Source organism: Stenotrophomonas humi (assembly GCF_001431415.1).
In the GTDB taxonomy this organism is placed as follows: Bacteria; Pseudomonadota; Gammaproteobacteria; order Xanthomonadales; family Xanthomonadaceae; genus Stenotrophomonas; species Stenotrophomonas humi.
Window position 1 is genome coordinate 114,119 of sequence record NZ_LDJI01000026.1, and the last position, 57,671, is coordinate 171,789.

Here is a 57,671-nt window from a genome sequence, read left to right on the forward strand (position 1 = left end):
CAGGAACATCGAGCCCCATTTCGACGCGCCCACGCCTTCGAGCTCACGTGCACGAGTGAAGCTCAGGCCCAGGCCGATGAAGGTCGCCAGCAGCACCACCCATACGAACGGCTTGTCCAGGCTGACCGATGAGGCCCAGCCGACATTGGCGGCGAACCATTGCGACAGCGGGCCGGCCACCCCGTGCGCCAACGCAACGGTGCCGAACGCCACACCGCCCATCACCATCAGGTCGCCCAGCACCGGAATGCGCGCGTGCTGCGCCTGGTAACTGGCAACGCGATCACGCAGTTCATCCAGCGCGGTGGTATCGGCACCGCTGTGCTTGTCCAGCGCAGGTGCGCGCGAGGCGAAGAAGATCAACACCGCCATCCACACATAGCCCACACCGACATCCACCACCGCGAACTGCCCGAACGTGGTGGCGTCGACTTCGAAGATCTCCTTCATCGCCAGCATGTTGGCGCCGCCGCCGATCCAGCTGCCGGCCAATGCCGCCATGCCGCCCCAGGTAGCGCCGGCCATTGTTTCCGGGTGGATCCATGTCATCAACTGGAACGCCACCAGCGCACCCAGCATGATGCTCAGCACCGCTGCCACGTACATGGCCAGCATTTTCCAGCCAAGCCCGATGATGCCTTTCAGGTCGATGGACAGCGTCAGCAGCACCAGCGCGGCGGGCAGGAACACATCGCGCGCGATCGGGTTGTAGAGCTTGGTGGTTTCCCCGTCGATCAGGCCGAAGGTGTTGTAGACCCCGGGAATGAAGTAGCACAGCAGCAGTGCCGGCACGAAGCTGTAGAACTTCTTCAACAGCGAGTTGCTGCTGCCGGACGTCCAGAAAATAACGCCCAGCGTGGCGGCGATCAGGCCGAACACGATGATGTCGTTACTGATGAGTGCGCCTGTTGCGGCTGCCATCATCGTTTATCCCCTTGATGCTTGAGTGCTGAAAAGCCTGCCCTCACCCCAACCCCTCTCCCGCATGCGGGAGGGGGGCTTTTGAGATTGCAGACATCCTGATTGCTTCATCCCCAGGCGTGCAGGAGAAGGGCTTTTGAGATTGCGACCATCTTGATCACTCCCTTCCCCCGCGAGCGGGGTGAGGGCTTGTTGCTTACGAGCCATTGGCTCGTACAAGGCCGAACGACCAGCGCGCTGCGCTGGACAGGGGCGCGGAGCGAGGTGCCCGAAGGGCGGATGAGGGGGCTTTTGCTCCACCCAACCGCGCCAAGCCAAATAAAGAGGGCATGCCAGTGGCATGCCCTCACTTGCATCACTGACCGATGTGCTGCTTCAGCCAGTCATTGACCGTGTCATGCCACTGCACGCTGTTGTGCGGCTTGAGCACCCAGTGGTTCTCGTCCGGGAAGTACAGGAACTTGGACTCGATGCCCTGGCGCTGCAGCGCGGTGAACGTGGCCAGGCCCTGCTCCACCGGAATGCGGTAGTCCAGCTGGCCCTGCACCACCAGCATCGGCTTCTTCCAGTTGGCGACGTGGTTGACCGGGTTGAACTTCTCGTAGTTCTGCGGGACGTCGTATGGCGTGCCGCCCTGCTCCCACTCGGTGAACCACAGTTCTTCGGTGGCGTAACCCATGGCGCGCTGGTCGAACACACCGTCATGGTTGACCAGGCACTTCCACGGCTCGTTCCAGTTGCCGGCGATCCAGTTGACCATGAAGCCGCCGTAGCTGGCGCCCAGCGCGCACGCCTTCTCGCCGTTGAGGAAGCTGTACTGCTGCTGCGCTGCGGCCCAGCCCTTCTGCAGGTCTTCCAGCGGGCGGTCGCCCCAATGCTGGCTGATGGCGTCGGTGAAGGCCTGGCCGTAACCGGTGGAGCCATGGAAGTCGATCATCACCACCGCGTAGCCCTGGCCGGCGTAGGTCTGCGGGTTCCAGCGGTAGCTCCAGCCATTGCCGAAGCTGCCCTGCGGGCCGCCGTGGATCAGGAACGCGACCGGGTACTTCTTGCCTTCCTGGTAGTCGTGCGGCTTGACCACGTAACCGTGCACGGTCTCGTTGTTCCAGCCCTTGAACGAGAACTGCTCGAAGTCACCGAAGTCCACGTCCGGCAGCATCTCGCCGGCGCTCTGGGTGATGGCACGCAACGGTGCGCCTGCGGTGGTGGTGCCGGTGAACACCTGGTCGCCACTCTTGAGCGAATTGCGGCTGAAGGCCAGTGCATCGCCAGCGATGGCGAAGGACGAAATGCTGCCCTCGCCCACCACCTTGCTCACCGCGCCATCGGCCACAGCCACGGCGAACAACGGGTGCTCGCCCATGTCCTGCGCGGTCGTGTAGATGGTGCTGCCGTCGGCCGACAGGGTGATGCCGTCAGCGGAGCGGTCCCACTGCGGGGCGATCTCATGCGTTTTCCCGCTGGCCAGGTCCAGTGCGATCAGGCCGAAGCGGTCAGCCTCGAAACCCGGGCGCTTCATCGCGCGGTAGAACAGGGTCTTGCCGTCGGCGCTGAACACCGGGCCGGCATCCCACGCCGGGTTGCCGGCGGTCAGGTTGACCGGGGCCTTCTTGCCGGCAGCGTCGAGCTTGTACAGGTCGAAGTTGGTCGACCACGGTTCCTGGTTGCCCTGCACGCGGATGCTGGCCACCACCGACGTGCCGTCCGGCGACCAGGCGAAATCTTCATTGCCGCCAAATGGCTTGGACGGCGCATCGCCGGCCAGCGTGGCGCTGATTGCCGATGCGCCCTTCACTGCGGCCGCAGTGCCGGTCGGCAGCGGTGCCACGAACAGCGTGTTGCGGCGGCCATCGGCCCAGGTGTCCCAATGACGGACGAACATGCTGTCGAACACCTGGCCGCTGGTCTTGCTGGCCTTCTCGGCTTCCAGACGCTTGCTGGTGCAGGCCAGATCCGAGCCGCAGTCCTGGAACACGCCGGCGCTGAACACCACGCGGTCGCCCTGCGGCGAGACGCGGTAGCTGTCCACATCGGTGGCGAAATCGGTCAACTGCTGCGGCGCGCCGCCGGCCAGCGGCATGACGTACAGCTGCTGGCTGCCGTTCTTGGCACTGAGGAAGTAGACACTCTGGCCATCAGCAGAGATGGCAGCCGAGTTGACGTTCCAGCCTTCCGGCGACAGTCGCTTCGGCGGCGCCATGTCACGGGTACGCAGGTCGCGGATCCACAGGCTGCTGCTGGCTTTCAGATCGGCATCGACGGTGCGCTTGGCAAATACCACCTGGGCACCGTTGGCGCTGAGCAGCGGCGCGGACGCGCGGTCCAGCTTCACCATGTCGCGGACTTCAAAACCGCGCGCACTGGCCAATGATGGCAACGCGGCCAACAGGCACAGGGGCAACAAGGCGTGACGAAGCTTCATGGGCATCTCCCGGAATAAAGGCAAACCCCGATGGTAGGCGGCGAGCTTGTCCCGTTGCAAAGGCTTGAAGTCATGCCCGGGCAACCGCCGAAAACAGCAAAGCCGCCCGGGGGCGGCTTTGTGTTGACTGGACTGCAATGCTGCCTGCGCCCCGCTGGCGCCTGAGCCCCCCGCTTTTGCAGCAAGCCCCTCTCCTGCGAGCGGGAGAGGGGTTGGGGTGAGGGCGCTCTGGCTCTGGCTCTGGCTTCGGCTCCAAGCCCGCTCCCTTTGGCCGCAGACCAAGGGGAGGACTGGGCAAGGGTGCATTCGCATTGGCTTTTGGGCGCTAAAACCCCAGCCAAATCAAAGTCCAAAGCCCCCATCCGCTCCTGCAGGGCACCTTCCCCCGCAAGCGGGAGAAGGAACACAGGGGGCCAGCCGTTTCAGCCTCAGGACTTCGCCGCCGGCTCACCCTTCTTGCCGATGCGATACATCAGCAGGCCGACCAGGAACAGCACGAACAGACCAACCCAGGCTGACAACGTCGCCCAGGTCTCCGCAAAGCCGCCCAGCGGCAATGCCAGCACGTCGCCCTGCCCGCTGACCACGATCGGCACCGCAATGGCGATACCCATCAGGGCTTCACCGGTGATCAGGCCAGCAGCAAACAGCACGCCCGGGCGATGCACGCGGTCGCGGCCTTCTTCATCGTCCGCACGCAGCTTGTGGAAACGCTCCACCAGGTGGGCCAGCAGGCCGCCCAGGAAGATCGGCACCATCAATTCAAGCGGCAGGTAGATGCCGATGGCGGCAGCCAGCACCGGCACGCGGAAACGCTTGCCGGTCTTCTTCAGCCATTCGTCGATGGCGATGATCGCCGCGCCGACGCCCGCGCCCAGCGCGATCATCGTCCACGGCAGTTCACCGCCGAACAGGCCACGCGCCACCGATGCCATCAAGTTGGCCTGCGGAGCGGCCAGCGAGTTCGGGTGTTCGGCAGTCGGGGCACCGATGCCGTAGGCATGCGCCAGCAGGTTAAGCACCGGGGCCATGATCAGGGCACAGGAGAACGCACCAATGCCCAGCATCAGCTGCTGCTTCCACGGGGTGGCGCCGACCAGGTAACCGGCCTTGAGGTCCTGCAGGTTGTCACCGCCGACAGCGGCAGCACAGCACACCACCGCGCCGATCATGATCGCGGCCACCGCACCCAGCGGCGCACCGCCGATACCGACCGGGGTCAAGCCGTCCTTGCCCAGCAACAACACCAGCACCACCGAGGCGAACAGGATGGTGGAGATGGTGATGCCCGACACCGGGTTGTTGGACGAACCAATCAGGCCGGCCAGGTAAGCCGACACCGATACGAACAGGAAGCCGGCGACGATCATGATGATGGTCATCGGGATCGACACGTGCCACTGGCCGACGATGGCCTGGTACAGGCCCAGCAGCGGCAGGGTGAAGGCGATCAGGGCGATCAGCATCCACTTCATCGGCAGGTCGCGCTCGGTCTCGGCCAGGGCCGGACCGCTGCTCTTGCGGGCAGCCGCGAAACCACTCTTCACGCCGTTGAGCAGCGACTTGCGCAGCGAGAACAGCGTCCAGACACCACCGATCAACATGGCACCCACGCCCAGGTAGCGGATCTGCGAGCCCCAGATGGCGAATGCGGCGTCGGACGATGAGGCCGAGGCCAGTGATGCCGCCAGGTCCGGGTTGCCTGACAGGAAGAACGCCTGGTACAGGGGAATGGCGATGTGCCAGGACAGGATCGCGCCGGACAACACCACGATGCCGACGTTCAGGCCGACGATGTAGCCCACGCCCAGCAGGGCCGGTGACAGGTTGGTGCCGATGAAGGCGGTGACCTTGGAGCTGCCGACATAGGCCGACTGCGCCCAGGCGTCCGGGAAGATACGCAGGCCCGAAGCCGCAGCCAGCTTCACCAGGCCACCGATCGCGGCCGAGATGCCGAGGATCTTCATGCCTGGACCGGGGTTCTCACCGGCCTTGAGCACTTCGGCCGCCGCCTTGCCTTCCGGGAAGGGGAGCGGATCTTCGACGATCATCGAGCGGCGCAGCGGTACCGAGAACAGCACGCCCAGCAGGCCACCCAGGCCGGCGATGCCCAGCACCCACCAGTACTTGAAGTCCGGCCAGTAGCCCATGATCACCAGCGCCGGGATCGTGAAGATCACACCGGCGGCAATCGACGAACCGGCCGAAGCACCGGTCTGGACGATGTTGTTCTCAAGGATGGTGCCGCCACCGAGCAGCCTCAACACGCCCATCGAGACGACGGCGGCGGGAATGGCGGTAGCGATGGTCAAGCCTGCGAACAGGCCCAGGTAAGCATTGGCAGCAGACAGCACCACAGCCAGCACGATGGCAAGAACCACCGCGCGGAATGTGAGCTGCGCAGGCGCAGCGTTGTTCATGTAAAGCCCTTGGATGGCAAAAAACCGCTGTCACGCTAACGCCGGCTTAACGGCAAGTCCAGTCGGGGCGGACCATTGCGCGGGGCAAAGTACATCCCGTGGCCGGATTTGGCACAGCCCGGCCCCATGCAGCACGTTGCGGCGGTGCCGCAGAAGCAGCCGCTCCCGGCCTCTATACTCGCCGGCTTCGTTCGCTCTGGCCGCCGCCGATGTCCTCCGCTTCCCTTCCCATGACCGGTACGGATGATTTCCTGGGCCACCCCAAGGGCGTCTATGTCTGCTTCTTCACCGAGATGTGGGAGCGCTTTTCTTTCTATGGAATGAAAGCGCTGCTGCTGCTGTACCTGACCAAGTACCACCTGTTCGGCGACAAGGCCGGGCTGGATCTGCTCGGCGCCTATGGCGGGCTGGTGTACTGCATCCCGGTGTTTGGCGGGCTGCTGGCCGACCGATGGCTGGGCATGCGCAAGGCGGTGGTGTTTGGCGGCATCCTGCTGGTATTGGGGCATGCCGGCATGGCGTTCGAGGGCCATCAAGCCCATCGCGTCGCCGGCGAAGTGGTCCGTGACGAAGCCGCGTTGAGCATCACTTATCTGTCGCTGGCACTGATCATCATGGGCGTGGGCTTCCTCAAGCCCAACATCTCCACCATCGTCGGCAAGCTGTACCCGGAGAACGATCCTCGCCGCGATTCGGGCTTCTCGCTGTTCTATGCGGGCATCAACCTGGGCGCGCTGTTCGCCTCGCTGGTCTGCGGTTTTCTCGGCGAAGCCTATGGCTGGAGATACGGATTCGGTGCCGCCGGGATCGGCATGCTGGTCGGGCTGGGCATGTTCCTGTGGGGCCAGAAATACCTGCAGGGCCATGCAGAACCGGCGCAGCCGCACACACTGCGTGAGCGCGTGCTCGGCCTGCCACGCGAATGGTTGATCTACGGCGTGGCCATCGTCGCGGTAGTGCCGGTGGCAGCATTGATGTGGGCCGCTGCAAACGGCGCGTTCGCACTGGGCGGCGAAATCAGCCTTGCGCTGATGCTGATGATCGTGGTGCTGGGGGGCGTGCTGCTGTGGTTTGCCTGGTTTACCGGCACCCAGTGCACGCCGGAACAGCGCCAGCAGATGATCGCGCTGATGGTGCTGATCTTCATGGCACTGGTGTTCTTCACCTTGTATGAGCAGACCTACGGTTCGTGGGTCACTTTCACCGACCGCCTGCTGACCAAGGATCTGGTCCCGTCGCTGGTCGTGCGTGAGGGCACACCGCTGCCGTGGTCGATTGTTTCGTTGCTGCTGGCACCGCTGGGTTTCGTGGTGGCCGCGCGGTTGTCGGACCGCAACCCCACCTCGAAGGCACCACGCACGCTGTTCGCGCTCATCGTGATCGCGATGCTGGTGATGCTGGTGCGCGACTGCCTGGTGCTGCCACAGACCGCCGGTTCGCTCACTTACCTGGGCGCGTTGTTCCTGGTGCTGCTGGCGCCGCTGTTTGCCGCGCTGTGGGCGTGGCTGGACAAGCGCCGGCTGGATCCATCCAAGCCGGTCAAATCCTCCTTCGGCCTGGTGTTCGCTGCGTTGTCGTTCGTGCCGTTGGCGTTGGCCGCGCAGCAGGTCGGTCTCACCGGGCAGATGGCCAGCGTGTGGTGGTTGGTGCTTGCCTATCTGATTCTGGAAATCGGCGAGATGTGCTTGTCGCCAGTGGGCCTGTCCGCCGTCACCCAGTTGGCTGCGCCGCGCGTGGTCAGCCTGATGATGGGCACCTGGTTCCTGGCCACGGCGTTCTCCGAAACGCTGGCGGCGCTGTTCGGCAAGCTTGCCGCCATCGATGTCCCTGAAGGCGAAGTAATGGACATCGCACAGGCCGCCGCACGCTATGAGCATCTGTTCTGGCTGCTGATGTGGATTGGCCTGGGCTGCGCGGTTGTCGCACTGCTGGTATCACCGCTGCTCAAGCGGATGATGCACGGCGTGCGTTGAGGCCGGCAGGCAGCGCCCGCACCAGCAACCGACTGCCGCTCCGGACCTGGCCACGCATGCATGGCCAGGCAGACGTCCCCGCACCGGACAACACCGGGAGCTGGGATGCTCAGCCGATATCGGCCTTCACCTTGCGATAGGCATCGCCCAGCATTTCCCGGAAATGCATCCGCTGGGCGAAGGTCAGCACTACACCGCGCTCGAACTCCGCCACGGCGCCACTCCAGTCATCAAGCGTGTCGTCGTTGTAAACGCGTTGATAGGCTTCCCAGGCACCTGCGGCCTTCAAATGGAGATGCTGGGCGAACAGTTCCAGCGTCTCACCGTCTTTCAGTACAAGGCGGCGACTGGTCTGCGTATGGCTGAGCACGTCACGCAATGCCCGATCATCGGCCAGCTGCGACTTCCAGACATGACCATTCAGGTGCCCATGGACGAATCGCAGGATGGCCTCGTGGTCATCCTCCAGCCCGCGCTGGTAGACGCCGTCATCCAGCAGGAGATGACGATCGTCGAACAACCACTTCACCAGCAACGTCGCCGTCTGCTTCGTTGTGTTGTGTATGTTTTCCGGATCGAAGTCATAGGCGCCCAGGAACTGCCGGTCCTCGACGAGGCGCACGTCGATGGTCTCCACCCGCTGCTTCTTCAATGAGAACCACAGCTTCAGCTCGGCGACATCACCCACGGCCCTACGAAACAGATAGGTATCGTCATAATCTTCGAACTGACCGTCGAAGAACGCCAGGCAGTGCTCAAGACTGGAGCCAGGGCCTGCCCACCCGTTCCAGAACCCTTCCGGCAATACCGCACTTCCCTTCGGGCTGCAGGCGTACAGCGATATCGCCTGCAGGTAGCACTCCAGACTGCCGCTTTTCAGGGAGACCGGTGGATAGAACCGGTCATTGATGATGTCGAAGGCGAAATGGTGCTCCATCCCCCGCGCCTTGTCCTTGATGGACCTCTTGCCCTGGTTCGCGGTGACCGATTTTGGCGGCCTGGCAAGAGCATGTTGTGCGAACCATTCGACGAGCCGTTCATCCGTGCTCTTGGTTCCCACCAGGCCCACCCATTCTGAAACATGCATGGCTTCCTCCCTGAGGCGATGACAGAAGCCGGATTATGCCGCAATGAATCGAGAGGACCGCCTTGCAGCTCCAAGGTCCATGCGCCCGTCCGCCGACAGCGGGCAGGATCCCGGCATGACGATGCGAAGGATCCGTGCATCGGGCTGTCCGTGCCCTCCGCTCGGCAGTCCACGTCCCGCTCCACTGATTGCCTCTGCGCTCCCAACAAGCCGATATGCCCGAATGATTCAACGCTCGACCTGGAACTTCACCTCGACGCGGCGATTGGGTAGCAGACATTCCTTCAACTTTGCACCGCGTAGACCGTCGCAGGCCTGCACCTGCTCGCGGTCGCCGCGCCACTCGTACTGGATGCGGTCAGCGGCGATGCCCTGATCAATCAGGTATTGGCGCACGGTCCGTGCTCGACGCTCGGACAACCCCTGGTTGTACTGGTCGGTCGGGCCCTTCAGCCGGTCGGCATGGCCGACCAGCTGCACGCTGACGAGGCGCAGCTTTTCTTCGGCGATACGGCGCAGGGCGCCCTCCATGCCAAGCACCGACTCCGCGCGCATGTGCCGGCGGGTATCACGATCGAAGTCGAACACCACGTTGGCGGTGAGCGTCATGTTCTGTGGCGCCGGTGGTGTGCACTGCCGGGCCAGGGCTTCGGCTTCGTTGGTCAAATCCTCGGCCATCTGGATATAGGGCTTGGAATGCCGCCATTGCTGCTGGTTGAACTCATTGCCGGCATGCACCAGCTCTACTTCGCCGCAGGCCACTTTCTGCTGCGCGCACGCAAAACCCGGTGTGCCATGGATGAGCTTCAGCCGCTGCCACAGGTCGGCGCGCAGGTATTTGGCGTCGTTCACCAGTGGCGTGTCGGTCGGCATCGGGGAGACGCCGCGCTCCATGCCGTCGATCAATGCCACCGATTCATCCAGCGCCGCCTGCGGGAAATGACTGCGGTCGTTGCGGCTGTACTCGTGGAACGAGACATCCAGCCAGCATTGCGCCTTGGCCAGATGGTAGTCACGCACCGGGCGACCCCCATCATTCAACGCCTGGATACGGTCCTGGGTGGCCTGGTAGCGCGAGTGGTCCGCGTACAGCGCCTCGTCGGTGATGCGCTGTTTCTCCGGCGTCAGCTCGGTGCGTTTCCCAGGGCCTTCCTGCTGCGCCCAAGAGGGCGCGGCACAGGCAGCAGCCAACATCAAACCCGTGATCAATCGCGTGCGGCGAAGTGTCATGTCCGGTGTCCTCATTGCTGCGCCGGCTTGCGGTAACGGTGGTCGTCGCGACGGAACAAGTCTTCGTCAAACTTGAACCGCAGACGGATGAAAGCGCCTTCGTCGGTGTACTCGTAGCCGGCCAGATCCGGGTCAGCGGCGAAGCCGACAAAGTTGTAGCCGGCAGACAGCCACAGGTTCTGCCGCAGCAGACGCCCGATCTCCATGCCGTAGGCGTACTGGTCACTTCCGTAGTCGCCACGGAAGGTGGAGCCAAGCACACCGATATCCCAGTTCTCGGTGATGTCGTAGACCACCCGCCCCGATATCAGCACGCCACGGAAACTGTCGTCGACCCGATCACCGTCTGCATAGGCAAAACGATCCTTCTGCCACTTGGCGGCGATGCGTCCGGTGAGCCACCACGGTCGCGATGGATGCCAGTCGGCATGCGTGGAGACGATGTGTGCGGCGGTACGCACGTCCTGGCCGATGTCGCGGCTGGAACCGCCATCGACGCCCATGCCGCTCTTGTCGGACTCCAGCTTGTACTCGTAACGTGCCAGTGCGTTGATCCGGTTGCGGTCGGTATCCCGGTAGGCGATACCCAGCTGGAAGCGATCCTGCATCACGTCACCGCGCGCCTTGTAGTCGGTGGACAGCAGGTAGTTGCGGGCCAGCAGGGTCCAGTCACGATTGAGCTTTCGCGCCCACATCAACTGGAACAGCGTGGTGTTGAACTCCTCGTTGGTGTCGAGCGTTCCGTCCACGTCACCGGAGATGCGGTACTCCAGGCGCACCGCACCGCGCCACAGCGGATTGGCGCTGTAGTCCAGCCCGAACGCCAGCGCGGTGGTGTCGCCGGTATCACCGTCGTAGATCTTGACGTGCTCGGCCGCCGTACTCAGTCGCAGCCCCTCTGTGAGGCTCCAGTCATTGCGGATACCCGATGCCATCTGTACATCGCGACCCGCGATGGCATCACGCAACCGGTACTCGCTGAACACCTGGGTGTCCTTGAGATAGGTGCTGTCCACACCGAATACCAGGGCATCGCTCTCGCGGTCGGTGGTGGTAATGCCGTAGGCGCTGGTCAGGCCGGTCTGCTTCTCGTAACGGCCGTACAGACGGTTGCGCTCACGCAGGCGATAGTCGGCACCGAAAGCGAAGCGGTTGCGATCCTCACCGTTGACGTCCTGCTCGTATTCGCCCCCCAGCACCAGCTTGTCGCTGATTTTGTAGCCGGCACCGACATGCACGCTGTCTGATTCCAGCTCGGTGCCGACCGGCAACGTGGAGTTGGGCACGGTGCCCTCGCTGCGGATCACCGGCAACCCGGTCAGCGGATCCAGCGGTTGTTGGCCATAACCCAGTGCCCCGCCTGCGCTGCCCGTGGCAAAACCACCACTGAGCCCACCACTGCTGCCGAATGGTGGCGAGATGGACCACGGCGAATAGGCACCCACCGTCTCGCGGATGCTGCGCACCCCGAGATCCAAGGTGAGGCGTTGGGTAGCATCGATGCGTACACCCGCACCAGCCGCATTGCGGTCACCGCCTTCGGGGTTGCGATCTTCGCTGCGCATGGCTTCCACGTACACCTGGAAGCGTGGATTCACCGCCCACGTCAGCTCCAGGTCGTACTCGCCACGCCCGCCATACAACGGCGAGGACGGGTTGTTGAACGCCGGATCACTGCGGCCGGCAAACATCCGCGCATCAAAACGCTTGCCGTCGTGGGCAAACTCCATGCGGTAGGCATTGCCCTCCACATCACCACTGAGGTTCTGCAGGCCCGGTGTGGCGTACTGATTGATCGAGTTGGTGTTGACCTCGCTCTCGGTACGCGCCGCTTCCAGCACCATCCAGGTATTGGGTCCAAAACGGAAACCCAGATTGGCGCTGCCCATCTTGAACGGTGCGAACGGGTTCTCGTCACGCACGTAGGACGCACCGGCCTCGATTGCCTTGGTCAGCCGGAACTGCGCATCCACGCCGTACACCCAGAACTTCTCCGTACCTTGATCCAGTTCGTAGGTCACCCGCAGCGAGATCGGGTTGAGCTCGCTGTCAAAGCCCGGCAGGAAGGTGTTGAGCAGGATGCGCCCGGAGAACGGCTCGAAGCTGTAGTCCACCAGCCGGCCCAGTGCGCGTACGTTGATGATGCGGCTGGGCTGGTTGCGGTCGCGGGTGATCACCTCCACCCGCTCACTGCCTTCCAGCACGGCGTTGTTGCTCAGCGCATACGGGCCACTCCCCTGACTGGGGAATTCGTCGATCACCTGGCGCAGCGAATCCTCCATCGCGAACACGTTGCCGCGCACGCGCTTGCCCTCGAAGTGCCAGCCGAAGCCAGTCGCAGTGCGGTTGTACGTGCCCAGACTGCGCATCACCGCCTTGCCACTGCTGCTGATGCCGGTCTGCGTGGTCAAGGTATCGCCGGTCTGGAAGTCGCCGTACATCATGTAGCTGCGGTTCTTGTCGATGCGCACGTACAGACGCTCGGCCGAGCGGGCATCGAAGCCGCGCAGCGAGGAGTCGCCATAGACCGGGTAGAACTCTTCCGGCTGGATGTCGCGCAACAGACGGCCACGCACTTCCTTGTCCGAATCGTAGGCGGCGGTCAGCAGGTACTCGCCCTTGATCTTGCCCTTGACGAAGAATGCCGTGCGTGCGGCAGCATTGGCCTTGCCGCTGTTGAAGTCGCGCTCCCAGCGGCGGATGTCACGGTCAAAGCCATCGTCACGACGCGCGGTCTCCAGTGCCGCACCGTTGCGGAAGTTGACGATCCCCTCAACCAAACCGGTAGCCAGCAGCTCACGCATTTCCGGCAGGAAGCTGATGGCATTCTCGGCGGCCACACCACCGGAAGTAATGCGCAGCAGCACGTCCTGCGGTACGTCCGGGGCCAGCAGATCGAACTCGGCACGACCGTTCTCCACCGGCAATTGAATGCCCGGAGTGCCGCGATCAGCGTCCAAGCGGCCCGGCCCGAGCTCATCGGTGCGCCCCCCGGCCAGACGCACGCGCCCGCCGCTGTATTCGATGGTGGCAAAGCGCTTGCCCGCCAGTGGCTTTTCATCGGTACCCAGCAGCTGCACCACAACATGCACCGGTGACTGGCCATCGGCCGGAACACCGTCGCGGTCCACGTCCACCCGGATCAGTTCAACCTCGGTGTTGGCGCTGTAGTCCACGCTGCCGGACTGCAGGTTGATTGCCTGCGGTGGATCGTCGGTGCTGGCCGGCGACTGCGGTTGTGCCAGTGCATCGGTGGGCAGCGCGGAGTCGAAGCGATGCTGTGCACCCTGCGCTGCGGCCGTGGTCGCCACGGTCGCTTCCTGGGTGCCAAACACCGCCCCGCCCGTGTGCGTCACCGGCACTGCATTCGACGGCGCGGCATCGCTTGCCACGGAGCCGGCAGTGGTGCGTGTCATCGTCGTTGTGTCGGAAGCGCTGGCAGCGACAGGCGCATTGCCTTCCATACCCTGGCTACCCGGCTCCTGCCGCAGGTTGCCACGCGGTACCACGATGCCACCGGGCCGTTGGTTGGCCGAATCGGTAGCGTTGGTCGGCGCACGCAACGGCTGTGCCTGGAAGCTCAATGGCAGACCCTGCAGCTCGCTTTCGACCGAGCGCACCTCGCCCTGCGTACGACGCGCCTTCACCTGCTCAAGCACCGCATTGGAACCACTGCCCTCGATGAAGTCCGCACGGTGCAGCTCACCGTTCTTCAGATCGATGAAGAGGCTGTCCGCGTCGCCCAGGTTGCGGTTGCTGCTGGTGGTCAGGCGCGACCCGATCGGCAGCGTGCTGCTGTCCACCTTGAGCGTGTGGCTTTTTGGCGGAAGGCCGCAGTAGCTGTACTTGCCCTCCGAGTCGGACACCATCCACGTGCCGTCGTTGAAATAGAAGCGCACACCCGGGATGCCGATCTCCTCACTGTCCTGGATGTGGTTGTTGTTGCTGTCCACGAAGATCTTGCCAAGTACACAGGCCTCATCAGTGAACACGCCACCGGTGATCCGGACGCGGTACTGCGCATTGTTGGACGGCACCGTACCCGGGCGTGGCTGCAGCGTGCCCGGATCGACGCAGCCACCATCTATCGAACAGCCGTGCGCTTGAGCGCGGTTGATACCGTCACCCTGCATCGCGCCCACGCCCACACGCACGCGGTAGGTCAGCAGAATCTGCTGGCCCGGCCGGATCGAGCCGACATCGAACACCAAACGCGGCCCCGGCTTGCCCAGCGGATCGGCAATACCGGCGCCATCAGCACGCGCAGTGCCGTTGATGTATGTCAGGCCCGGCGGCAAGTTGTCGATCACGTTGACCGTGTTCAATGCCTGCCCCGCGGTCTGCCGAATGCTGAGCGTGTACAGCACCGTGTCACCGATCTCGACGATCTGCTTGTCACCGGTCTTGGACAGCACCAGGCCCGGCGCGACTGCCGGGTCCAGCGGCAGGTGGTTGTGCACGATGTTGGCCGTGGACGAACCCGCAAACAGACCCAGGTAGTACTGCGTGCCGGCACCCACGGGAGCGGTGGGCGCGGAGGCCTGCGGCTGCACGTTGAACGTGGTGCCGGCGGCACCGGCAGGTGACAGCGTGCCGTTCTCGGCCGGGATCAGCGTGGACCGGAAGGTGTAACCGCCAGGCGGCGTCACCGTGAGCTGGAACTCACAGCGGTTGGGTGCGGCCGGCCCCAACAGGAACTGGTAATAGCCATCGGTGCCGACCGTCATCGAAATGCGGTCGCCGTCGATGTTGTATCCCCCCTGACCGCCATTGAGCACCGAGGTCGCCGGGTCATAGCCCGAACACATGCCGACCGTTGCCAGCGTCACGATGGCACCTGGTACCGGATCACGCGTCACCGCGTCATACACCAGGCCACTCGGATCGACCGGCAGGCTCTGCTGCGGCAGGTTCTCACCGGCCCGCAACACCACTTCCAGCTGGGTGATGCCATCGCCGTCGATGCGGCAGCTGGAGGCCAGCCCGTCGTCGATGCCACGGCGCGTGTCGCACGGTGCCGGCGGTCCGGCCGAGGTCTCGGCATTGACCGGGAAGCCCCACAGCACCCGGCTCTGCGGGTGGCGGAAGCGCACGTCGTAGCGGGTCCCGGGGAGCAGGTCGAGGAAGCGGTAGGCACCATCCACGCCGCTGTTGGTGGTACGGATCACCTCGTTGGTGGCCGGATCGAACAGTTCCACGATCCAGCCGGCCAGACGGGTATCGCCGGCATCCAGCAGCGCATCGTCGCTACCACCGTCGAACCACACCGTGCCGGACAGGGATGCAGCCTGCTGCACTTCGGTGGGAACGCGGCAGGCATTCTGGGTGATGGCGGGGTCGCATACCGGCAGTTGGGTGACGTCGCCGTCGAAGGCCCCCTGCTCGCTGGTCGACGGCATGTGGTCGTTGTCCTCGCCACCGCCACGCACTATCACCGCGTTGTTGATGGGCGAGGCGGCTGCTGCAGCCGCACTCACCGCAACAGCAACGGTGATGGCATCGGCCGACGTGGCGCCATTGGCGATCACGGTGCTGCTGGTGCAGCTGAAACGGTCGGCGCCGACAGCACCATTGCATACCCAGCCATTGCCGGTCGGTGTTGCCGCCAGTGTCACGCCCACCGGCAGGCGGTCATCGACCTGGTAGCTGCCCTCGGTCAGCTGCGGTCCAATGTTGCGCACCCGGATGGTGTACCTGGCGATGTTGTTGACGGTGAAACGGGTGGGCTCGGCGATCTTGCTGACGACCAGGTCCGGACGGTCGGCGATCTCGCCGAAGTTCTGGTTGATCGCCTCCTGGCCCAACGCCACGATGATGGCACTGATCGCCGAGGGCAGCGTGCTGACCGGCGTGGCCACGCCCATCGGCCCACCGTTGACGGTGCCGGCGCTGGTGATGCCGTTGGTGGTGTTCGGCGGCTGGTCCGGCTCGGTCACCGTATAGGTGCCGGGGCGCAGGTTGTCGAACTGATAGTTGCCGTTGGCATCGGTGACCACGGTACGCGGCGGTATCACCGCACGTGGCGCCGGGTTGTTCGCCGGCAGGTCGTCGTCGCCGGTCAACTGCAACGTGACATTCGGGATGCCCGACTCATTCGCATCGATGATGCCGTTGTTGTTGTTGTCGTAGTACACCCGGCCGCTGATCGATGCGCCACCGATCTCACCGAAGTTGTTGCCGGTGCTGGCTTCGTCCAGCCCCAGCTTGATCGTGCTGATCACCGAGGGCGTGACCGCCGCCGCAGTGGCCGTGCCACCGGTGCTGCCCGCCACGGTGATGCCATTGAGCGTACCGGTCGGCTGCTCCGGTTCGGTGACCGTATAGGTGCCTGGCAGCAGGCCGCCGAACAGGTAATTGCCATTGGCGTCGGTCACCATGCTCTGGCTTACCGACTGGCCGTTGGCATCGGTACCGCTGAGCTCGATGGTCACGTCGGCGATGCCGGCCTCGCCTGCGTCGATCACGCCATCGTTGTTGCCATCCAGCCATACCCGACCGGCTAGCGAACTGCCGCTGGGTTCTTCGCCGAAGTTGAACTCCAGGCCTTCACTGGCGCCGATGCCCACGCTCAGGTCGATCTGGCTGATGCGGTCGGTGCTGGCCGGATCGCCAGCCACCGCCGTGCCGGGCGTGCAGCCGCTGCTGCAGGCCGCGCCGTTGACCATACCCGGATTGATCGCGCTGGGCCGATTCCGGTAGGTGCCCGTCGGCAGCGGCTGGCGCAGCGTGTACACAGTGAACGGGTCGAGGTTCTCGAACTGGTAGGCACCAGCGCTGTCGGTGGTGGTGGTGGCGACGACCGCCGAGGTCGCCGCGTCGAGCAGTTCGACCGTGGCACCGACGATCGCCGGATCGCTGCCGACGGTACGCACGTTGTTGAAGTCGGCATCGATATAGACGAAGCCGGCAATGCGCGCATTGTTCAATTCGGGGAAGTTGTAACGCTCACCATCGGTATCGACCGGCAGCACGATGCCGGTGTAGCTGGAATCCGGCGTGCCTGCGGCATAGGTGCCGCCCAATGAGGGCGCCAATGGCCCACTCGCTGGCGGGTCCACCGGGCCGTTGTAGAAGCCGGCTGGTTGGGTCTGCAGGATGCGGTAGCCAACGGCGTCGGACGGCGACAGGTTGTCGAACACGTAGTCACCACCGCTGCCCGTGCTGATCGTCTGATCAACCGGATTGCCGTATTCATCCGTACCGGTCAGGCGCAGCGCGACATTGGCGATACGCGGCTCCACCGATGCGGCTTGCGGCACGCCACCGTTGGCACCGCTGCGGTCGCGATCCTGGAACACGGTACCGGCCAGCGACGAGGCGACCACGTTGATGGGCGCCGTGGCCTCGTTGTTGCCGCTGTTGCTGTCGACCTGTTGGGTCGACACTTCCGCCCGGTTGATGGCACTGCCACCCGGTGGCACCACATCCCAACGCGCCGGAATGATGATGCGCACCTTGCCTTGTTGGGCAAGCACCGAGGTCACGTCACCCACGTTGCAGGTCACTTCCTGCCCCACCAGGCTGCAGGTGCCGGTGCCGTCAGGCACGTCGTCGTTCACATAGGGCGAGTCGGGCCCCACTTTCTGCCAGGTGATCGGCGATCCGGTGACCACCATGTTCGGCGGCAGCGTGTCGGTGATGATGGTACCGATGCCATTGAGCGGATTGCTACCGGTCCGGTCACGCGAGAGGCTGCTTCCCGGGCCGTTGTTGATCGCGTCGATCACCCAGTAGAACGGTTCGCGCAACGACACGGTGCTGATGGCGGCAGGCAATGTCGCGTTTGGATCTGCATCCGGCGGTGTGTTCCGTGACACCGCGCGCTTGCTCACTGCAAGGTCGACACGAATGCCTATGGCAGTGTTCTCCGTGGCTTCGTTATTGGATCCAACGGGGTCAGCTTCCGAACCGCTGGCTTTAGCCGTATTGCGGAGCGTGTCGCCGCCAGGACCCGGTTCGGTCAGGTACTGGTAGCGCAGATACAGCGCCGATTCGGAGCCACTCTTGATCACGCCAGTGACATGCGGCGTGAAACCCGCGCCGGGCATCGCGCAGTTCACCGTCAAATCTCCGCCGGTTACCGGGTTGGCCGTTGCCACGGTGCAGTTGGCCATGGAGAAAGGCCCGGCCGCGTCCGGCGAGGCGCCGAGGAACAGCACTGTCTTGCCCGCTGCAGCGGTGACGGTATCCACCAGTTTGACGTTGGTGGCAACCGAAGGCCCCTGGTTAAGCACCCTCACCCGGTAGGTGATGATGTTCACGGACGGATCATCCGGGTGGAAGCCCAGCGGATCCCAGCCGATATCGTCCTTGTTCAGCAGCAGATCCGCGCTGCCCACATTAATGGTCAGCACTGCATCCTTCTGATCATTGCCCTGCGACTTATCGGTGTTGAACTCATACTGGCCCTGCGCGTCGGTGCCATTGCTCAGGTCCGGCGTACCGTCGTTGTTGAAGTCGAAGTAGAAGTCCGCGACGTTGGGGTAGATACGCGTGACAAGTGAGTTGAGGTCCTCCAGCGGACGGATCGTGATGTTCATGCTCTGCCGCTGGCCACCGGGGATATCCAGCGGCGCACAGGTCACCACCAGCGTGCCCGCTCCACGGCCAACCGTGTTGACGTTGGGGCGCCCATCGGGGCCGGGAATCGCTTCCACGCCGCCGGTGAAGTCCAGATCGCAGTTGACGGTGGAAGGACCGCCGGTACGGGTGGCTTCGACCAAGGTGAAGCCGGCGTCGTTCGCAAGCAACGTGAACACATCGCGGAACACCACCCCGGGCGCAAGCGACGGACCTTCATTGAGATAATCGATACGGTACTTGGACTCCACGCCGACCGAACCGGTAGTACCGGTGGTGATCTCTTTCTTTTCGGTGGTCACATTGGACACGCGCGGCACGCGCACCCAGTCCGAGCCAGTGTTGTTGCCCGGGTTCACCTCACCTGCTGTGCCCGGCACCAGTGGGTCGATGCCCAGGCTGGCGTTATTGCACCATGCGCCAGGCGGCATTGGCTGGCCACCGCAGGTGCCCGCAGGATGTGAAGCACTATCGGCCAGTAGTCCGCTCAAGCGCACCACGATGGTTGCCCGATCACCACTCGCCAACGGCGTAGTGCCCGACTCACAGGTCACGGTTCCGTTGGTGCTGACACCACAGTTCCAACCGGCAGGGCCTTCCACCACGGCGGTGGTTATATTCGGGAGAAAGCCGGGCAGTGAGTCCTGCATCACGATGCCATTGGTCGCATCCGGGCCGGCATTCCGGATCACGATGGTGTAAACAACACCGGTGTAACCGACTGGCAGGGTGTTGTCCGTATCTCCAAGATCATTGGTCATCTTGGTGACGCTCAGGTCCGAGCGCAGTGGCGTGGGGGTGATGGTGCCGTTGCTGCAGTTGTTGTTGTCTTCCGGGTCGCCCAGACCGCTGTCGGTATCCGGCTCCAGTGAGCCACCCGAGCCGCCGGTACAGGCTTGGTTGGTGAGCGGATTGCCCTCTGCCTCCGGATGCGCGAAGGACTGCAGTTTCAGCGGCGGCGCGGCCTGCCCGGCGGCAAGTGGGTAGTTACCGGCCATCAGCGTGCAGGTAACAGTCTGCCGCTGGCCGGCTTGGTAAGCCGAGGCCACACAGCTCCACGGCGTGGTGTCGGACGGGAAGTACTCCTCACCGATTGCCAGCTGGTCCACCACCTGCACATTGTCGGTGGCCGCCGCCGGACCGATGTTCGTTACCGTGATGGTGGACGTGACGATGTAGCCGCTGCCTGCAGGTGGTGCACCAGGTCCGGGCCAGGTGGGAACAAGATTCGGGCTCTTGGTCTTGGTCAGGCTCAGGTCGGCGCCGTCCGGCAGCACGCGGAAGTCGACCGTGCCGCTGTTGTTTCCCGGAGTCGGGTCCGGCAGCGTGCCGGTGACGGTAGCGGTGTTGCTCACGTTACCGCTGCTGCCCGGACCGGTCAGTGGCACGCGCGCGACGATGGTGAAGGTGGCGCTTGCACCGACCGCCAACGTAGCCGGCGAAGGCAATGCGCAGTCCACTTCGGTCGCAGCGTTGATCGTGTTGCAGGTCCAGCCACTGGCGGCATTCACGCTCTCGATGAGGAAGCCACCCGGCAACGGGTCGTTCATCGTCACGCCTTCGGCAGGACTGGGGCCGTTGTTGGTCACGGTGACGGTGAAGGTGATGGTTTCACCGGGCAGTGCCGGAGTCGGGGTTGCGGTTTTGCCGACGCTCAGGTCGGCACCTGCGGCCACCTGCACCGTTGCGTTGTCGTCATTGTTGCCTGGGTTCGGGTCGGGAGTGCCCACCGCCGTCACCGTGGCGGTATTGACCAGGCTGCCGCTGGCGGCATTCACCTTGCCCTTGAATGTATAGGTCACCGTCTGGCCAACCGCCAAGGTGCCGCCGTAGGTGCCGTTCTGGTTGTTGAATGTCCAGCTCGGGTCCGACGACTGTGCGCTGTTGGCCACATAGGTGACGCCACTGGGCAGGCTGTCGGTCACATTGAAATTGGTGGAGGCGCTCGGGCCCGCATTGAAGATGCTGATCGTGTAGGTCACCTCGGCACCGGCAACCACCGGGTCGGGCGACGCCGTCTTGGTCATCTGCAGGTCGCCGGCTTCCACCAGCGTGGTGCCTTCCACTTCCAGGTTGTCGCCGATGTTGCCGTCGCCGGCATAGAACGGATTGCCTGCAGGAATGTCACCCAGCTTGGTGCCCGGCGGCGGGCCCGGATCGCGGCCGACCGCGGCAGTCAGGTTCACGGTGGGCGGGTTCGGCATGCCCAGCCCGGCGGTACTTACTTCCAGGACAAAGTCGGTCGAATCCCCATCCCCCAGTGTCTGGCTGATGTCGCAGACCACGCGCGGACCCACATCAGGAGCGGCCGGCGCACTGACGGTGCATCCTGGCGGCAGGTTGACCGGATTGGTGCCGGCAGGGAGATCGAATGCGATGACGGCATCGCTGACATCTTCGGGGCCGCCGTTGCGGATGTTCACCGTGTACTCGATGACACCACCGGCAGGCACCGGATCGGCGGCCTCCTGCACACCGGTGATCTGCAGGTTGGCGGCGAAGGCCGAAGGCATCCACCCCAGCAACGCCGCAAACCCCAATCCCAGCATCTTGCGGGCACTGCGGCCCAGCACGTGCCCCGTCTTATCCATCGCGTCCGTAACGACCTGCTGCACCATTGCAACTCCCAAGCACACCGACGGATTGGCTGCGCGCGAAAGCACGCACTCGACTGGTCACTTCAAGGTGAACAGGCCAAAGTACCCATCGCCCGATTTCCCTGCGACGTTTCCCCACCTGTTCAAATGTTCAACCCATGAACATTTCGCAAACGAAATACCGTGCTCGTCGTGAAGGCAACGTAGTGATTTCAAAAATCACGGACAAAACGAAAGGGCCGCACTGAAAAACTGTCGTGCGCTCGTTGCATTCGTGAAACCCTCGTGATCGACGTCATGCGACGGATCAGCAAAATGCTGGGAAATCCTGCATGAAAGTGACGTTCCTCCGCGCTACTCCACGAATCCATCACAAACATGACGAGACGCAGCTGTCGCCTGATCCAGCCGGAGAAGATTCACTTGCGGATGTTGCTGCCGCCGCTACGAGTGGGTGTGTGCGATGCGCCTCCGTAGCGGCGCATCGCCACCCGCGCTTGCTTGATCTGGACAGGCTTGGTCAGCCTGCCAGGTGTGGTGGCGGATCAGCGCCCCATCAACAACGACATCGGCTGCTGGGGGGGCGTGCCGACTTCCCACTGCACACTGGCTCGGCCGATCTCATTTCCAAGGAACTCGCAGAAGCGAGCATGCTTCCACACCATGGCATCCATGATTGTCTGCAGGCGACGCCACGCTGCTGTCCATGCAAACGGAAAATGCCAGCCTGGGCGCCGAGGCAACCTCGCGTTGCCGCAGCATCCAGTCGCCCATGCAGTACCTCGTTGGGTACTGCATGGGCGTGACCATCATTTACCTGGCCGTCCCACCATCCAGATGCTCGGCAAGAAACGCTAGCAGGCGGCTGTAGTACTCGCGCTGATGCGGCTCGGTATAGAAACCGTGGCCTTCGGTGTCGTAGTACAGGGACTGCACCGGCACCCCGACTTTCCGCAGCGCCGCCTCCATCATCCGGGTGTGTTCGACCGGTGCGATTTCGTCCTCGCCACCTGCGGCAAGAAACACCGGCACCTTGATCTGCGCGGCCAGTCGATTGGGCGATGCCGCGGCCAAGGCAGCCTGGTCCTCACCCACCCAATCCTTACTCCAATTGCCCAGACTGCGCCGCTTGCGGCCGTCCTCCCGCTGCATCATCGGCAGGTCGTACACACCGACATAGCCAGCTGCACAGCGATACAACGCCGGCTCCTTGGCCACTCCCATCAACGCGGCATAAGCACCATAGCTGGCGCCATAGATGCATATCTTCGACGCATCGGCATGCCCCTGCGTCACCGCCCAGCGCGTGGCATCGGTAAGGTCGTCCTGCATCGTGCCGCCCCACTGGCGTGCCCCTGCGCGCAGGAATGCAGAACCTTGATTTCCCGAACCGCGATAGTTCACCTGCATGACGCTATAGCCGGCAGCAGCCAACATCTGCGCGTCCTTGTCGTAACGCCATTGGTCGAAGATGCCAAACGGCCCCCCATGCGGCATCACCACCAGCGGCCGCGCCCCGCTCACACCACGTGGAACGGTGAGATACCCGCCGATGCGCAGGCCATCACGCGCAGCAAAGCTGAAAGGCTCCACCGTGGCGGCTGTGTCCGGGTCGATCCAACTACCGGCACTCAGCACGAGGCTGACCTTCTTGATCGCCGGTTCGTACAAGTAGAAATCGCCGGGATTGTTGCCCGACCACACCTGCAACAGTTGCAGTGTGCCATCCTGGGTACTGGACGTAATGCGGATCGACTGCCCCGGGAAGGCAGACTCCAGGCCGCGATGCTGCCGGGCCTCGGGCGATGCTTCGTCAAAGAACACATTGCGGTGACGCCCATCCATCACCTGCGTACCAACCGGCACTGCCGTCCCATTCTGCTGAATGATCGTCAGTGGATCAGCGCCCATGTCCTGCAGCAACGTCTTGCGCTCGTTGCTGGCCGGGTTCCAGCTGACAATCTTGTCCGTGCCTGCCCCATCACCATGTATCTGCAGGTAGGCAAGCTGGTTGTCGGCGGAGAAGCCCAGCGGGATCTCGACGCGACCGCTGCCGTTCTCGTCATTGATCAACTGCCACTCAGTCCCCTTCGCCTGGCGGTAGTACAACTTGCTCGCATTGTCCGCACCGGCGCCGCGTGCAAAGCGCACCTCACCGCTGTTGTCCGTAGTGAAGCGTGCGCGGCGTACCGGTGCAAACGCCAACGTAGTCCGCCGGCCACTGAGGACATCCAGCTTATCTGCGCGAGTGAACGGATCATCGCCCTCCGGCCACACCGAGACCACGGCATAACGATCATCCCCCGGGAGGGTGTCGGTCAGGAATGCGGCAACCCGCTCCGCCCTCTTGGGTTGAATACGCGTCCCCAGGCCGTTGTCCTGCACACGATACCCGACCAAAAGTTCAGCCCTGCCACCATCGGCGTTGATGGCGTAGATCTCACCCGTGGGCTGCGGCACATCCAGCATCCCGTACTTCTCGGCGACGCTGATCAGCACGCGCTCGTTGTTGACCCAATCAAACTCGCTTACATGGGCATTACGCACCGGCATGAATGTGCCGGCGCTCTTGTTGCCATCCCTGATGAATATCACCAGCGCGGTTCTGTCTTCCAACGGCACGGTGGCCGCGTAGTACTTGCCCGTCGGCGAAATCTTGATGTCGTTGAAATCATCCTTGCGGATGAACTGCGCCAGATCAACCGCCGCCCAGGCGCTCGTCATTGGCATTCCCAGTGCAAGCAACACACCCAACCCCAATCCCTTCATGCTCATCCCCTGTCAAACGTCCATTTGTCCCGGGCACCGTGCCATCGCCGCGCCCCCTCTCCTGACTGCAGAACCGCGTACATCCCGCGCTGGACATACTCCCGCCGCAGGCTGACAGATAGTGGGATATCGGATCCCAGAAGGAAACAGGGTCGGCCGGCGAAATCCGCCAGATGATTGTGCAAGAGGAAGGATATGGCCTGAATCGCCGGGATGGGCGCCATACCGCCGGGCATCCCAGTCCGTGCACGTCTTACGAAATCTCGGCGAGATACACGAACAGACAGAGCATTGCCTGGCTGACTATGACACCGGGATCCCTTGCGAGAGTCTTGGCAGACCAATACCCGCCGACTAGTACCCATCGAGTTCCGAACCGGAAACACCCAGTTCAGTGTGTCTTTGAACTGGGGAATTCGGCCAATAGGCATTGGCCTATTACCGCTCTACCCGGCGGCACTCTTGCTGCCATGCGTACCGTCCCGGAAAGCATCGGCTCTGCAGTCAACACCGGAAGGATCCTGTTCCAACGCATGTCCCCTTGTGAACCAATTTTCCATCGAGCTTCGCTGGCCCATGCAACCAGGCAAAAAAAAGGCCATGCAATGCATGGCCTTTGGGAAAGCTAAAGAGATCAGGCGCTGATCAGAACGGAATATCGTCGTCGGCGAAATCGTCCATCGGCGGCGGAGCCGACTGCTGCTGAGCCGGTGCCGGGCGCTGCTGGCGCTGACCGCCGCCGTAGCCGCCACCCTGGTCCTGATTGCCGTAGCCGCCCTGACCACCCTGGCCGCCGCTCTGCTGGCGCGGAGCCGACTGGCGCTGCGGACGATCACCGCCGAAATTGCCGCCACCGCCACCACCGCCGCCTTCACCACGACCGCCGAGCATCTGCATCTCGTTGGCAACGATGTCGGTGGTGTATTTCTCCACGCCGTCCTGGCCGGTGTACTTGTCGTAGCGCAGTTCGCCTTCGACATAGACCGAGCTGCCCTTGCGCAGGTATTCACCGGCGATCTCACCGAGCTTGCCGAAGAACACCACGCGGTGCCATTCCGTACGCTCCTGCTGGTTGCCGTCCTTGTCCTTGCGGACGCTGGTGGTGGCCAGGCTGATGCGGGTGATCGCCATGCCGGCCTGGGTGTATTTGGTGTCCGGGTCGTTACCGAGGTTGCCGACGAGGATGACTTTATTGATGCCGCGGGCCATAGGGTTCCTACTCTTCCGTTGGGGTCCACCCGCCGGATGCGGGCAATAGCCATGGGATTATATCGCCCCGGCGGCCGATATCGGCCAACTGCCGCAGCCCTTATGGGCCAAGGCCTTTGCCGCCTCTGGCGGCCTCGGGGACAACTCCGCCGGCCAGACCTGGTGGCAGCCCAGTGGCGCCATGGCCGGCGACGGGACCGGGGCAGACCTCGCCCATCCCTGCGCGCGGCAGCGCATGGCATGATGCCGGCGTCATTCACATTGCCGGTCATGATGTCGATCAAGGGTAAAGCCACCTCACTGGATATCGCGCACATGGCCGGGGTCTCCCAGCCCACGGTCTCGCGTGCCCTGCGCGGCAGCCCGATGGTCAATGCCGAAACCCGCCAGCGCATCCTGGAGATCGCCCGGCAGCTGAACTACAAGGTGGACAAGAACGCCTCCAGCCTGCGCTGCCAGCAGTCAGGCACGCTGGCGTTGCTGTTCTTCGAGGACCCGACCCCGGACGATTCACTGATCAACCCGTTCTTCCACTCGATGCTGGGCTCGATCACCCGCGCCTGCGCACTGCATGGGCACGACCTGCTGGTGTCCTTCCAGCAGCTGTCCAGCGACTGGCACGCCGATTTCGAGGACAGCAACAAGGCCGATGGCATCATCCTGCTGGGGTACGGCGACTACCACGAGTCGGTGGAGCGGCTGCAGCGGCTGGTTGAACAGGGCACGCATTTCGTCCGTTGGGGCGCGGCATTGCCGGGCCAGCCGGGCGTTTCGGTGGGCAGCGACAACTTCCAGGGCGGTTTCGATATCACCGCACATCTGCTTGACCAGGGTTGTCGGCGCATCGCTTTCCTCGGCCACGCCTCCAGTCACTATCCGGAATTCGAGGAGCGCTATCGCGGCCATGCCGAAGCGCTGCGTGCACGCGGTGTGGAGGCGCACGCCACCCTGCAGCAGGACGCAATCACCACCGAGGAATCCGGCCATGCCGCATGCCTGGCCCTGCTCGACCGTGGCGAACGCTTTGATGCGGTATGCGCAGCCAGCGACCTGATCGCCATCGGTGCGCTGCGGGCGCTGCGCGAACGTGGGCTGCGGGTACCCGACGACGTGCTGGTCACAGGTTTCGACGATATTCCACTGGCAGCCTCGGTATCACCCGCACTGACCACGGTGCAGCAGGACACCAAGCAGGCGGGGCAGCTGCTGGTCGAAAAACTGCTCGCACTGATCGCGCGGGAACCGGTGGAAGGCATCAACATCCCGGTCAAGCTGGTGATGCGCGAGTCTTCGCGGCGCCGTGTTCCCTAGGCAGCGTTTCAGCCGCGACGCCTGCATTGCGCGAGCCAGCAGGTTCTGCAATTGCTGCGATTCACCACAGCAGATGGATATCCGGTGTTGCGGCTGAAACCGCGCCTACGCCGGAATCACCCTGGAATCCGCTCAGCTGAAATCCTTGAGGATTTCCTGCACACCTGATGGCGAGACCTCAAAGCCCAACGTGGTGCCGGGGTTGACCACCACGCCGTAACCAACGGGCACGCGACGCAGCACTTCGAACATCAGCATGCGGATGTCGTGCGGGGCCTGCTGCGAGTTGAAACCCACCCGCGCCATATCGGTGAACACGGCAACATGCAGCACGCCCTGCTTGTCGAACAGCAACGGGTCGAAGCCGCTGCCGTCCGGAGTGACCAGGCTGCCGGTGAGCAACACCACCTCGGACGCCACAAAGGCCTGCATGAACGCCCTGATCGGCAGTTTTCCTTCCATCGCCGTCTGCAACAGCGTTTCGATGGGAGTCTGCGGAGGAAGCTCGTTCATGTGGGCGCTGGGGGACTACGATGGGGTGCTGATTGTAACGGTTCGGTTTTTGGCGCGCGTTGTGCATCGAAAAAGCGAAAACAACAGCCAACCCCTCCCCCACCCTGCCCTCCGCCTTCGGCGCAAGGGAGGGAGTCTGGGGCGGTTTTGCTGATGATCTGAACGATTGGAGCGGCCGGCCCCTTACTTTGCCTGAGGCAAGGCCAGGGTTGGGTAGGAGTGCTTTCGGCGCAGAACGGAGAGTGGCTGGATTCCCTTCTCCCCTGGGAGAAGGTGGCGCGGAGCGACGGATCAGGGTGCGGGCAACGCCTCATGCAGATTGTGGTGCAGGGGCTTCGCTCACACCCTCTCCCCAACCCCCTCTCCCGTAAAGGGAGAGGGGCTTTCAGTTCTCAGTGGGCCAACCGCCGCGTGCGCGTCTGCTGGTCAGCCACAGCGGCATCCAGCTGTGCCTTCAGTTCGGCCTGCTTCACTTCACCATCCAGTACGAACACCTTGACGCCGTGCGCAGGCACCTCTGTCTTGAGCGTTCGCTTCACCGTCAACATGCCGCCGTCCAGCGCGTCGCGCCATTGGCCCGATTGCAGGTAACGACTCACCTCAAACGTCTGCGCGGCATCGCCCTTGTTGAGCAGCACCAGCGCGGTCTGCAACGTATCGCCATGCTGCAACACGCGGAAGAAAACGGCCTCGTTGCCCTGCAGGCGTTCATTGACCTGCAACCCACGCTGCAAGGCCGGTGTCGCCTGGCGAAGTTTCGCGATGCGTTGCAGCGGCGCGAAGATCGGGCTCTGTGGTGCTGCGTTCACCCGCTCCTGGCCGAAGTAGGCACGGTTGCCTGCGTGTTCGGCACGGCTGCGCATGAAGCCGGTTTCCGATCCGTAGTACACAACCGGGATGCCGCGTGCGGTGAACAACCAGTTGTGTGCGTCGATGAACCCCGTGTCGGTCGCATCCAGCCGCGCCATGTCGTGGTTGTCATAGAAACTCATCAACTCATACGGATTCGCATACGGGCCGTTGAGCAGGTGCAGCGGCTCTGACAACGCCTCGAAGCCTTTCTGCTCCTTGCCAAAGCTGGAGGACAGCGCACCGCGCAACGGGAAATCCAGCACACTGACATTGGCATTGGCCGGCCAGGTGTGCTCGGCGATCTTGCTGGCGTCGTAGTCGAAGGCTTCGCCAAACATGAACATGCCCGGATGCTGCGCACGGATGCGCTGCACGAATTCATGCCACCACGGATGCGGCAGCCAGCCGATGGTGTCGATGCGCAGCGCGTCCACGCCCTGCGCAGTCCATTGCAGATAGGCGCCAACCAGGTAATCCATCACCGCCGGATTGTGTTCGTTGAAATCCGACAACTCGGCCAGGTTGCCGTCGAAGATCGAACCGGTGCTGCCATCAACCGGGCCGATGTTGTTGTAGAAGGCGTGCAGCGGGTTGTGCTTCGGATCAAGCTTGTCCGGGGCCAGGTTCTGGTGGTCGGCGATCAACGTACCGTCCTTGTCGAAGATCTGGCCGAACTGCGGCTGCTTGACCGGCATGGTCCAGGCTGGCGAACCGTGGTTGCCGACGATATCCAGCACCACTTTCAGCCCGGCATCGTGCAGGCCCCGGGTCAGCCCGCCGAAATCCAGATCGGCGCTGGGCAGGTGCTCGTCCAACTTGTAGAAGTTGATGCCCCAGTAGCCGTGGTAACCGGTCTTGCCACGATCGGTCAGCGTGCTGGTGCAGTTGATCGGCTTGCTGCCGGTAAAGGCTTGATCCGGGTTGTCGACGATGGGCGTGATCCATACCGCACCGAAACCGAGGTCGCGGATGTAGCTGGCGTTGTCCAGTACGCCCTTGAAGTCACCACCGAGGTAGCCGATGTTGCCGTCAATCTTGTCCGGGCACGGCACCGGGATGTCGAAGGTGCGGTGCTTGCCGCCCTGGTCGCGATGATCGTTGCCGGTGTCGCCGTTGACGAAGCGATCGGTGACCACGAAGTACACCGCATCACTGGCGAACGGCTCGGTGGTACCGATGTAGTCCGGTCGATTGCCGGCCAATGCGGCGCCAGAGAGCAGCGCAAGAGAAACTGCGACAGACAAGCGCATACGCATCACATCACCTCCGATTGCGACGGAACCCGCAGCACGCACACGCCCGCCACGAACAGACTGCAGCCACCCAGCACCAGCACATGCATCGGTACACCACCCAGCCAGGTGCGCAACGCGAACCCCAGGGCACTGGCCGCGACCAACTGCGGAATCACGATGAAGAAGTTGAAGATGCCCATGTACACGCCCATCTTCGCCGAGGGCACGCTGTCTGACAGCAGGGCATAGGGCAGTGACAGGATTGATGCCCAGGCAAAGCCCACCCCGACCATCGACAACAGCAGCCACTTTGGATCGTCGATGAACATCAGCGAGATCAAGCCCAGGCCGCCCAGCCACAAGTTGATCAGGTGACTCCAACGCAGGCCGAGCATGCGCACCATCAGCGGAATCACCAGCGCCGCCAATGCGGCAAAACCGTTGTACGCACCGAACAGCACACCGACCCAGTTGGCGCCTTCGTTATAGGCCGCTGACTGCGTATCGGTGGAACCGAAGTGCGTGCCGGCAACCGCTGCGGTGGTGTATATCCACATGGCGAACAGGGCGAACCACGAAAAGAACTGCACCCACGCCAGACGCCGCATGGTTCGCGGCATGGCACGCAGGTCCCCGACGATGACGGCAATCATGTGCGTGCCGGGCAGCAACCGCGCCACGCCCAGCAACACACCGTAGGCTGCACACAGTCCGGCGAGCACGTAGAGCATGCGGTCGCCTTGACGCCACGCGATCAACACCGCCAGCACCATGCCCAGCACCAGCCAAAGCGCGATACGGCTCCCTTCCGGTGGACCTGCGATACGGCCGGGCGCATGTACCGGAGAGGGTTCGGCATCGTCGAATGAAGCGAGCTCGGCCGGCGAATACTCGCGTGTGCTGAACACCGTCCAGGAGATTGCCGCCAACAGCACCGCCGCACCGAAGTAGAAGGCGTAACGCACCGTGTCCGGCACCTGCCCCGCCGCTGCGGTATTGGCGATGCCGAAGTGGGCCAGGATGTAGGGCAGGAAGCTGGCGACAATCGCGCCTGTACCGATGAAAAAACTCTGCATCGCGTAGCCACTGGGCCGCTGCCGGGGCGAGAGCTGGTCACCGACAAAGGCTCGGAAAGGTTCCATCGACACGTTGATCGATGCGTCCAGCACCCACAACGTGCCGGCGGCGATCCACAGCGTTGGCGAATTGGGCATCACCAACAGCGCAAGCGTGGTCAGCACCGCGCCGATCATGAAGAACGGGCGGCGTCGGCCCCAGCGGGTCCAGGTGCGATCTGACAGATAACCGACCACCGGCTGCACCAGCAGGCCGGTCAACGGTGCGGCGATCCAGAGTCCCGGCACCTCCTCCATCGAGGCGCCTAGCGTCTCGAAGATGCGGCTTGCGTTGGCGTTCTGCAGTGCGAAGCCGAACTGGATGCCCAGAAAGCCAAAGCACATGTTCCAGATCTGCCAGAACGACAACTGCGGTTTACTTTTCATCAAGCGCTTCCCCCCTCCGGGAATCACGGATGCGATGTGGATGCGCGGTTGCGCTGGCTCATGGTAGAGGCGCGCCACAGGATGCGCATCGCTGGTGCATACGTATTCAGTGCCGCAACCATCAATGACGCTCTGCACCAACGCAGATAGTGATGGCTGCATTCCGTACCTGTTCCCGGAGTTGATACCCGACATGGCCCAGCCACGCCCCACTTCCCGCCGATTCCGCCCGCAACTCGTCCTGGCCCTGCTGCTGGCCGGCGGATTGCCCGCCGCCCATGCCGCCGATCTTGCGCGCATCAGTTCGCCCGGCGACGTGTTGACCGTCACCGTTGAATCCGGGCACGAAGGCCGCCTGTCCTACCGGGTGGAACGCAAGGGCGAAGCGGTGATCGCGCCGTCCCGGCTGGGCCTCCTGCTGGACAGCGGCAGGCTGGAACGCAACCTCTCCCTGACCGGCCAGTCGCGCCGCAGCTTCGATGAAACCTGGGAGCAGCCCTGGGGCGAACGTCGCCTCATCCGCAACCACTACAACGAACTCCGCGCCAGCTTCGCCGAGAAAGCCCCTGCCCCGGGCAAGGACGGCCGCCACTTCGATGTGGTGTTCCGCGTCTACGACGATGGCGTCGGCTTCCGCTACGACTTCCCCCGGCAAACGGCCATGCAGCAGGCACCAATCACTGCCGAGCTGACCGAGTTCACCCCGGCCCGCCCGGCCACCGCCTGGTGGATTCCCGCCTTCGAGTGGAACCGCGAGGAATACCTGTACCACCGCACTCCGCTCAACCAGATCGGCACCGCACAGACGCCGCTGACGCTGCGCAGCGACAACGGCCTGCACCTCTCCATCCACGAAGCCGCGCTGGTCGACTACGCCGGCATGAACCTGGCCCGCGGCGACGGCGATGTGCTGCGCGCCGCGCTCACCCCGTCCAGCAACGGCGCACCGGTGGTGCGCACGCTGCCGTTCACTACGCCGTGGCGCACCATCCAGATCGGCGAGAAAGCCGGTGATCTGGTCGAATCCAGCCTGATCCTCAACCTCAACGAACCCAATGCCATCGGCGATGTCAGCTGGTTCAAGCCGGCCAAGTACGTCGGTGTCTGGTGGTCGCTGCATCTGGAAACCGAGACCTGGGCGACCGGCCCGAAGCATGGCGCCACCACCGCCAACACGCGTCGCTACATCGATTTCGCCGCCACCAATGGCTTCCGAGGTGTGCTGGTGGAAGGCTGGAACCCGGGCTGGGACGGCGACTGGTTCGCCAACGGCTGGGGCTTCGACTTCACCCGTGCCACCGACGACTTCGACCTGCCGGCGCTGGCCCGCTACGGTGCCGACAAGGGCGTGCACCTGATCGGCCACCACGAAACCGCGTGCGCGGTCAGCCACTACGAGCGCCAGCTGCCGGCCGCGCTGGATCTGTACGCGCGCAACGGGGTGGATGTGATCAAGACCGGTTATGTCTGCGATGCCGGCGACATCCAGCGGCAGGACACGGTGGATGGCCCGGTGGTGCGCGAATGGCACGAAGGCCAGTGGATGAGCAACCACAACCTGCGCGTGCTCAAGCAGGCAGCTGCCAAGCACATCGCGATCAACTCGCATGAACCGATCAAGGACACCGGCCTGCGCCGCACCTGGCCGAACTGGGTGTCGCGCGAAGGCGCACGCGGCATGGAATTCAACGCCTGGGGCAACCCGCCCAATCCACCGGGCCACGAAGCGACACTGGTGTTCACCCGCATGCTGGGCGGGCCGATGGACTACACGCCCGGCATCGTCAGCCTGAAGGGCCGCAACGGCCTGCCATTGCGCAGCACCCTGGCCAAGCAGCTGGCGTTGTACGTGGTGCTGTACAGCCCGATCCAGATGGTGGCCGACCTGCCCGAGCACTACGCCGAGCATCCGGACGCGTTCCAGTTCATCAAGGACGTGGCGGTGGATTGGGAGGAAAGCCACGTACTGAATGGCGAAGTGGGCCAGTACGTCACCCTCGCCCGCAAGGTACGTGGAGGCGATGCATGGTTCATCGGCAGCGTTGGCGACGAGCAGCCGCGCAGGCTGGAAGCTTCGCTGTCGTTCCTCGACCCCAAGCGCCGCTATCGCGCCGAAATCTATCGCGACGGCGACGGCGCCAACTGGGAAACACAGCCGTTTGCCTTCGTGCGTGAAACCCGCGAGGTCCGCAGTACGGATCAGCTGACATTGCAGTTGGGTGCCGGCGGCGGTGCCGCGATCCGGTTGGTGCCGTTGGAGTGAGACGGCCCCCGCGTCGTTCGCCATGCAGGCAGCGATCCAGCGCAGCGCCAGGCTCGCCGGCAGAGCGTCATTCCCAGCATCGCCAGATGACGATCTGGACTGACGACTTGACCGCTCCGAAACACGGCCCGGCCCTTCCTGATCACACCGGAAGCGGTTTCAGTACGTAATGCACCACCGCAGAACGCATTGAATACGTATGCAGGCCGACGCCGCAGCGTTGCCCGCTGATTACCATGCAAGACATGTCGCAATCAGCCGCACACACCGGCGACAGGTGCCCGGATATCACATGGCACGCACAAAAAAATAATCCGACGACATTACCTGGGAGGGGAGAATGTTGGACATCAAGCGCAACCTGTTGAGCGTGGCACTTGCATCTGCGATCACACTGACCGCCACCGGCGTGCAGGCTCAGACCGCGGACGAAGCAGCCAAGAACAAAGCCAAGGCCGAAGCAACCGACCTGGACACCGTTACGGTGACCGGCATCCGTCGCGGCATCGAGAGCGCCATCTCGGTCAAGCGTGATTCCACCTCGATCGTCGAGGCCATCTCGGCCGAAGACATCGGCAAGCTGCCGGACGTGAGCATCGCCGAATCCATCGCCCGCCTGCCCGGCCTTGCCGCCCAGCGCGTGGCCGGCCGCGCTCAGGTGATCAGCGTGCGCGGCCTGTCGCCCGACTTCGCCACCACCCTGCTCAACGGCCGGGAAATGGTCAGCACCGGTGACAACCGCAGCGTCGAGTTCGACCAGTACCCGTCCGAGCTGATCAGCGGCGTCACCGTGTACAAGACCCCCGATGCCGGGCTGGTCGGCCAGGGTCTGTCCGGCACGCTGGACATGCAGACCGTGCGCCCGCTGAGCTATGGCGACCGCGTCATCGCCATCAGCGGCCGCTACCAGAAGAACTCGCTGGGCGAAGCCGCCGGCGAAGACCCCTATGGCAACCGCATCAACGCCAGCTTCGTCGACAAGTTCGCCGACGACACCATCGGCCTGGCCATCGGTTACTCCCATTCGGAGATGTCCAAGCAGGAAAACCAGGTGGGCCTGTATGAGCCCTGGCAGGCCGTGGGCGACAATTGGCGACCGGGCGTTGCTGCCGGCACCTACTACTCCGACGGCATCAAGGCACTGCGCCGCACCGGCCAGGCCAAGCGTGACGGTGTGATGGCGACCCTGCAGTTCCGGCCCAACAACAGCTGGACCAGCACGCTGGACACGTTCTACACCAAGGCCAAGGAGTACGACACCGCCAACCAGATGGAAATCCATCTGGGCGACTACAACGGCGGCTACGATCGCCTGAACGTAACCGACGTGGTCGTCAACGGCAACGGCAGCTTCGTCAGCGGCGTGGCGCACAACGTCTACCCGCTGGTGCGCGGCATGTACAACCACCGCGAAGACAGCATCAAGGCATTCGGCTGGAACAACGAATTCACCTTTGGCGATGTCCGCCTGGTGGCCGACATCAGCTGGTCCAAGGCCGAGCGCGACGAGATCAACCTGGAGAACAACCTGCAGCTGTTGCCGGCTCCAGCGCTGGATTCGGTGACGCTCAACTACGGCGGCAAGTTCCCGCAGTTCACGCCGGGCCGGGATTATTCCGACTACAGCAAGCTGTTCCTGACCAACACCATCTACGGCTCCGGCTACGGCAAGACCCCGCATGTGGATGATGAGTTGAAGGGATTCAAGCTGGCGGTCACATTCCCGGCGCCGGATGGTTTCAACTGGTTCTCCGACATCGACTTCGGCGTCAATTACGCCGACCGCAGCAAGGACAAGACCCAGGCAGAGGGCAACATCAACCTCGGCGCACAGGGCATCACCAGCATCGCCGCCGATCTGCAGTACAAGCCGGTCAACCTGGGTTTTGCCGGCGCAGGCCACATTCCGGCCTGGAACGTGCCGGGCGCCGTGGCCCGCTACATGGTGTTCAACCCGACCACCACCGAGAGCTACCTGATTCCCAAGCAATGGACGGTGGACGAGGAGATCACCACCACCTTCCTGCGCGCCAACATCAGCACGCAGATTGGCTCGGTCCCGGTGCGCGGCAATATCGGCATCCAGGCCCAGCACGTACGCCAGTCGTCCAACTCGAACTACTGGGACGGCGGGCAGCCGGTCGGCAGCCAGGTCATCCCGATCAAGGATGGCAAGAGCTACATCGATTTCCTGCCCAGCCTGAACCTGGCATTCGAACTGCCGGCCGAGAACACCATCCGCTTCGCCATGGCCCGCCAGGTCGCTCGCCCGCGTGTGGATGAGCTGCGTGCATCGATGGAGTTCGGCGTGGACACCAACAAGGGTGAGCCCGGCGCCAGCGGCGGCAACCCGAACCTGGATCCGTGGGTGGCCAACGCGGTCGATCTGTCCTGGGAAAAATACTTCGGCAACAAGGCGTACGTGTCTGCCGCGGTGTTCTACAAGGACCTGAAGACCTACATCTACACCGAAAAGCGTGATGGCTACGATTTCACCGAACAGGTGGATGCATGGCTGCTGGCCAATGGCATCAGCCTGCCGCCGGGGGTGGTGGTGGACAAGACCGGCACCTATACCGCGCCGTTCAACGGCAACGGTGGCACCCTGCGTGGTGCCGAGCTGACCGCTTCGCTGCCACTGGACATGTTCTTCGACAGCCTGCGTGGTTTCGGCATCGTGGCCAGCGCCAGTTTCAACGACAGTGACATCAGCATCCTGCCCGACCCGGCCACCACGTCCAGCGTGGGCTCCGAGCCGATCATGCTGCCGGGCCTGTCCAAGCGCGTGTACAACTTCACCGCCTACTACGAGAACAGCGGCTTTGAAGTGCGTGTGAACCAGCGCAAGCGCTCGGATTTCATCGGCGAGATCGGCAACTTCAACGGCGCGCGTACCCTGCGTTACGTCAAGGGCGAGGACGTGCTGGATGCACAGGTCGGCTACAGCTTCGCCGACGGCACGATGTTCAAGGGATTGAGCCTGTTCCTGCAGGCCAGCAACCTCACCAACTCCAAGTATGAAACCTACGCCGGCAGCGAAGATCGCCCGCTGGAAACGGTGGAATGGGGCCGTACCTACCAGGTGGGTGTGAACTACAAGTTCTGAGCCAGAACAGATTTTCGGCAATACAGAGCCCGCTGCTTAAGCAGCGGGTTTTTCGTTGTTCTGGGAACCCAAAAGCTCCAATGCAGACTCCGTATTTGTAGCCCAGGCAAGTAAAGCGCACCCAGAGCATATCGACACCGTAGCCGACACACCGGCAGTTCATGTGCCGAGAGTGAGTCCCCGGGTGCACGTTGCATAACCGGGCTACGACCGGGCGCGAAGCCAACGATCTGAAAAACGAGGCGTCCTTCGTCGGAGTGCGATGTGGTATCCGCCTTCGGAGGCGATGCGGGCTTCGCGGCTGAAGCCGCTCCTACGCGATAGCCGCGCCCTCTCTCGTCTTGCGGAAAAGAGGCATAAAACAACAAACCAAAGAAAAAGGCGGAGACAAGATCTCCGCCTTCCATGAAACCTGCCAAAAAGCCTCAACCCTGACGCGCGCAGTACACCGCATGACCCGGCAGCATCAATGCATCGCCATCAACATGACCAGCGACCGGCCCCGGCAATGCCACTGCCTGCCACTGTCCCGGCGGCAACGCATGCCGCACTGCTTCTCCAGACAGGTTGAACGCCAGCAGCAACACCTCATCACCCAGGCTGCGCTCGAATATCAACACCGGCTCGGCGCTGTCGACGAAACGGATCGCGCCTTCCACCAGTGCAGGCTGCGTCTTTCGCCACGCCAGGAACGCACGGAATGCCTGCAGTACCGAATCGTCCGCCGCTTCCTGCGCCTGTACCGACATCGCACGATGCTCTGCGGGAATCGGCAGCCACGGCTTGCCGGTCGTGAAGCCGGCCAATGCACCCTCGGTCCACGGCATCGGCGTGCGGCATCCGTCACGGCCCTTGAAATTCGGCCAGAAGGTGATGCCGTACGGATCCTGCAATGCCTCGAACGGCACATCGGCCTCGCCCAGGCCCAGTTCTTCACCCTGGTAGATGCACACCGAACCGCGCAGGGAACACACCAGCGCTGCCAGCATGCGTGCCAACCGCGGATTGGCCGGATGGCCACCCCAGCGCGTCACCGCACGCTGCACGTCATGGTTGGACACCGCCCAGCACGGCCAGCCATCCAGCATCGTGGCTTCCAGCTTTTCCACCGTATTGCGGATGTAGGCCACGCTGTAGTCATCCACCAGCAGCTCGAAGCTGTAGCCCATGTGCAGGCGGCCCGGCGCGGTGTACTCGGCGGTGGTGGCCAGCGAATCCTCCGAGGAGATCTCACCCAGCGTCACCGCGCCCGGATACTGGTCCAGCAGTGCGCGCAGGCGCTCCAGGAAACCGATGTTCTCCGGCCGGGTGTTGTTGAAGTAGTGGTACTGGAACGCATACGGGTTGTCCGGGCTGAAGCCCCGGCCCAGGCGTTGATCTTCCGGCTTGGGCGGGTTGTCACGCAGCTGCGCGTCGTGGAAGCAGAAGTTGATCGAATCCAATCGAAAACCATCCACGCCCCGGTCCAGCCAGAACTGCACGTAATCCAGCGTGGCCTGCTGCACGGCCGGATTGTGGAAATCCAGGTCCGGCTGCGAGGACAGGAAGTTGTGCAGGTAGTACTGGCGGCGGCGCGGCTCCCAGCGCCAGGCTACCCCGCCGAAGATCGACAGCCAGTTGTTGGGCGGCGTGCCGTCTTCACGCGCATCGGCCCACACGTACCAATCGGCCTTGGGGTTGTCGCGGCTTTCGCGGCTTTCCTTGAACCAGGCGTGGTCCACCGAGGTGTGACTGAACACCTGGTCGATCATCACCTTCAGCCCCAGCGCATGCGCCTTGGCCAGCAGCCGGTCGAAATCGGCCAGATTGCCGAACAACGGGTCGACATCGCGCTGGTCGGCGATGTCATAGCCGAAATCGGCCATCGGCGACTTGAAGAACGGCGACACCCAGATCGCGTCCACGCCCAGCGAGGCGATGTAATCCAGGCGTTCGATGATGCCCGGCAGGTCGCCCACGCCGTCACCGTTGGTATCCAGGAAGCTGCGCGGATAAATCTGGTAGATGACGGCACCACGCCACCATGAAGTCTTCGACATTGACCGCCCCCTCCGGGCTTCATTGCCCCCAAAGGGGCCGCAAAACGTATGTCGGCCAGCTTAGCGGCGACGCTTTGCCGGTGGTGCTGCTTGCATACGTATTCACTGCCACCGGCCCGATTGCCAGCCCTCCACGCCAGTCTTTCGCCCGCACCGCCTATAATCGCCCGGTACCCCAAGAAGCAACCGTATGAGCCTCGTCGAAGACCTCCGCCCCGCGCTGGGCCTGCCCGCCATCCAGACCCTTGCCGCACCGGACATGGCCGCCGTCGATGCCCTGATCCGCCGGCGCCTGTCCTCCGACGTGGTACTGATCAACCAGATCGCCGACCACATCATCTCCGCCGGGGGCAAGCGCCTGCGGCCGATGCTGGTGATGCTGGCCGGCCATGCGGTAGGCGGCGCCGGTCCGGAGCACCACCAGCTGGCGGCGATCATCGAGTTCATCCACACCTCCACCCTGCTGCACGATGACGTGGTCGACGAATCGGACCTGCGCCGTGGCCGCAGCACCGCCAACGCCTTGTGGGGCAACGCGCCAAGCGTGCTGGTCGGCGACTTCCTGTACTCGCGCAGCTTCCAGCTGATGGTCGAGCTGGACCGCATGCCGGTGATGCGGATCCTGGCCGACACCACCAACCGCATCGCCGAAGGTGAAGTGCTGCAGCTGCTGCACGTCCACAACCCGGACACCGACGAAGCCGCCTACCTGCGCGTGATCGAGCGCAAGACCGCCGTGCTGTTTGCCGCCGGCACCCGCCTCGGCGCGCTGGCCACCGGTGCCGACGAGCTTGTACAGCAGAAGCTGTACGACTACGGCATGAACCTGGGTTATGCCTTCCAGATCGCCGACGACGTGCTGGATTACTCGGCCAATGCCGACGAGCTGGGCAAGAACCTGGGCGACGACCTGGCCGAAGGCAAGGCCACCCTGCCGCTGATCCACGCGATGGCCCATTCGGACGCCGCCACCCGCCAGCGCCTGCGCGAGATCGTGCAGGACGGCGACGCCAGTGCCATGCCGGAGGTGCTGTCCGCCATCCATGCAACCGGCGGCCTGGAATACAGCCGCAAGCGCGCGGTGGAATACGCTGATGCCGCCGAGCAGGCGCTGGCAGGCCTGCCCGAATGCGACGCCATCGCCGCGCTGCGCGGTCTGGCCCGCTACGCGGTCGAACGCAGTCACTGAGTTCATGGCAGTGGCCCACGGCTTCAGCGATGAAGAACGCGCCGTGCTGTTGGCGGTGAAGGGCGTCGGCGCCACCGTGGTTGCCCGGCTGGAGCAGCTGGGCTTTCAGTCATTGGCGCAGCTGGCGCAGGCCGAGCCGGTGGATATCGTTTCCCAGGCATCAGCCATGCTTGGCAGCAGCTGCTGGCGCAACAGCCCGCAGGCACGCGCCGCGATCAGCGGCGCGGTCGAGGCCGCCCGAAACCAGCCATAGCGCGGAGCCATGCTCCGCGGAGGCCGTGTCGGCCATGCCCCGATGCAGGGCATGGCCAGGCACCATGGGCCATCAATCGCCGAGACGTTCTTCCAGGAAGTTGTCCATCATCTTCCATGCGCGCTTGGCTGCACGCGGATCGTACAGACAGCCCGGCGGGCTGTTGGCATCGGATTCGGCGAAGCAATGCACCGCACCGCTGAAATTGACGAACTGCCAATCCGCCCCGGCACCATCCATCTCCTTGCCAAAGGCGCTGATGTCTTCCGCAGTAATGCCCTGATCAGCGGCGCCGTTGAGCACCAGGATCGGTACTTTGCCAGTGCCTGCTGCGGCCGGAGCCGGCGTGGAAAGCCCGCCATGCAGGCTCACAACGCCTGCCAACGGCATGCCCGCGCGGGCCATTTCCAACACGGTGGTACCGCCGAAGCAGAAGCCGACCGCGGCGATGTGACCGGCATCCAAAGGTGCCCTGCCCGCCTGCGCTTTCAATGCTTCCAGTGCTGCGTTGGCGCGTGCGCGCAGCAACGCGCGGTCATCGCGCAAAGGCTTGGACGCTGCAGCGGCTTCGGTATTGTCCTTGGGGCGTACGTTCTTGCCGTAGACATCAGCGACCAGCACCACGTAATCGTCGCCGGCAATCTGCGTGGCCTTGTCGATGGCCGATGCGTTGACGCCCTTCCAGTTGGGCACCATCACCACGCCCGGACGGCGTGCATCGCCTTCGTCGTCGTAGACCAGCACGCCACTGTAGGTCGCACCGTCGTGCTGCCATTCCACCGGGCGCTGCTGCATCTTGGCCCACGCCGGCAGTGCTGCCAACACGCACAACGCCATCACTGCCAACTGCCACTGTCGAGCTGCTCGCATGGGACTGCTCCGGTTTGCTGGGTTTGCCGAAGTCTACGGCTAAAAGCTGCCCTCACCCCAACCCCTCTCCCGCACGCAGGAGAGGGGCTAGTGCACTACGAGCCGAAGCAATCCGAGACCTCTCCCGCACACGGAGAGGGGTTAGTGCACTACGAGCCAAAACAATCCGAGCCATCTCCCGCACACGGAGAGGGGTTAGTGCACTAAGAGCCGAAGCAATCCGAGCCCCTCTCCCGTTCACGGGAGAGGGGTTGGGGTGAGGGGAGGCTTCTAACTAAAGAAGCCCAACCACCAACCCTCAACCCACACCCAATCCCGGAATCGCACTGATGCTGTCCGGATCAAACCCGGCCAGTTCGGCGAAATGGCGACCGCGCGCCACATAATCCTTGTAGGCACCAAAGCTCGGCGCACCCGGTGACAACAGCACTACGCCGCCCTGCGCGCCCAGCGCTGCACGTGCCAGCTCCAGCGCATGCGGCAGATCACCCGCCGCATGCAGGCCGAACCGACCTTCGTCGGCCAAGGGTTGCAGCAAAGCGTGAATCCGTGGGCCGTTGCTGCCCATGGTCACGATCTCCACCGGCGCGTTGTCGCGCATGTGCTCGGCGAAGTCATGCCAGTCCACACCGCGATCATGGCCACCGACCAGCAGCGCAATGCGCTGTCCGGCAAAGCAATCCAGCGCGGCCAACGAGGCGTGCGGCGTGGTGCTGATCGAATCGTTGACCCAACGCAGGCCATCGCGTTCACCCAGCAGCTGCAGACGATTCGGCAACGGACGGAAGCTCTGCACTGCCGGTGCCAACGCAACGGCATCCAGGCCCAATGCTTCCAGTGCGGCCAGCACCGCACACAGGTTCCCGCGATTGTGGCGCCCCGGCAGCGGTGTGTTCGACGTATCGAACACCGCCTGCGTACCGCGATGCACTACCTCGCCGACCATATGCCAGCCTTCGGGCTGGTTGAACCACACGATCTGGCTGTGCGGCAAGTGCAGCGCGCGCAGGTGTTCGTCGGCGGCATTAAGCACCGCGACGCGTGGATGTCCGCCGGTCACCAGCGACAGCTTGTCGTCGATGTAGCGCTGTTCGCTGCCGTGCCAATCCAGATGCTCTGGAAAGATGTTCAGCACGATCGCTACGTCCGGGCGCGTGCCACTGCGGGCCACCTCGCCGGTCTGGTAACTGGACAACTCCACCGCCCAGTATTCCGGTGCTGGCTGCGGGTCCAATACTTCCAGCAGCGGCAAGCCGATGTTGCCGACCAGGCCGGTACGGTGCCCCGCCACGCGCAGCAGGTGCGCCAGCAGCGAGGTAGTGGTGCTCTTGCCCTTTGTGCCGGTCACGCACGCCGTGTTGGGCAGGTTGCCGTCGGCATCGGCGTGTTCGCTGAACCACAGCGAGGTACCGCCGATGAATTGCGTACCCTGGGCCGTCGCCTGCTGCGCTTCGGGCTTGTAAGGGCTGATGCCCGGCGATTTCACCACCACGTCGAAACGCGACAATGCCTCGCCAGTTACTTCGGTTTCCACCTGCAGCGCGCCACCGGTTTCGGCGTGCGCGCCATCGGCTTCAGCCGCCGGGCAGAACAGCGTCAGGGGCAGTTGTGGCAGGCGCTCATGCAATACAGCAAACGCGGCACGGCCCTCGCGCCCCCAGCCCCACAATGCGACGCGCTTGCCTTCAAGCTGCGAAATTCGCACGCAGACGCTCCCACAGTGCTGCTGGAATGCGGTGTTCGTCATCGATGACCATCAGCGGCTCGATCTGCAGTTCGTCGGCAGAAAGCGTCGGCTGGATCAGGCTGGCGAAACGCTTGACCAGCGCGTCTTCCTTCCACTCCGGGCGCGCTGCCAACGTGGCCATGGCCGCGCGCGATTCCTTGCCCTCGCCCACGCACTCGAACGGCTTGTGGTCCTGGAACTCCAGCAGCGCGTCGTAGCCGCCGGCCTGCTCCATGTCGTCCAGCAGGTTGCGACCGAAGATACGCACCAGACGCATCTTCGGCATGAACGGTGCCAGCGCCAGGAACACGAAATGGCACTTCGGGCAGACACCGCACCAGCGGTTCACCGGGCGCTCGCCGAGGATGTGGAAGTTGCGGTTGCAGCTGGAGAAATGCGCGTCGTAAAAGTCGGTCTTGGCGAACTGGCGGGCCACCGCCAGCTCCGACAATGGCCGCAGCAAGGAGTAGTAGTTCAGATCGGCGGCGATGTGCTGCTGCACGTACTCGCCAAACGCCTTCTCGAATGCCCAGCCCTTGGACCACTGGTGATTGACCTCGCCGGTGCCGGCGATCTGGCTGCCGTAGCTGGCCGAACGCTCATTGGAGAACACCACCTGGTCCATGCCCTGCACCAGTGCCGCCAGCACCATGATCGCCGAGTTCACCGCGGTCACCGGGATGTGGCCGTTCCATGCGCCCTGGCGGTTGAGCTCGAACAGCTCCGGCGCCAAGGTGCGGCCGATGTTGAGCGTCGGCAGGCCGGTGCGTTCAGCGCAGGCGCGGATCAGCTGCGAGCCACCGATCCAGGTGACGGTCTCGGCCACGCTGGCATTGCGCAGCGCCTCGATGCTGACCAGCGAATCCTTGCCGCCGCCGATGGCGACGAGGGCGTGGTGAGTGAGGCCAAGCCCAGGAGCAGAAGCGCCCTCACCCCCTGCCCCTCTCCCGCTAGCGGGGAGCGAAGCCACCGGCAGCTTGAACCTGCCACGCAGGTTCAGCCCGTTGCGGTAGGCGAACTCGCCCAGACCGTTGAGATACACCTCTTCCACCAACGCGGCGGTGTCGGCATCGATCGCGTAGCTGTCGATGCTCACCTGCTCCGGCACGGCCGCCTTGTAATAGCTGACGCCTGCGATCAGGTGCAGCAGCTGCAATGCGCGTTGCACCGCGGCCGCCCGCTCGCCTTCCAGCTGGAACGGCGCACCCGGCACGGTGACGGTCTCGGTCAGTTCCGGGCCGTCGTCGAAGGCGTAGACCAGTCGCGCCACACCAGTATCCGCAGCGAAATCGCAGCGGACGAAGCGGAAGCGGGAAACCTGGTTTTTATCAAAAGCTGTCATGGCGTATCCGGAAATCAAACGAACCGTTTTCGCGCGGGCGCGCGGCGGGACGACAAAAAGAGGTGCGTGGAGCGAACGTCATCAGGCATCGATGAAGTCCTCGCGCGGCAAAGCGCGCTGGTTGTAGGTACTGGCCATGCTGAAGCCATAGGCACCGGCATCGGCGATCAACATCACATCCTCCGGCATGGTGGTGGCCGGCAGCTTCACCCGCTGCGCGAACACGTCGCTGGACTCGCAGATCGGGCCGACTACGCTGAAATCAACGTCGCGCGCATCATCCAGCCGCGACAGGTTGGCAATGTCGTGCCAGGCGTCGTACAGCGCTGGACGCAGCAGCGCGTTCATGCCGGCATCCAGGCCCACGCGGCGCACGCCATCCTTCTCCACCACCTGGGTGGCGTGGGTCAGCAGCACGCCGGACTCAGCGACCATGAAACGGCCCGGTTCGATCGCCAGCTGGAACGCCGGATGCACCGCCTTGATCTCGGCCAGGCCGGCAGCCCAGGCATCCAGATCGAACGGCTCGTCATCGTCGCTGTACGGCACCGGCAGGCCACCACCGATATCGAGGATTTCCACACTGCCAATACGGCGCGCGAAGCCCGCCATCTCATCGACCATCTGCTTCCAGTGGCCGCTGTTCTCGATGCCGCTACCCAGGTGCGCATGCACACCGGTGATGCGGATATCCAGCGCGCGGGCGGCGGCGATGAACTCGTCCACGCGTAGCGCGGACAGACCGAACTTGGAATCCTTGCCGCCGGTGTTGACCTTCTTGTGGTGACCATCACCGTGGCCCAGATCGATGCGCAGCCACAACGCGCGGCCACGGAATACCTCCGGCCAGCGCTGCAGCAGTTCGACGTTGTCCACCGTGACGGTAACGCCCCGCGCCAGCACGGCTTGGTACTCGCTGATCGGGGCAAAGCTCGGCGTGAACAGCACGCGCTCGGCCGGCATGCCCGGCACCGAGGCGAACACCATCTCCACTTCGCCCTGCGACACGCATTCCAGGCCGAAACCTTCGGCGGCCAGCGTGCGCAGAATCTCCGGGTGCGAATTGGCCTTGATCGCGTAGTAACGACGATCGATGGCGCCAATCGCCTTCAGCTGACGGGCACGCTCGCGCACCTTGTCCAGATCGTAGATATAGGCCGGCGTGCCTACGGCAGCCAGCTCCAGCAGCTTCTGCCGCTTGCCCGGCGCCTGCCACCACGGCGTCTGCCGCGGGCGGATGCTGCCGATGATCTCGCGCCAGCGCGGGCCGAACACCTGCTCTTCGTAAACCGGCATGGCGCCGCTGTCGATCAGCTCGCTGTGCAGGATCGGCAGCAGGCCGTCGGCGTCGGCTTCGTCGATGACGAACGTGAGGTTCAGGTCGTTGGACGACTGCGAAATCATGTGCACGCGCTCCTTGCCGAACGTGGCCCACACGTCCGAGAGCTTGTACAGCAGCGAGCGCATGCCGCGACCAACCAAGGTGATGGCCGCGCACGGCACGATCACCTTGACCTTGCAGATTTCCGACAGGTCGGCCGACAGCGCGGCCAGCACGTCGGTATTGACCAGGTTTTCGGACGGGTCCAGCGACACGGTGACGTTGGTTTCGGCCGAACCGATCAGGTCCACCGACAGGCCATGCTTCTTGAACAGGTTGAACACATCCGACAGGAAGCCGACCTGCTGCCACATGCCGATGCCTTCCATCGACACCAGCACGATGCCGTTGCGACGGCTGATTGCCTTTACCCCCGGCACCGGTTCGGCACTGCCGTCGATGCTGGTGCCCGGCATGTGCGGACGCTCGGTATCGAGGATGGCCATCGGCACGCCGGCATCGCGGCACGGCTTGATCGAGCGCGGATGCAGCACCTTGGCACCGGTGGTGGCGATTTCCTGCGCCTCGTAATAGTCCAGACGGGTCAGCAGTCGCGCGTCCGGCACGTCCTTCGGGTTGGCGCTGAACATGCCCGGCACGTCGGTCCAGATTTCCACGCGGCTGGCGCCGAGCAGCGCACCGAAGTACGCGGCGGAGGTATCGGAGCCACCACGACCGAGGATGGCAGTGCCGCCATCTTCATGGCGGGCGATGAAACCCTGGCTGATCAGCATGCGTGTGGGCTGGGCCGAGAAACGCTGCTTGAAGTCTGCCTCGCCCTGCCATTTGCAGTTCACCGACAGACGCTGCGACCAGGCAGTCTGGTTGGGTGCGGGCGGCAATGCATGCAACCACTCGCGCGCGTCCATCCAGCCGAAATCCAGGCCGTTGCTGCGCAGGTAGGCGGCACCGACGCTGGACGAGAGCAGCTCGCCCTGGCCCAGCACGTCGGCTTGCCAGTCGAGCGGACGGCTGGCCGCACGCGGGTCGTCCAACAGCGCCTGCAGCGCCGCCAGGCGGTGCGCCAGCACCTCTTCACCCAGTTCCAGTTCGGCAAGGAATTCGTTGTGACGGGCGACCAGCGCCGCGACGCGCGCGCGGCTGTCAGCAGCGCCATCGGCAATGGCCGTCAATTCGTTGGTGACACCCGACAGGGCCGACACCACCACCAGCACCCGGCCACCGGTTTCATCCGCCCGTTTTTTCGCCAATTCCCCGATCGTGTTCCAACGATGGCGACGGGACACCGAGGTGCCACCGAACTTGAGGACGATCCAGCGATCAGCAATTGGGGAAGCGGACATTGGCTTTGGGGGTTCACTAGTGGGAGAAAGACCCGGCAATGCGGGCGGAACTCCCGATTCTATGCCAAGGCCGCGCAGGCCGGACCGCTGATTTCGAGCGATACCATCGTCACCCGGCCCCCTCCCGGGGCAGAGAAAGTAGCACTTGCAACGAATCGGGTCATCCACCCGCCCAGGTAGGAGCGGCCTCGGCCGCGAAACCCGGGATGTGCCAGCCGCTGAAACCCCCGGGACCCGAATGGCCAACGACTTCGCGGCCGAGACGGCTCCTACCGGGCGGGACGACATTTCCCCCTCACTTCCCTAAGCTGACCAGCCCTCGCACTGTTCCAAATACATGACCACTCGCCGTTACCTGCAACTGGATGTGTTTTCCGCCCGCGCGGGCGCTGGCAACGCGCTGGGCGTGGTCGTCGATACCGATGGTCTGGACGCCCCCGCCATGCAGGCCATTGCCGCTTGGCTGAACCTGTCCGAGACCATCTTTTTCCTGCCCCCGGATGACGGCGCCAGCTACCACATCCGCATTTTCACCCCGAAGATGGAGCTGCCCTTCGCCGGCCACCCCAGCGTGGGCGCAGCCTGGGCGGCGGTGGAACTGGGGCTGGCAACGGCCGACGACGAAGGCCGCCTGATCCAGCAATGCGCCGCCGGGCTGTTGCCGGTACAGGTCCAGGGTGGCCGCTGGTTCCGCCAGATCAAGGTGCGCAGCCCGCAGGCCCAGCGCCTCGACACGCAGCTACCGCAACTGCCCGAGGGCCTCGCCGCGCTTGTACATCCGGCCCAATCACCGGCGCTTTGGAACAACGGCCCGGATTGGTGTGTGCTGGAAGCCAGCAGTGAAGCCGCATTGCGTCGCTATAAGCCAGAACTGGCCGCCATCGCTGCCCTGCCCGGACGCGGCAAGCTGGCCGTCTTCGCCGCCGCCGATCGCCCGGATGTCGGCTACCAATATGTGGTGCGCGCTTTCGCCCCGGGCGTGGGCGTCAATGAAGACCCGGTTACCGGCAGCGCCAATGCGCTGGTCGCCGCGCATCTGCTGGCCCAGGGCCGACTCAAGCCACATCAGCAATATCTGGCCAGCCAGGGCCGCGAACTGGGCCGCAATGGCGAAGTGCGGGTGGAAGTGGACGCCGACGCGAACATCTGGATCGGTGGCGAGGTGCAGCAGGTCATCAGCGGCCAGATTGAGTGGTGATGCGGTGTTTGCATGCAACACCGACAGCCCGCACGACAGCCTACCCCTCTCTCCTCGCGAAAGAGGGTGCCCCGAAGGGGCGGGAGAAGGGACGCACGCACCGCTTCTGACTCCGGCAGCAGCGCTCTCACCTTGAACCGCTGAGCTTGGCCTCCCCTCACCCCAACCCCTCTCCCGTAAACGGGAGAGGGGCTTAAGCACCAACCGCATTCGGACTTTCCCATGACCACCCGCCGCTTCCTGCAACTCGACGTCTTCGCCCCCCGCCCCGGCACCGGCAATCCACTGGCCGTCGTCCTCGATGCCGAAGGCTTGGACGACGACGCCATGCAGGCCATCGCCCGCTGGACCCGCCTGCCGGAAACCACCTTCATCAGCGCGTCCACCGTAGCGGGCAGCAGCTATCGCATCCGCATGTTCGCGCCGCAGAAGGAAGTGCCGTTTGCCGGCCATCCCAGCGTTGGTAGCGCACATGCCGTGCTTGAGACCGGCGTCGCCGCGCCGGTCGATGGCCAGTTCATCCAGGACGGTATCGCCGGCCAGCTGCCGCTACGCATCACCGAGCACGATGGCGTGCGCACCATCGCCATCCGCACCCCGCGCGCCTCCGTGGCCGAAGTGGTCGCTGCCGATGACGCGCGCCTGCGGCCGGCCATCAACGGTTGGCCGCTGGGCGAACTGCCACCGGCACTGATGGACGGCGGCCGCCGTTGGTGGGTGGTTGAAGTCACCAGCGAAGCCTCTTTGCGCGCGCTCAACCCGGACTGGGACGCCATCGCCACGCTGGCCGAAGCCACCGGTGCGATGGGCGTGTTTGCCTATGCGCGTAGTGAAGGCGATGACTATCAACTGGTGGTACGCGCCTTCGTCGGCAATGGTCGTCGCTTCGAGGACGCCGCCTCCGGTGCCGCCAATGCCGTGCTCGCCGCATGGCTGGACGAACGCGGCGCCCTGCCCGGTACCGGCAAGCGCTACACCGCCAGCCAGGGCCGCGAGGTCGGCCACGATGCACTGCTGGAACTGAGCATCGACGAACACGGCGATGTCTGGTCGGGTGGACAGGTGCAGACCGTCATCCAGGGAACCATCAACTGGTAACCCGTCCTCGCAAGGAACGTCATGCCAAACAGCAACACCTTCAAACTTGAGTGCAACTGCGGCGCAGTATCGATTAGGGTAAGTGGCGCGCCGGCTGCGCGCGCGTATTGTCACTGCCATGCCTGCCAGCAGTTCTATGGATTGCCGGTACTGGCTGCCAATGCTTGGCCAAGTGACTCCCTGGCCGTTACGCATGGCAACGCACAGCTGGTTGCCTACCAGCACCCGCAGCTGCAGATGCAACGCCACTACTGCACCGCCTGCGGCGAAGTCCTGTTCGGCAGCAATCGGCTGGGCATGGCGGTCATTCGCACTTCGCTGATCGCGCGTGCCTTTGCCGGCCAATTACCCGAGGCCTATACCCCGACATTTCATCTGTTCTATGCCTACCGCACGCTGGACATCAACGATGCCCTGCCCAAGTACAGCGAAGGCTGGGACGGGCCGCTGCATGCGGACTGATGTCAGGTTGGCGCTGTCTGCATGAGCATGCTCGGCAGCTAGCAGAGTCAGCCGCGCGCATCGGCCGCTGCTCCCGGGCTGCAATGGTTTGACGCCGACGGCATGCACCCCGGCCCGGCGCTTACGCTGCTGGATGCAGTCCAGCTTCATCGTGCAATCCACGAGCGCTATCCGGAACGTGGCTTCACCGTTGACTCCCCCATCTACGAAACAAAAAGTGGCCTGGACGCCATCCTGCCGGACGCCAATGCACCCGCGCCGCTGAGCGGCACACCGACCCGCATCACGTATTCCGATGCCGAGGTCCAGCGCATCACCGCAATGCTGCAAGCCACACCACGATAGTCAGGAACCCATCGCCATGCCCCACCTCACCATCGAATACAGCAACAACCTCGGCACCACCCTTGCACCTGCATTGCTCCATGCAGCCAATGAGGCGTTGATGCACACCGGCCAGTTCCAGGAGGCCGACATCAAGAGCCGCGCGATCGGCTTTGACCACTTCGCCATCGGCACCGCCGATAAAGCGCGTGCCTTTGTCGCGGCAAAGCTGTCCATCCTCGGCGGACGCACAGCCGGGACAAAACGCGAGATCGCGCAGGCGTTGTTGGCTGCGTTGGAAACCGCCATTGCCGCCGACGGACTGGAGCTGCAGACCAGCGTCGAGATCCTCGACATCGACCGTGACAGCTACGCAAAATCCCATCGCCAAGGCTGATACGCGATCTGCCCCTTGCCACTGGAAGCCCGGACTACCGATGGAACTGCAACAGGCAATCGCAAACCACTCCGGCAGCTTCCACTGTGAAGCACTGTCCGATGCCGCCATCACTCGCAGCATCGGCTTTTTCCACCGCATCACGCCGGCACACAACACTACCGACATCCCCGACCTCCCCGGGCTTCGCGCCTTCTACAGCCAGTTCGGCAACGTATTGTTCTACGCCGATGCCGACAGTGGCGAAGCTGCCATCCTGCTGGCATCACCGTCGGACTGGACGCATCTACGCCGGCATTTTGAGGGGTGGACGGAGGCCATGGGCCCAGACGAGCGCGAGGAATACCTGCCCGAATGGGTCGATGCAGCACTGGTCATCGGCGAGGAACCCGGGACCGGCAACTACCTGCTGATGCCCACCACCGGGGAGCAGGCCGGGCACTTATACCTGTTTGACCACGATGGCTTCGACTTCATCGAACAGGCCCCGGACATCATCAGCTACGCGTGGAAACAACTGGATCTGGATGACAGCGCGCTGCTGGTGATCGCCACCCACCTGCGTTTCATCAGTGATGCCACGCCGCATCAATGGTGGATACGCGAGCTGCGCGACAACCGCGGCAATGTCGCCCGCACATACGAATAGGCGCGCCCTGCCCACGGGCAGGATCAGCTGTCCTTGGAGGTGAACTTCAGTTTCGCCCCGTCGATCAACGGCATGTATGCATCGCTTGACCGGAGCTTGAGGTCACTCCAGAACGTCATCTCCCGGGTGCCCGGCACCATCTTTGAAAACGGTGTGTTGACACTGAAGCCGACCTTGACCGGCCCTGTTCCCTTGAGCATCTGCGCCTGCACTTGCCGCAGTTGTCGCGCGCCCTCCTGCGTCAGCGCAAGCTCGTAGGTCATCACGGGAACCTTGGCACTGAACAGCCCGACGCTGCGTTCTTCTTGGGTCGTCCCCAACAGTCTCAACTGCATGTCTGCCACCAGCGCCGGCTCTCCCTCGGGTTGCAACTCCAGCTTCAGGCGGGTGCCGGCCACGTCCACTTCATTGCCGCGCGGGACCGATACCCGGACACCTATTCCGGCAGGATCCAGCTGATGCAGTACCTTCTCGTCCAACGAGGACAGCCGCAGCGCGGTAGACAGGGGGATGGAGGCGCAGGCAGAGAGAACAAGCAGACATGCGCCGGCAAGCAACCGGGAAAACGCAACGGAAAATCGCACCAGAGCACCTCCATGATCCTTGGGTGATGCCTGCAGCGAGCGGCTCGCCCGGGCGATGTGTCCTTGCGGCTGGCATCGTGCCACTATCCGGCCGTCATCGCATCCCGGAGAAGACCGTGATCCCGTCCCGCTTCCACACGATTTCGCCGTTCCTCGGCACGGACGATCTGCCGGCTACGCTGGCGTTCTACCAGGAGAAACTCGGGTTCGACCTTGCCTGGGAATGGGGCAGCCCGCTGGAAGTGGCGGCGGTGTGCCGTGACCAGGTGGAGATCACCCTCACCTGCCGCAGCGATGCCCGGCCAGGCGGCATCAGCCGGATCTACATCGGCATCGACGCGATTGATGATTACCACGCCCACCTGCTGCAGGCTGGCGTGACCATCGATGTTCCCATCGATGATCGCCCCTATGGCATGCGTGACTTCAGTGTCGTCGACCCAACAGGCAACGTGCTGACCTTCGGCCAGCCGTTACCTCAACCACAACCAACCTGCTGAGCAACGACCTTCGCAGAACCCGCGCAAGCGGCGAGGCGGATGACGCCGTCGTCATTGCGGGCCGTCATCGAATCTCCGTCGACATTCACGCCGCTCGTGAGGAAGTCACTTCCGCGCAAGCATGTAGCCCAGCCAGGCAAACGGCAGGTAGGCCACCAGCACGTCCAGCACCTCGAACCAACGCGGCGCAGGCAACATGAAGCAACTGGCCACGCCACCAGCCAGGAATAGCAGCCCGATCACTGCGGCCGGTATCCAGCCCTTGCGCCCGAAGACCCACGTTGCGACAAACGCACCGGCCAGCGTCCCCAGCCCGTGCGCCAGGAACGGAAACACGAAATGCACAGGTCCCAGCAACGGCATCGCCGCCGTCAACCCTTCAGTGGTGGTCGTATCCATGCCCGGCGGTGCCGGTACCACGCGGGCACCCAGCAGGATCAGCCCCATGTTCACCGCGCTACCCGCAATCAAACCCAGCACCACGGCCAGCAGCCCTTTCAGAAATGCGCGCATCGCCCCACTCCCGTTACGCCCGATGAGGGACCAGTATGATCCCGCCCACCGCGCCGGGCACGTCCGTCTGCAACATGATCTGCAAGGCCGCACTGCGTACCCATTTCCTTGCTGAGCTGCCGTCGCAGACATGGCCGACATGTGGATGGGGCGAGGACCTGGCGTCCCCATGCCCGGAGCGATCCTGCACAAGCAGAGCGCCCTCACCCCAACCCCTCTCCCGCACGCGGGAGAGGGGCTCAAACGGGCTCCAACGAGATCAGCGCCAGTTGTAGTTGAACGAGACGCCGATGATGCGCGGTTCGTTGTACACCGCGGCCATGTAGTTCTCGATCACGCCCTTGAGGTTCTTCTCGTTGGTGATGTTGCGCGCGAACGCCGCGACTTCCCAGGCACCGTAGCCGCCGGTGTAACCCACACGCAGGCCGCCTTCGAAATTGCCCTTGGAGTAGAACTCGTCGCTGCTGTACAGCACGAACTGGGTCTCGCCCTGCTTGTTCCAGTCGGTGGCGAAGAACAGTGCGCCATCGTCACCCATCGGGATGTCGTAGCGGGCGGCCAGATTGAGGTTGTACTTGGGTGCGTTCGGCAGCGGGTTGCCGTCGATCTGGGCATAGACATTGCTGCCGATCTTGATGGTCGGGTCATTGACCGTGCATACCACCACACCGTTGAGCGCACACACCTGCGCGTAAACGCGCTTGTCCTCGATCTTGCTGTGCAGCAGGCTCAGGCCGGCGGTCAGCGACAGGTTAGGGATCGGGCGCCAGTCCAGGTCGGCTTCCAGGCCATAGGCACGCGCCTTGTCGGCATTGAACAGCACGCCGTTGCCGTTGGAGTCATTGCCGTTGAGCTGGATGTCGTTGACTGCGTAGGTGAAGCCGCTGACATTCAGACGCAGGCGGTTGTCGAACAGGCTGCTCTTGATGCCGGCTTCCCAGGACAGGATGGTCTCCGAATCGGCGGTGGTGAAATCGGCATTGAACGCGGCCGAGCGGCCCTGGATGGTCGGGCCACGAAAACCACGCGCCACGCGCGCGTACACACTCAACTCGGGGCTGACCTCATACATCGCGCTCAGATCCCAGCTGGGCTGGGTATCGGACATCTCGACGTTGCGGCGGCCCTTGTAGGTCACCGCGCCGGCTGCAGTGTCGGCTGTCTTGAGCAGGCGCGTGCTCTTCTCATCCTTGGTACCGCGCACGCCGGCAGTCAGGGTCAGGGCGTCGGTCGCCTTCCAGCTCACCTGGCCGAAGCCCGCCCATGAGGTGTTGATGTTGCGCAGGCGCACCCAGTTGTTCGGGTTGTGCGCGGCCGTGTCCAGGAACCAGGCACGCTGGTAGAAATCGGTGGTGTCACGGCCATCGAAGTAGAACGCGCCCACCTGCCATGACCACGGATCGACGGTGTTGGAGGCCAGGCGCACCTCCTGGGTGAACTGGTCCAGGTCACGCACCTGGCCCATCGACTGGCCATAGCCGTTGGGCACGCCGTTGACCGGGAAATCCGCCGCAGCGCCGCCATCGGTATCGCCACGGCTGTAGCCGGAGGTGGTTTCGTAGGCGCTGATCGAGGTCAGCGTTGTGTTGCCGAAATCATAGGTGGCCTTGATCGAACCGCCGTGGGTTCTATAGGCCTGCGGGTTGTTCTCCGCTTCGTCATAGGCGACCTTGTCGCGCGCCACGTCCACGCGGTTGCTGCCCTTGGTCAAGGCATTGCGCAGGAACAGCGTGGAGGTGCCGTCGTAGTCGCGGGTGTGGGCCGAGGCCAGCAGCGAGAACTGCTCGTTGGGCTGCAACAGCAGCTGCAGGCGCAGGTTGCGGTCGTCGTAACCGCCCATCGCGTCCTTCTTCGGCGTCACCGTGCCGTCGGCACTGGGCCCGCTGTAGGTGTTGTCCACCCAATCGTCGCGGTGCTGGTACAGGGTGGAGATGCGGTAGGACAGCACGTCGTTGATCGCCCCGCCCATACCGCCGTCGATGGAGACGGTGTTGTAGCTGCCGTAACTGACGTTGACCCGGCCGCTGCCCTCCTGACTCGGCTTGACGGTGTCGAACTTGACGATGCCGGCGGTGGTGTTGCGGCCGAACAACGAGCCCTGCGGCCCGCGCAGCACTTCCACCTGGTCCACGTCATAGACCGGGTTGGACTTGAGCACCACGTGCTCCAGGACCACGTCGTCCTGGATGATCGACACCGGCTGTGAAGCACCCAGATAGAAGTCGATGTTGCCCAGGCCACGGATATAGAAGCGCGGGAAGATGCGCCCGGTGGTGGTTTCGGCGTAGAAGCTGGGCACCCGGCCAGACAAGGCCAGCAGCGTGTCGTCCGCACCTTCGGTATAGCTGCGCAGCGCCTCGCCCTGCACCACACCCACCGACACCGGTACGTCCTGCAGGTTCTGCTCGCGGCGTTCGGCGGTGACGGTGATGGTGTCCAGCGCGGTGGCGGCGGAGCGCTCGGCGACCGGCGCGGCCTCCTGCGCGAAGGCGGACGACGCGACCAGCGGCAGGATCAGCAGGGCGCAGGCCTGCGCCAGCACTGAGCGGCGCGGCAAGATACGGGGAGTGCGGGTGGAAGCAGGTGCAACGGGGTGAAGCTGCATGGGATGGCCTTGGTTGGCAAGTGGTGAATCCGTTCCGCCCGGGCGGCGCCGATGGCGCGGCATGAGGCGCGCAGATCATCACCGCACAACATTGCAGTTGGATGGCATTGCCAACAGCTGCTTCCATAAAGCCGAACGCCCGTGCGAGAGCAATCCGCTCCCGCACGGGCGATGACGCCGCTTCATTCGTTCCAGCGGGTGGTTCATCCAGTCAACGCAGTTGGTCCTTCAGGAACAACCAGGTGATCAAGGTCGCATCCGGCCCGTCGGGATCGGTGAACGGCAAGCCCGATTTGCTGCCGCTCCAGGCATGCCCCATGCCCTGTACGACGTAGTGCTGGACGAGCGTTCTGCCGCCGTAGGTGTAGCTGTCGATGGTGTAGGCGCGCCCGCCCGGCACCTGTGCGTTGATGGTGCTGGTGGGCACGTACTTGACCGAGTCATTGTCGACGCCATCATCGGCCAGATCATTGGTCTGCAGGAACTGCCGCACGGCCTGCTGTCCATTCACCGGATTGACCGTGGCATCGGCGCTGCCATGGAATACCAGCACCGGCAACGGGCGCGGCGACGGCGAGCCGGAGCACTGCCAGGCAAGACGTCCATTGCTTTCGGGCGAGTAGATGCTTCCCGCCAGCAGCGCGTAGGCACTGCCGGATACCGTGGTAGCGCCCTTGTACATGCCGCCGGAATGCACCGCGCCTGCCGCAAACACATCCGAGTAACAGGCCAGCATGATCGAGGTCATCGCCCCGCCGGCGGAAATGCCGGTGACATAGACCCGGCGCGGATCGATGGCGTAACCGGCCTTCACCGCGTCCACGATCCCGGCCAGGATCGATGCTTCACCGCTGCCACGCGCCTGGTTGATCGGCAACTGCCAGTTCCAGCAACGCGCCGGGTTGGCGGTGACGTTCTGCCGCGGGTAGACAACGATGAAACCTTCCACATCGGCCACGTCATTGAAGCCCGAGGCTTCGCCCATCAGGTTCGGCCCATTGACACATCCATGCAGTACCAGCAGCAGCGGCAGCGGCCGCGTCTGGTCGTAGTCGGCAGGCACCCATACCTGGTACTCGCGACTGCCATAGAGATTCCCGTACAGGCCGATATCCCAGTGCCCGGCGGCGTCCTGCGCATTGGCGCTGCCGGCCAATGCGAGCCATGCAAAGAATAGGAAAATACCCGTCTTGATCGTATCGATGCCGTATTTCATAACCAGATCCTCATGCGTGAGTCGTGGATGAAGTCGTACCGAAAACCCCCTCTGGACGGGATGCCCAGAGGCTGCTGCAACACTGCGTTCAAACCCAGCCGGTGGCGTAATAGATGCCGATCACCACGAACACCGCGAGGGTCTTGATGATGGTCACGGCGAAGATGTCCTTGTAGGCCTGGCGATGGGTCAGCCCGGTCACCATCAGCAAGGTGATCACGGCCCCGTTGTGCGGCAGGCTGTCCATGCCGCCGGAGGCCATCGAAGCGACACGGTGCAGTACTTCCATCGGGATGCCGGCCGCCTGCGCATTGGCGATGAAGGTGTCAGACATCGCTGCCAAAGCGATGCTCATGCCACCGGAGGCCGAGCCGGTGACGCCGGCCAGCCCGGTGACGGTGACCGCTTCATGCAGCAGCGGGTCCTTGATCGAACCCAGCGCATTGGCCACCACCATGAAACCAGGCAATGCGGCGATCACCGCGCCAAAACCATATTCCGATGCGGTGTTCATCGCCGCCAGCAACGCACCGCTGATCGCGGTCTTGGTGCCGTCGGCAAACTGGGTGACAACCGGGCGCCAGGCCAACACCATCACCGACAGGATGCCGACCAGCAGTGCGCCCTCCACCGCCCAGATCGCAGCGATCTTCGGCACTTCCTGCACGACAGGTGCGGAGTTGCCAAGGATTGACGGCACGAAGCTGTGCTCGCCGCCATACCACTGCGGTATGCCCAGGGTGAGCAGCTTGTTGGAGACGAACACCAGCAGCAACGGCAACACCGCGATGCCCGCATGCGCCAGATGGGCACCTGTGAACGGCACCGGCTCATTGACCAGGGTTGCCGGATCGCCATAGCCCTCACCATTGCGCACGGCCGCGCGGCGGCGCCATTCCAGGTAGGCCATGCCCACCGCAAGCACGAAGATGCTGCCAAGAACGCCCAGCACCGGCGCGGCCCAGGTATCGGTGCCGAAGAACGTGGTCGGGATGATGTTCTGGATCTGCGGCGTGCCGGGCAGCGCATCCATGGTGAAACTGAAACCGCCTACCGCCAGCGTGGCCGGGATCAAGCGCTTGGGGATGTTGCTCTGCCGGAACATTTCGGCGGCGAAGGGATAGACCGCGAATACCACCACGAACAGCGACACACCGCCGTAAGTCAGCAAACCCGAGACCAACACGATCGACAGCATCGCCCGCTGCGGGCCGAACAGCCGGATCGCCGCACCGACGATCGACTTGGAGAAGCCGGACAGTTCGATCAGCTTGCCGAACACCGCGCCCAGCAGGAACACCGGGAAGTAGAGCTTCAGGAACCCGACCATCTTGTCCATGAACAGGCCGGTGAACATCGGCGCCACCAGCGACGGATCGGTCAGCAACACCGCCCCAAGTGCGGCGATGGGTGCGAACAGGATCACGCTGTAGCCGCGATAGGCCACAAACATCAGGAAGCCCAGCGCTGCAAGTACGATCAGTAACGACATACGGCGCTTCCGAATGAGGAGGCGCTCAGTATCCTGATCTGACGGCCGCTGCCGACTGGACCTAGGTCCACTCGCTGGTGCACACCCGCATCGCTAGCCTAGGCTCCGAGGGTGGCATTCGGCCATCTACAACGCACATGCCTGGGGAGGACCGAATGAAGCGGAACTGTTTGAGCCTGATGATCGGCGCGCTGTTGGCCTCCGGGCCGGTATTGGCACAGGAAGCACAAAACGCTGCACCGACGGCGGGCAAAGCCGCTTCGGCCACCAACCTGGACAGCATCACCGTCACCGCGCGCAAGCGCGAGGAAACCCTGCAGGAAGTGCCGGTCGCAGTTACCGCCTTCACCTCCGAAGCGCTGGACAAGTTGAACGTGCAGGACATCGCCGACCTCGACTCGCAGGTGCCCAACCTGACCATCTACGCCGCGCGTGGCGCCAGCAGCACGGTCACCGCTTACATCCGCGGCGTCGGCCAGTCCGATCCCACCTGGGGTGCAGACCCGGGCGTGGGCATCTACCTGGATGACGTCTATATC

35 protein-coding genes (2 of these 35 running past the window's edge) are annotated in these 57,671 nt (G+C 63.8%); 14 read left to right on the forward strand and 21 right to left on the reverse strand.

Features of this window, described 5'->3' with window-relative positions:
* The 3 genes from ABB26_RS13940 to ABB26_RS13950 form a co-directional block, all read right to left on the reverse strand.
* A protein-coding gene (locus tag ABB26_RS13940; RefSeq protein ID WP_057635262.1) for a DUF819 family protein crosses the window boundary here: on the reverse strand, positions 1–921 show its 5' portion. 324 nt of this gene lie to the left of the window's left edge; 921 of the gene's 1,245 nt are visible here — the first part of the coding sequence; it begins with the start codon at positions 919–921; its stop codon lies beyond the left edge, outside the window.
* A 355-nt stretch (positions 922–1,276) separates the two neighbouring features.
* Positions 1,277–3,343 carry a S9 family peptidase gene (locus ABB26_RS13945; RefSeq protein WP_057635159.1) on the reverse strand — a complete coding sequence of 689 codons (2,067 nt, stop codon included), beginning with the start codon at positions 3,341–3,343 and terminating at the stop codon, positions 1,277–1,279.
* Positions 3,344–3,771: 428 nt separating this feature from the next.
* Positions 3,772–5,763, reverse strand: coding sequence for an OPT family oligopeptide transporter (locus ABB26_RS13950; RefSeq protein WP_057635161.1), 1,992 nt, complete (start codon positions 5,761–5,763; stop codon positions 3,772–3,774).
* Positions 5,764–5,972: 209 nt separating this feature from the next.
* Between ABB26_RS13950 and ABB26_RS13955 the strand changes: the two genes are divergently transcribed.
* Positions 5,973–7,736, forward strand: a complete 1,764-nt coding sequence (locus ABB26_RS13955; protein WP_057635162.1) for a peptide MFS transporter — start codon at positions 5,973–5,975, stop codon at positions 7,734–7,736.
* 109 nt (positions 7,737–7,845) lie between these two features.
* Here the strand turns inward: ABB26_RS13955 and ABB26_RS13960 are convergent, their stop codons facing one another.
* The 5 genes from ABB26_RS13960 to ABB26_RS13985 form a co-directional block, all read right to left on the reverse strand.
* On the reverse strand, positions 7,846–8,823 hold the full coding sequence (locus tag ABB26_RS13960) for a hypothetical protein (protein ID WP_057635164.1): 978 nt from the start codon (positions 8,821–8,823) through the stop codon (positions 7,846–7,848).
* Positions 8,824–9,051: 228 nt separating this feature from the next.
* Positions 9,052–10,053, reverse strand: a complete 1,002-nt coding sequence (locus ABB26_RS13965) for an OmpA family protein (RefSeq protein ID WP_161809059.1) — start codon at positions 10,051–10,053, stop codon at positions 9,052–9,054.
* 11 nt (positions 10,054–10,064) lie between these two features.
* On the reverse strand, positions 10,065–21,224 hold the full coding sequence (locus ABB26_RS13970) for an SdrD B-like domain-containing protein (RefSeq protein ID WP_161809060.1): 11,160 nt from the start codon (positions 21,222–21,224) through the stop codon (positions 10,065–10,067).
* A gap of 819 nt (positions 21,225–22,043) precedes the next feature.
* Complete coding sequence (locus ABB26_RS13975) at positions 22,044–23,954, reverse strand: alpha/beta hydrolase family protein (protein ID WP_057635171.1); 1,911 nt, start codon at positions 23,952–23,954, stop codon at positions 22,044–22,046.
* Positions 23,955–24,644: 690 nt separating this feature from the next.
* Positions 24,645–25,208: a single-stranded DNA-binding protein gene (locus ABB26_RS13985; protein ID WP_057635174.1), complete on the reverse strand. Its 564-nt coding sequence runs from the start codon at positions 25,206–25,208 to the stop codon at positions 24,645–24,647.
* A gap of 273 nt (positions 25,209–25,481) precedes the next feature.
* On the opposite strand from ABB26_RS13985, the gene ABB26_RS13990 reads away from it, so the two are divergent.
* Positions 25,482–26,519 carry a LacI family DNA-binding transcriptional regulator gene (locus tag ABB26_RS13990; protein ID WP_057635264.1) on the forward strand — a complete coding sequence of 346 codons (1,038 nt, stop codon included), beginning with the start codon at positions 25,482–25,484 and terminating at the stop codon, positions 26,517–26,519.
* Between the two features lie 132 nt (positions 26,520–26,651).
* Here the strand turns inward: ABB26_RS13990 and ABB26_RS13995 are convergent, their stop codons facing one another.
* The 3 genes from ABB26_RS13995 to ABB26_RS14005 all read right to left on the reverse strand — a co-directional run bounded on the left by ABB26_RS13995 (position 26,652) and on the right by ABB26_RS14005 (position 30,621).
* The gene (locus tag ABB26_RS13995; RefSeq protein ID WP_057635175.1) at positions 26,652–27,032 is read right to left on the reverse strand and encodes an SseB family protein; all 381 of its coding nucleotides are present in this window, start codon (positions 27,030–27,032) and stop codon (positions 26,652–26,654) included.
* Between the two features lie 392 nt (positions 27,033–27,424).
* Positions 27,425–29,140 carry an alpha-amylase family glycosyl hydrolase gene (locus ABB26_RS14000; RefSeq protein ID WP_057635176.1) on the reverse strand — a complete coding sequence of 572 codons (1,716 nt, stop codon included), beginning with the start codon at positions 29,138–29,140 and terminating at the stop codon, positions 27,425–27,427.
* Positions 29,140–30,621 carry an MFS transporter gene (locus tag ABB26_RS14005; protein WP_057635177.1) on the reverse strand — a complete coding sequence of 494 codons (1,482 nt, stop codon included), beginning with the start codon at positions 30,619–30,621 and terminating at the stop codon, positions 29,140–29,142. The genes ABB26_RS14000 and ABB26_RS14005 overlap by 1 nt, the downstream gene beginning before the upstream one ends.
* A 193-nt stretch (positions 30,622–30,814) precedes the next feature.
* Here ABB26_RS14005 and ABB26_RS14010 point away from each other — a divergent pair, with 193 nt between their 5' ends.
* Both ABB26_RS14010 and ABB26_RS14015 read left to right on the forward strand, forming a co-directional pair.
* On the forward strand, positions 30,815–32,884 hold the full coding sequence (locus ABB26_RS14010; protein WP_057635265.1) for a glycoside hydrolase family 97 protein: 2,070 nt from the start codon (positions 30,815–30,817) through the stop codon (positions 32,882–32,884).
* A gap of 340 nt (positions 32,885–33,224) precedes the next feature.
* Positions 33,225–35,990 (forward strand): TonB-dependent receptor, encoded by a 2,766-nt coding sequence (locus ABB26_RS14015; RefSeq protein WP_057635179.1) that lies wholly within the window; start codon positions 33,225–33,227, stop codon positions 35,988–35,990.
* Positions 35,991–36,415: 425 nt separating this feature from the next.
* Here ABB26_RS14015 and ABB26_RS14020 read toward each other — a convergent pair whose 3' ends face one another.
* Positions 36,416–38,029 (reverse strand): alpha-glucosidase, encoded by a 1,614-nt coding sequence (locus ABB26_RS14020; protein WP_057635182.1) that lies wholly within the window; start codon positions 38,027–38,029, stop codon positions 36,416–36,418.
* 190 nt (positions 38,030–38,219) lie between these two features.
* Between ABB26_RS14020 and ABB26_RS14025 the strand changes: the two genes are divergently transcribed.
* Together ABB26_RS14025 and ABB26_RS14030 are read left to right on the forward strand one after the other, a co-directional pair.
* Positions 38,220–39,218, forward strand: coding sequence for a polyprenyl synthetase family protein (locus tag ABB26_RS14025; RefSeq protein WP_057635184.1), 999 nt, complete (start codon positions 38,220–38,222; stop codon positions 39,216–39,218).
* A 4-nt stretch (positions 39,219–39,222) separates the two neighbouring features.
* Entirely contained in the window at positions 39,223–39,471 is a 249-nt protein-coding gene (locus ABB26_RS14030) for a hypothetical protein (RefSeq protein WP_057635186.1), read from the forward strand.
* Between the two features lie 72 nt (positions 39,472–39,543).
* Here ABB26_RS14030 and ABB26_RS14035 read toward each other — a convergent pair whose 3' ends face one another.
* The 4 genes from ABB26_RS14035 to ABB26_RS14050 all read right to left on the reverse strand — a co-directional run bounded on the left by ABB26_RS14035 (position 39,544) and on the right by ABB26_RS14050 (position 46,094).
* Entirely contained in the window at positions 39,544–40,341 is a 798-nt protein-coding gene (locus tag ABB26_RS14035; protein WP_057635188.1) for a dienelactone hydrolase family protein, read from the reverse strand.
* Positions 40,342–40,639: 298 nt separating this feature from the next.
* Positions 40,640–42,046: a UDP-N-acetylmuramoyl-L-alanine--D-glutamate ligase gene (gene murD, locus ABB26_RS14040; protein WP_057635190.1), complete on the reverse strand. Its 1,407-nt coding sequence runs from the start codon at positions 42,044–42,046 to the stop codon at positions 40,640–40,642.
* Entirely contained in the window at positions 42,027–43,409 is a 1,383-nt protein-coding gene (gene murL / locus ABB26_RS14045) for a UDP-N-acetyl-alpha-D-muramoyl-L-alanyl-L-glutamate epimerase (RefSeq protein WP_057635191.1), read from the reverse strand. Before murL ends, murD begins: the two co-directional genes overlap by 20 nt.
* A gap of 81 nt (positions 43,410–43,490) precedes the next feature.
* Positions 43,491–46,094: a bifunctional aspartate kinase/diaminopimelate decarboxylase gene (locus ABB26_RS14050; protein ID WP_057635194.1), complete on the reverse strand. Its 2,604-nt coding sequence runs from the start codon at positions 46,092–46,094 to the stop codon at positions 43,491–43,493.
* A gap of 337 nt (positions 46,095–46,431) precedes the next feature.
* On the opposite strand from ABB26_RS14050, the gene ABB26_RS14055 reads away from it, so the two are divergent.
* From ABB26_RS14055 to ABB26_RS14080, 6 genes are all read left to right on the forward strand, one after another.
* Complete coding sequence (locus ABB26_RS14055; protein ID WP_057635196.1) at positions 46,432–47,292, forward strand: PhzF family phenazine biosynthesis protein; 861 nt, start codon at positions 46,432–46,434, stop codon at positions 47,290–47,292.
* Positions 47,293–47,514: 222 nt separating this feature from the next.
* Positions 47,515–48,390, forward strand: coding sequence for a PhzF family phenazine biosynthesis protein (locus ABB26_RS14060; RefSeq protein WP_057635199.1), 876 nt, complete (start codon positions 47,515–47,517; stop codon positions 48,388–48,390).
* A 21-nt stretch (positions 48,391–48,411) separates the two neighbouring features.
* Positions 48,412–48,852, forward strand: a complete 441-nt coding sequence (locus ABB26_RS14065) for a GFA family protein (RefSeq protein ID WP_057635201.1) — start codon at positions 48,412–48,414, stop codon at positions 48,850–48,852.
* Between the two features lie 102 nt (positions 48,853–48,954).
* The gene (locus tag ABB26_RS14070) at positions 48,955–49,197 is read left to right on the forward strand and encodes a hypothetical protein (RefSeq protein WP_057635203.1); all 243 of its coding nucleotides are present in this window, start codon (positions 48,955–48,957) and stop codon (positions 49,195–49,197) included.
* Between the two features lie 16 nt (positions 49,198–49,213).
* A complete protein-coding gene (locus ABB26_RS14075; RefSeq protein ID WP_057635205.1) occupies positions 49,214–49,573 on the forward strand; it encodes a 5-carboxymethyl-2-hydroxymuconate Delta-isomerase in 360 nt (119 codons plus the stop codon).
* A 40-nt stretch (positions 49,574–49,613) separates the two neighbouring features.
* Positions 49,614–50,222: a hypothetical protein gene (locus tag ABB26_RS14080; RefSeq protein WP_057635207.1), complete on the forward strand. Its 609-nt coding sequence runs from the start codon at positions 49,614–49,616 to the stop codon at positions 50,220–50,222.
* 23 nt (positions 50,223–50,245) lie between these two features.
* Here ABB26_RS14080 and ABB26_RS14085 read toward each other — a convergent pair whose 3' ends face one another.
* Positions 50,246–50,806, reverse strand: coding sequence for a hypothetical protein (locus ABB26_RS14085; protein ID WP_161809061.1), 561 nt, complete (start codon positions 50,804–50,806; stop codon positions 50,246–50,248).
* 116 nt (positions 50,807–50,922) lie between these two features.
* Between ABB26_RS14085 and ABB26_RS14090 the strand changes: the two genes are divergently transcribed.
* Positions 50,923–51,306, forward strand: coding sequence for a glyoxalase superfamily protein (locus ABB26_RS14090; protein ID WP_057635212.1), 384 nt, complete (start codon positions 50,923–50,925; stop codon positions 51,304–51,306).
* Between the two features lie 105 nt (positions 51,307–51,411).
* Here ABB26_RS14090 and ABB26_RS14095 read toward each other — a convergent pair whose 3' ends face one another.
* The 4 genes from ABB26_RS14095 to ABB26_RS14110 form a co-directional block, all read right to left on the reverse strand.
* A complete protein-coding gene (locus ABB26_RS14095) occupies positions 51,412–51,819 on the reverse strand; it encodes a hypothetical protein (RefSeq protein WP_057635215.1) in 408 nt (135 codons plus the stop codon).
* Positions 51,820–52,078: 259 nt separating this feature from the next.
* Complete coding sequence (locus ABB26_RS14100; protein ID WP_057635218.1) at positions 52,079–54,424, reverse strand: TonB-dependent receptor; 2,346 nt, start codon at positions 54,422–54,424, stop codon at positions 52,079–52,081.
* A gap of 211 nt (positions 54,425–54,635) precedes the next feature.
* A complete protein-coding gene (locus ABB26_RS14105) occupies positions 54,636–55,640 on the reverse strand; it encodes an extracellular catalytic domain type 1 short-chain-length polyhydroxyalkanoate depolymerase (RefSeq protein ID WP_057635220.1) in 1,005 nt (334 codons plus the stop codon).
* Positions 55,641–55,728: 88 nt separating this feature from the next.
* Positions 55,729–57,132 (reverse strand): GntP family permease, encoded by a 1,404-nt coding sequence (locus tag ABB26_RS14110; protein ID WP_057635222.1) that lies wholly within the window; start codon positions 57,130–57,132, stop codon positions 55,729–55,731.
* Positions 57,133–57,287: 155 nt separating this feature from the next.
* On the opposite strand from ABB26_RS14110, the gene ABB26_RS14115 reads away from it, so the two are divergent.
* On the forward strand, positions 57,288–57,671 hold the 5' portion of the coding sequence (locus tag ABB26_RS14115; protein ID WP_245626228.1) for a TonB-dependent receptor. Its footprint extends 1,815 nt past the window's final position; only the first 384 of its 2,199 coding nucleotides appear in the window; its start codon is at positions 57,288–57,290; the stop codon falls past the right edge of the window.

Bases quoted from the DNA above. Each gene is read 5' to 3' on its own strand.
- ABB26_RS13945 (WP_057635159.1), bottom strand. From the start codon at position 3,343: ATGAAGCTTCGTCACGCCTTGTTGCCCCTGTGCCTGTTGGCCGCGTTG.
- ABB26_RS13950 (WP_057635161.1), bottom strand. From the start codon at position 5,763: ATGAACAACGCTGCGCCTGCGCAGCTCACATTCCGCGCGGTGGTTCTT.
- ABB26_RS13955 (WP_057635162.1), top strand. From the start codon at position 5,973: ATGTCCTCCGCTTCCCTTCCCATGACCGGTACGGATGATTTCCTGGGC.
- ABB26_RS13960 (WP_057635164.1), bottom strand. From the start codon at position 8,823: ATGCATGTTTCAGAATGGGTGGGCCTGGTGGGAACCAAGAGCACGGAT.
- ABB26_RS13965 (WP_161809059.1), bottom strand. From the start codon at position 10,053: ATGACACTTCGCCGCACGCGATTGATCACGGGTTTGATGTTGGCTGCT.
- ABB26_RS13970 (WP_161809060.1), bottom strand. From the start codon at position 21,224: ATGGATAAGACGGGGCACGTGCTGGGCCGCAGTGCCCGCAAGATGCTG.
- ABB26_RS13975 (WP_057635171.1), bottom strand. From the start codon at position 23,954: ATGACGAGCGCCTGGGCGGCGGTTGATCTGGCGCAGTTCATCCGCAAG.
- ABB26_RS13985 (WP_057635174.1), bottom strand. From the start codon at position 25,208: ATGGCCCGCGGCATCAATAAAGTCATCCTCGTCGGCAACCTCGGTAAC.
- ABB26_RS13990 (WP_057635264.1), top strand. From the start codon at position 25,482: ATGTCGATCAAGGGTAAAGCCACCTCACTGGATATCGCGCACATGGCC.
- ABB26_RS13995 (WP_057635175.1), bottom strand. From the start codon at position 27,032: ATGAACGAGCTTCCTCCGCAGACTCCCATCGAAACGCTGTTGCAGACG.
- ABB26_RS14000 (WP_057635176.1), bottom strand. From the start codon at position 29,140: ATGCGTATGCGCTTGTCTGTCGCAGTTTCTCTTGCGCTGCTCTCTGGC.
- ABB26_RS14005 (WP_057635177.1), bottom strand. From the start codon at position 30,621: ATGAAAAGTAAACCGCAGTTGTCGTTCTGGCAGATCTGGAACATGTGC.
- ABB26_RS14010 (WP_057635265.1), top strand. From the start codon at position 30,815: ATGGCCCAGCCACGCCCCACTTCCCGCCGATTCCGCCCGCAACTCGTC.
- ABB26_RS14015 (WP_057635179.1), top strand. From the start codon at position 33,225: ATGTTGGACATCAAGCGCAACCTGTTGAGCGTGGCACTTGCATCTGCG.
- ABB26_RS14020 (WP_057635182.1), bottom strand. From the start codon at position 38,029: ATGTCGAAGACTTCATGGTGGCGTGGTGCCGTCATCTACCAGATTTAT.
- ABB26_RS14025 (WP_057635184.1), top strand. From the start codon at position 38,220: ATGAGCCTCGTCGAAGACCTCCGCCCCGCGCTGGGCCTGCCCGCCATC.
- ABB26_RS14030 (WP_057635186.1), top strand. From the start codon at position 39,223: ATGGCAGTGGCCCACGGCTTCAGCGATGAAGAACGCGCCGTGCTGTTG.
- ABB26_RS14035 (WP_057635188.1), bottom strand. From the start codon at position 40,341: ATGCGAGCAGCTCGACAGTGGCAGTTGGCAGTGATGGCGTTGTGCGTG.
- murL (WP_057635191.1), bottom strand. From the start codon at position 43,409: ATGACAGCTTTTGATAAAAACCAGGTTTCCCGCTTCCGCTTCGTCCGC.
- ABB26_RS14050 (WP_057635194.1), bottom strand. From the start codon at position 46,094: ATGTCCGCTTCCCCAATTGCTGATCGCTGGATCGTCCTCAAGTTCGGT.
- ABB26_RS14055 (WP_057635196.1), top strand. From the start codon at position 46,432: ATGACCACTCGCCGTTACCTGCAACTGGATGTGTTTTCCGCCCGCGCG.
- ABB26_RS14060 (WP_057635199.1), top strand. From the start codon at position 47,515: ATGACCACCCGCCGCTTCCTGCAACTCGACGTCTTCGCCCCCCGCCCC.
- ABB26_RS14065 (WP_057635201.1), top strand. From the start codon at position 48,412: ATGCCAAACAGCAACACCTTCAAACTTGAGTGCAACTGCGGCGCAGTA.
- ABB26_RS14070 (WP_057635203.1), top strand. From the start codon at position 48,955: ATGCACCCCGGCCCGGCGCTTACGCTGCTGGATGCAGTCCAGCTTCAT.
- ABB26_RS14075 (WP_057635205.1), top strand. From the start codon at position 49,214: ATGCCCCACCTCACCATCGAATACAGCAACAACCTCGGCACCACCCTT.
- ABB26_RS14080 (WP_057635207.1), top strand. From the start codon at position 49,614: ATGGAACTGCAACAGGCAATCGCAAACCACTCCGGCAGCTTCCACTGT.
- ABB26_RS14095 (WP_057635215.1), bottom strand. From the start codon at position 51,819: ATGCGCGCATTTCTGAAAGGGCTGCTGGCCGTGGTGCTGGGTTTGATT.
- ABB26_RS14100 (WP_057635218.1), bottom strand. From the start codon at position 54,424: ATGCAGCTTCACCCCGTTGCACCTGCTTCCACCCGCACTCCCCGTATC.
- ABB26_RS14105 (WP_057635220.1), bottom strand. From the start codon at position 55,640: ATGAAATACGGCATCGATACGATCAAGACGGGTATTTTCCTATTCTTT.
- ABB26_RS14110 (WP_057635222.1), bottom strand. From the start codon at position 57,132: ATGTCGTTACTGATCGTACTTGCAGCGCTGGGCTTCCTGATGTTTGTG.